Origin of the sequence: Neobacillus soli NBRC 102451, assembly GCF_001591665.1 — a bacterium.
GTDB lineage: Bacteria > Bacillota > Bacilli > Bacillales > Cytobacillaceae > Neobacillus > Neobacillus soli.
In genome coordinates this window covers 115,343-173,013 of sequence record NZ_BCVI01000021.1, presented here as the reverse complement: position 1 = coordinate 173,013, position 57,671 = coordinate 115,343, and the positions used below count along the sequence as shown (strand labels likewise).

Below are 57,671 nucleotides of genomic sequence, written 5' to 3'. Positions count from 1 at the left end.
CCAATCTTGTCCTCCATGTATTCCGCTTTCTTCAATTCGTCGGTTTCCCGCTCGGCATCAACGGAACGGCGCTCCATTTTTGAAGAATGATCGGCAATCTCAGGTAAGCGGGCATCCCATTTTGCCCTTGTCTTCTCATCGAGCTTTCCTTCGATGAGGTACGTCCGAATTAAACGATGCACAATCGTATCAGGATAACGGCGAATCGGTGAAGTGAAATGGGTATAGAACTCAGTCGATAATCCGAAATGTCCGAGACTTTCCGGATCATATTTTGCCTGCTGCATTGAGCGCAGCATCACTTTCGAAACGACCATTTCCTCCGGCTTTCCCTGCACCTCTTCAATAATTTCCTGAAGGGCCTTTGGATGGACATCGTTAGCCGTCCCTTTCACAATGTAGCCGAAATTGGTAATAAACTCGAAAAATTTGCGGAGCTTATCTTCCTTTGGATCCTCGTGAATCCGGTAAATAAACGGAACTTCCATCCAGTGGAAATGCTCAGCGACAGTTTCATTGGCAGCAAGCATAAACTCTTCAATTAATTTCTCTGCTACTGAACGCTCGCGCAGAACGACATCTGTTGGTTTTCCTTCCTCATCGACAAGCACTTTTGATTCTTTGAAATCGAAGTCGATCGCTCCCCGCTTCATTCGTTTATGGCGAAGGATTGCGGCGAGTTCTTCCATCATTACAAACATCGGCACTAGGGGCTCGTACCTTGCCCGTGTTTCCTCATCATGCTCGACAAGAATTTTATTTACATCACTATAGGTCATCCGTTCCGTTGTTTTAATCACACTTTGAAAAATTTCATGCGAGACGACGGTGCCATCTGAATTGATTTCCATATTACATGAGAGTGTTAACCGGTCTACCTTCGGGTTTAAGGAACAAATCCCATTGGAAAGGCGGTGCGGGATCATCGGAATAACCCTATCTACTAAATATACGCTCGTTGCCCGTTCCTCTGCTTCAAGGTCAATCGGCGTGCCTTCTTTTACATAATAACTTACATCCGCAATATGGACACCAAGTTTAAAGTTGCCGTTCTCAAGCTTTGTAACCGTTACGGCGTCATCAAGATCTTTCGCGTCTGCGCCGTCAATCGTAACAATCGTTTCGCCGCGGAGGTCACGACGGTTCGCCAATTCACTTTCATCAATTGTTTCCGGTGTTTCGTTAGCCTGTTTGAGGACTTCATCCGGAAAAGCCATTGGTAAGCCGTGCTTATGTATGACTGACAGGATATCCACGCCCGGGTCGTTTTTGTGGCCAAGAACGGTGATCACTTCACCTTCCGCACTTTTACGTCCTTCCGGATAGGTGATGAGCTTAACGACCACTTTATGACCTTCGACAGCCCCTTTAGAAGCAGCTTTCGGAATAAAAATATCATTGGCGAATTTTTTATCATCGGGAATCACAAAGCCAAAGCTTTTGCTTTCCACATAGGTTCCAACGATCTGCTGGACCCCTCGTTCAACAATGCGGATAATGCTTCCTTCCCGGCGAGTTCCTGAGGTTTCTGATGAAACGCGGGCTAACACGATATCGCCATGCATTGCGGTGTTTGTTTCATTTGGCGGGATAAAAATATCATCCATACCCGGCTCGTCTGGTGCGACAAACGCAAATCCTTTGGCATGACCAATTAGTTTACCGCGGATTAAGTTCATTTTTTGCGGCAGGCCGTACCGGTTGCTGCGCGTTCGGACGACTAACCCCTTTTCTTCCATTTGGACAAGGGCTTTAACAAACTCCTTAAAGTCGCTGGAGTCTTGAATGCCGAATGCCGCTTCAAGCTCCTGGACCGTTAATGGTTTGTAAGCCTCGTCCCTCATATATTGCAAAAGCTTGTCAATGTGCATTTGTATGCTATCTTCCAAGCAAATCCCTCCTTTGGGTCTTTATTAATCGTGCCAGTCTAATTTTTCTAAAAAGGTATAAACGTCCTCGTGGAGCTGGTCCCGTTCTTTATCAAGCGTAATGACGTGACCGGATTCTTCATACCATTTGATTTCCTTGGTAACTGATTCGATTTCGTTGTAAATAATGTTGGCACTTTCGGTGTTAATCATTTTGTCGTGGCGGGCTTGGACTACAAATGTCGGCGCGTAGATCATATCTACATTTTCACGAACATCGGCAATTAATTGCTGCAGTGCCTTTAATGTGTTCATCGGTGTCTTTTTAAACTCATTCATTTCCATTTCGATTTGCTCGTCTGTTTTTCCTTCATACCTTTTAAATTCACGAGCATATTCAAGGATTCCTTCGTACATCACTTCTTCACTTTTAATATGCATTGGCGCACACATCGGTACAATACCTTTTATAGGTACAGTGTAACCCAATTTCAAGGAAAATACGCCGCCAAGTGACAGTCCGGCGACTGCAATTTCTTCGTGACCTTTATTTTTTAAAAAATGATAGCCGTTTATGACATCCTGCCACCAATCTTCTGGGCCGGTATGAACAAGTTCCTCCGGCGGTACTCCATGACCTTTGTAATGTGGGGCATGGCAGGTGTAACCCTTTTTTTCGAGGAAGCGGCCAAGCATCCGGACATCGGCTGAGTTGCCGGTGAAACCGTGCAAGAGGAGAATGGCTCTTTTTCCTCCTTCAAAAGTAAACGGCTTAGGGGTCGATACCTTCATTTGAAAAACTCCTTTAATTCTTTGTAGTCATTACCCTTTAGTTTAAGCAATCTGGGGGTGAACATTCCAGAAAAAAGGCTTGTGTGTTGGAAAGTGTCTGCCATTAACAACAAAAAACCTGGCACACTGGCCAGGTTTTAGTGTTGAATATTAGATTTTAAAGTAAACAACTCCAAGAGCAAGAATGAAGAATAATACGGATAATACAATCGTAATACGATGTAGAATCAAGTCAATTCCCCGCGCTTTTTGCTTACCGAATAGGGATTCAGCACCACCAGAAATGGCACCGGATAATCCAGCGCTTTTACCTGATTGAAGTAATACGACCCCAATAAGTCCAATACTTACGATAACTAATAAAATCACAATAAATGTATGCATGAAGGCCACCTCCTGTTAGACGTACATTTCACAGTATATTAAATTTACCATATTATCTGCCTTTTAACAATAGTAGTTATTGCGAATCTGCAGGTGAATCATGGGAATGCACTCTATTTCGACACTATCTTTTTTTAAAAAAACTACCACAATCTTTAGGATTGTGGTAGTTACAAGGATTATTTGTTTAAGTTATAGAAAGATTTAAGCCCGTTGTATTGGCTTGTTTCACCCAATTGGTCTTCAATACGAAGCAATTGATTGTATTTAGCCACGCGGTCGGTACGGGATGGGGCACCAGTTTTGATTTGACCTGCGTTTGTTGCAACAGCGATGTCAGCAATCGTGTTGTCTTCCGTTTCACCAGAACGGTGCGAGATAACTGCTGTGTAACCCGCGCGTTTAGCCATTTCAATCGCATCGAAAGTTTCAGTAAGGGTACCGATTTGGTTAACTTTGATAAGGATTGAGTTTCCAATTCCTTTTTCAATACCTTCAGCAAGCTTCTTTGTATTGGTAACAAATAAATCATCACCAACTAATTGAACTTTTTTACCAAGACGTTCGGTTAACAGCTTGTGACCTTCCCAGTCATTTTCATCTAGACCGTCTTCAATCGAGATAATTGGGTATTTATTAGCTAACTCTTCATACCAATCAACCATTTCTGCAGAAGTCTTCACAACGCCTTCGCCGGCAAGATGGTATTTACCGTCTTCTTTGTTGTAAAACTCAGAAGATGCAGCATCCATAGCAAGCATTACTTCCTCACCAGGCTTGTAGCCGGCTTTTTCGATGGCTTCCACAATGGTTTGCAGTGCTTCTTCGTTCGATCCTAGGTTTGGAGCAAAGCCGCCTTCGTCGCCAACAGCTGTGTTAAGGCCTTTGCCTTTAAGAACTGATTTTAACGTGTGGAATATTTCTGCACCCATGCGAAGGGCTTCTTTAAAGCTTGGAGCACCGACAGGCATAACCATGAATTCTTGAATATCAACGTTGTTGTCGGCATGCTCGCCGCCGTTCACAATGTTCATCATTGGAACTGGAAGCTGCTTGGCATTGAAGCCGCCAAGGTATTGATATAAAGGAATATCTAAGTAGTTTGCAGCAGCATGGGCAACCGCTAATGACACACCAAGAATTGCGTTTGCACCTAATTTACCTTTGTTATCTGTTCCATCAAGCTCAATTAGCGCGTTATCGATAGATACTTGGTCAAGGACACTGAATTCTTCACCGACAAGATGTGGTGCAATAATTTCGTTTACGTTGTCAACCGCTTTAAGAACACCTTTTCCAAGGTAGCGTTCTTTGTCGCCGTCGCGAAGCTCAACGGCTTCATATTCACCAGTAGAAGCACCGCTTGGAACTAATGCGCGTCCAAATGCACCTGATTCAGTGAAAACTTCAACTTCAACGGTAGGGTTACCACGGGAATCTAATACTTCACGAGCGTATACATCTGCAATAAATGGCATGTAAATCTCTCCTTAAAAATTAAGTTATTTTTTCAATAATGATTTTCCGGTCATTTCAATCGGCTGCTTAAGCTTTAATAAGTCTAACATGGTTGGTGCTAAATCCCCAAGAATCCCGCCATCGCGTAATTCCGCGCCATTTATTGTCACGATGACTGGTACAGGGTTTGTCGTATGCGCCGTCATCGGCTCACCATCAGGGGTAATCACTTCGTCGGCATTGCCATGGTCAGCAGTAATGATGGCTGCACCGCCTTTTTCAAGGATCAAATCAACGATTTTGCCTAAACACTCATCCACTGTTTCAATCGCTTTAATTGTTGGCTCAAGCATTCCTGAATGGCCAACCATGTCGGGGTTAGCTAAATTCAACAAAATGGCATCAAATTTATCATTTTGAATTTCCTTCAGCAAGGCATCAGTCACTTCATAAGCGCTCATTTCTGGCTTGAGATCATAGGTCGCAACCTTTGGCGAGTTAATTAATATCCGCTCTTCACCAGGGAACTTATCCTCGCGGCCGCCGCTCATAAAGAACGTGACATGCGGGTATTTCTCGGTTTCGGCGATTCTTAACTGCTTCATATGGTTTTGCGCCAGCACTTCACCCAAGGTGTTATCCAAGTTCGATGGTTTAAAGGCGACATATCCATCAACGGATTCACTGAAGTGTGTTAAGCAGACAAAGAACAAATCCTTAGGATGCTTTGGACCGCGCTCAAAGCCGCGGAAGTCTTCGTTTGTAAACGTGTTAGAAATCTGAATTGCCCGGTCTGGACGGAAGTTATAAAAAATAACAGCGTCATTGTCTTGAATCGTAGCGACCGGTTGCCCGTCTTCTTTGGTAATCACAGAAGGAATCACGAATTCGTCAAAAATCCCATGCTGATAGGAATCCTCTACAACTTCTAGTGGATTTTTGTAGGCTGGCCCTTCACCATAAACCATCGAACGGTAGGACTTTTCAACACGTTCCCAGCGCTTATCACGGTCCATCGAATAATAACGTCCAGAGATGGTTGCGAATTCTCCAACACCTAACTCGTTCATTTTATCCAGTGTTTGCCCAATATATTTTGCGGCTGTTTTTTGACCAACATCACGGCCGTCAAGGAAGGCATGGACATAGACTTTTTCAACGCCTTCTTCTTTTGCAAGCTTTAGAAGTGCGAACATATGTTGAATATGGCTATGAACGCCGCCGTCTGACAGCAAGCCGAAAAGGTGAAGGCTAGTGCCGTTTTTCTTGACGTGCTCCATTGCACCAGTGAAGGTTTCATTTTTTTCAAATTCACCTTCACGGATGGCAATATTTACACGCGTTAAGCTTTGATACACAATTCGGCCGGCACCGATATTCAAATGTCCAACCTCGGAATTACCCATTTGTCCTTCCGGAAGGCCGACTGCCTCACCAGATGCGGTTAAATGGGCATGAGGAAACTCGCTCCAAAAACGGTCAAAGTTTGGCTTTTTCGCCTGTGCCACTGCATTTCCTTTTGTTTCTCCCCTGCATCCGAAACCATCGAGGATGATGAGAGCAACTGGCGCTTTACTCATAGCTGCCAGCCTCCAGTAACTTAATAAATGATTGTGCTTCAAGGCTTGCTCCGCCTACTAATGCACCATCAATATCCGGTTGTGCCATGTATTCTTTAATATTTTCCGGTTTCACACTGCCGCCGTACTGAATTCGTACCGCATCCGCTACATCTTGCGAGAATTGCTGGGCCACTACCTGGCGGATATGGGCACACACTTCATTTGCATCTTGTGAAGTGGAAGATTTTCCAGTTCCAATTGCCCAGATCGGTTCGTAAGCAAGGACTGTTTCTTTGACTTGATCATCCGATAAACCCGTTAGTGCTTTCTGAATTTGGGCACCAACGAGGTTCATTGTTTCGCCGTTTTCACGCTGCTCGAGTGTTTCACCACAACAAACAATTGGAGTCAGGTTGTAATTAAAGGCAGCAAGCGCCTTTTTATTGACAGAATCATCTGTTTCATTGAACATTTCACGGCGTTCCGAGTGTCCGATAATCACATATTGAACGCCAAGGTCAGCGAGTGCTTTCGGGCTGATTTCGCCTGTAAATGCTCCGCTTTCTTCAAAGTGCATGTTTTGAGCACCAATTTTCACATCACTGCCTTGTGTTGTTTCAACAAGGCTTTGTAAAAATAAAGCCGGTGCACAAATCACTGATTCCATCTTGTCTGCGGTAGGTACAAGCCCTTTTACTTCCTCAGCAAAGCTTTTTGCCTCGGAAAGGGTCTTGTTCATTTTCCAGTTACCTGCAATGATTGGTTTACGCATGGTGGCACATCCTTTCATGGATTGTTGATCCCTTTAAAGGGGGAGATTCTACAAATTCAATTTAAAAAATTATTTATCCTTTAACGCCACAACGCCTGGCAATGCTTTGCCTTCCATAAACTCAAGGGAAGCGCCGCCGCCTGTGGAAATATGGCTCATTTTATCTGCCAAGCCAAACTTTTCAACTGCTGCTGCTGAATCGCCGCCGCCAATAACTGAATATGTACCTTCTGATGCGGCAAGTGCTTCGGCAACCGCTTTTGTTCCGCCGGCAAACTTATCAATTTCAAACACGCCCATCGGTCCATTCCAGATGACCAATTTCGATTTTTGAATGACATCACGATAAATTTCTGCTGTTTTCGGTCCGATATCAAGTGCTTCCCAATCTGCTGGAATTTCTTCAATTGCCACAACTTTAGAGTTCGCATCTGCCGAGAAATCATCTGCTACAACCGCATCTACTGGCATATAAAAATTAACGCCTTTAGCCTTGGCTTTTTCAATGAATGATTTCGCGAGATCAATCTTATCCACTTCTAGCAGTGATTTCCCAACCTCATGTCCTTGTGCTTTTACAAAGGTATAAGCAAGTCCGCCACCAATAATGAGGTTGTCGACTAATTCTAATAAATTTTCAATGACGCCAATCTTGTCCTTTACCTTCGCACCGCCAATAATCGCTGTAAAAGGACGTTCCGGATTAGAAAGAGCCTTACCGAGTACATCCAATTCTTTTTCCATTAAGAAGCCGGAAACAGCCGGAAGATTGTGTGCAATTCCCTCTGTTGAAGCATGGGCGCGGTGGGCAGCACCAAACGCATCATTGACATAAACATCAGCAAGCTCAGCAAATGCCTTCGCTAGCTCTGGATCATTCTTTTCTTCACCAGGATAGAAGCGAACATTTTCAAGCAATAAACAATCGCCTTCGTTCATTGCCTCGATCAATGCCTTTACAGAATCACCATACGCCTCATCCGCCTTTTTCACGTCCTTCCCAAGTAATTCAGAAAGTCTTACCGCTACTGGAGTTAAGCGCATTTCTTCAACCACTTGACCTTTTGGACGTCCGTAATGGCTTGCCAAAATCACTTTTGCGCCGTTATCCATTAAGTATTGAATGGTTGGCAAGGCAGCCCGAATCCGTGTTTCGTCAGAAATTTTTCCATCCTGCATCGGGACATTGAAATCCACCCGGCAAAAAACGCGTTTTCCTTTTACATCGATATCTTTTAGTGTTTTCTTATTCATGCAAAGGACCTCCTAAAAGTATTGGCCTAATCATTAAAAAAAGGAGGGGGAATCCTCCCCGCTCCCCTTTGGAATACCATTTATCATTATAGACTGTCTACGATTGGAATTCCAACCATATCCAATTTCTTAAAAAATTAAAGTCCTTTTTGTGCCAAGTAATCAACAAGGTCAACGACGCGGCTTGAGTAACCAACTTCGTTATCGTACCAAGACAATACTTTCACCATGTTGCCTTCAAGAACCATTGTTGATAACGCATCAATTGTTGAAGAAACAGTGCTTCCATTGTAATCGCTAGAAACTAGTGGAAGTTCGCTGTATGCCAAAATTCCTTTTAATGGGCCTTCAGCTGCCGCTTTCAATGCTGCATTAATTTCTTCAGCCGTTACATCCTTATCTAGTTCAGCTACTAAATCGACGATGGAAACGTTTGGAGTTGGAACGCGCATGGCCATTCCGTTTAATTTACCTTTAAGTTCTGGTAATACAAGAGCAACGGCTTTTGCTGCGCCTGTTGATGTCGGGATCATGTTTTCAGCTGCGGCACGGGCACGACGGTAGTCCTTGTGCGGCAAGTCAAGGATTTGCTGGTCATTTGTATAAGAGTGAATAGTTGTCATCATCCCGCGTTTAATTCCGAATGTATCATTCAATACTTTTGCAAACGGTGCTAAGCAGTTTGTTGTACAAGAAGCATTAGAAATGACGTGGTGGTTGTTTGCATCGTATTTGTCTTCGTTAACACCCATAACGATAGTGATATCTTCGTTATTTGCTGGTGCAGAGATAATTACCTTTTTTGCACCGGCTTCAAGGTGTTTCGCTGCATCTTCACGCTTTGTGAAACGGCCTGTTGATTCAACGACAACGTCAACACCAAGAGCACCCCAGCCTAGTTGAGCAGGATCGCGTTCAGCGATAACCTTCACTTTATGACCGCCAACCACTAGGTATTCGCCGTCAACAGTTACTTCCTCTGCAAGAGTACCATGAACGGTATCATATTTTAAAAGATGTGCGAGCATGTTTGCATCTGTTAAGTCATTAATTGCGATGATTTCCACATTGTTATTGTTCAAAGCCGCACGAAATACGTTACGACCAATACGACCAAATCCGTTAATTCCAACTTTTACTGACATAATAAATTTCCTCCTTTATTTGTGTAAGGATATGTTTTATTTTTTAAAAAGGAATTATCCTTTTATTAACTGTTTTGCTGCACCTTCGTCGGTGATTAATATCGTCGATGCTGGTGCTTGTTTTAAGTATGCCTTGATTGCCTTTGCCTTTGAGGTCCCTCCTGCAACGGCAATGACATCCGGAATGTTTGCGAGATCTTTTAACTGAAGGCCAATCGTTAACACCTTGTGAACAATTTCGCCACTCTCGTTAAAATAGTAGCCAAAAGCCTCGCCAACAGCCTTCCCGCTTTCTAATTTTTTCTTTATTTCCGGGTTGGTTTTTCGTCGTTCGGCCATTGTGATAGCATCTCCAATTCCATGAAGAACCATGCTCGCTGATTTAATCAGGCTTAACACCTCATCAATGTCAGGCTCTCGGATAAGGGATTGATAAATCTCCGTACTGACCTGATCTGGAACATAGAAAACACGGTGTTTGGAATGTGTGTTTTTCGCCATAATCGAGCAAATGGTATTCGCTTGATTTTGGACATCCTCGCCAACTCCCCCACGTGCCGGAACAAATAGTAATTCCTTTTGACTATGCTCGGGTGATAGTCTTTCCGCAATGGCAGCCATTGTTGAACCACCAGTGACAGCGATGATATTTTCCCCGCCAAGAAGCTTTTTCATGCAGGTAGCAGATGCCTTCCCAAGTTCCCCCTTGACCAATGGGGACAGATCACTATCGCCAGGTACGATGATGACTTTTTTGATGCCAAGCCGGTGTTTTAACTCCAGCTCCATCACATCAATACCCTTTAACTCGCGCATCAAACCTTCAAGATCTTCAAGCAAGTTTTTCCCTTCGGGGGTTAAACTCATTCCCACATTGTTCGTGTAGAGAAGATTTTGTTCCTTTAAAAAATCAACCTCGCTACGAAGAATTCTTTCGGTATACCCAAGGCTGATCGCTAAACTCCTTCTTCCTACTGGCTGCATAAAACCTATGTATCGTAGGATAGAATATCTTTTTTGGAGGACTTGGAGTAGGTCGGGTAATAATCTTTTTTGTATATCGATAAATGATTGCATGAATCACATGCTCCTTTATTATATGTAGTTGGTCGCAAAATGTCCACCATAGACATATTATGTCCCGCCACATCAAAAAAAAATCACCCTTGGTACGTTTTTATTGTAGCAGGAGTGAAAATCTATTTCAACTTATAAGATTGGCTTTTTTTCTTGTAAACGGTTACTTATGTCGAATTTGTCAACAAACCCAAATCCGACTTCTTCACCGTCAATATGAATGACCGGAATCATTAATCCGTAGCTTTCCGTTAATTCATCACTTGATTCAATATCGATTTCTTCTATGCGAAAATTAAATTCTTCTTTCAGCTCTTGAAGGATGGCTTTTGCTTTATCACATAGCGGGCAGCGGTTCCTAGTATATAAAGTGATTGTTGTTTCCGTCATAATTTTTGTTCCTTTCAATCAAACCGTTTTCTTTTTGAAGAGGAGAGAATTCCCAATTGATCGCGGTACTTGGCGATAGTCCGTCTTGAGATGACCATTCCCTCCATCGTTTTTAGTTGCTCGACAATTTCCTGGTCGGAAAGCGGTCTTTGTTTATTCTCTTTTTCAATTAATTGACTGATTGCCTTCTTTACCTGTGTGGACGAAGTATTTTCATCCTCTGAGACTGTTTGAATCGTGCTAGTGAAAAATGATTTTAATGTGAATGTACCGAGCGGTGTCTGCACATATTTTTCCCGGACTGCTCTGCTCACAGTTGATTCATGGATTTCAAGTTCAGCCGCCACTTCCTTCATTGTCATCGGCACTAACTGCTGCGAACCTTTTTGAAAAAATGCGGTTTGCTTTTCAACGATTTTTGCGACAACTCTTGTCAGAGTCTCTTTACGCTGTTCAATACTTTTTTGAATCCATTGATAATCCTGGACCTTATCCTGTAAAAAGCGGCTGACCTGTGGGTCCTGGTCCTTAAATTTTTTAAAATATTGTTCATTAAAACTGATTCTTGGGAGGGCATCATCAAACATTCGAACAGTTAATCCTTCCTGTGATTGCTCGATAATCGCATCGGGAATGATGTATGTTGTCTCGTTTCGGCCCAAAAGTGCAGCCGGTTTTGGATTCAATTTTTGAATGTCATCAAACACATCCTGAATCTCTTTTAGTGTAATTTGCATCACCTTCGCAATTTGTTTCCACTTCTTCTCCGCAAAAGGCACAAAAAAGTTCGAAATAATATTCTGAGCTAGATCGTTATCTGGGTTTTGATAATAAATTTGCATTAACAGGCATTCTTGAAGGTTCCGTGCCCCGATTCCCGCAGGTTCAAGTGTTTGAATGATAGCTAAACATTCTTCCACTAATTCCTCTGGTACTCGTAAGTTTTCAGCGATTCTGCATAGATCACCTAAAAAGTAACCGTTTTCATCAAGATTCTGAATAAGATGACGGAGGACTCTTACTTGCTCCGATGACAATGTTTTAATATTTAATTGAGAGATTAATTGATCTTCAAGTGAAAATGGTTTATCAGCAATTTGATCAATCCAGTCCTTCTCCGCCTTTTGATGCTTTCTCCGGTTGCGGTCAATAAGGGGATTCATCGGCTGGACATTCCCATGTTCAATCTGCATTAGGGGATTTTCGAGTGCTTTATTTTCTAAAAACTCAGCCAGTTCTTGGGCCGAATACTGTAATAAGGCAATTGCCTGCGATAGCTCCTGCGTCATCGCTAATTTTAACGTTTGCTGCTGCCATAAACCTGCCTTTAAGTTCATTAGTATCCCCCCTTTTATCTATTTTACACGATGAAGGGAAATTAGTGTATCGGAAATTAGCCTGTGGAGGGGATGACTAATGAATTTTCCCCAAAAATAAAACCTCCTGTTTATAATAACAGGAGGTTTTCACTGATGCCCTCGGCAGGAATCGAACCTGCATTTCAAGCTTCGGAGGCTTGCGTGCTATCCGTTGCACCACGAGGGCGAATATTAGCGACTTACATATTATATGTCAGTTTCCCGCAGTTTGCAAGTATAGAATAGGTTTAAAATGGTGCGGAATGGATATGATGAAATATGGAACGTTGTCGAACATTTTTAAAGTCGAATTGTTTGACCTTTATTGACCATCGGTGTATGATAACAATACATATTATTATTACCTTTTCCACTCAAAGGAGGAAAAAAAATGAATTTGATTCCTACAGTTATTGAACAAACAAACCGGGGCGAGCGTGCTTATGACATCTATTCTCGTCTGCTAAAAGACCGGATTATTATGCTTGGAAGCGGAATTGATGACAATGTTTCCAATAGTATTGTAGCACAATTATTATTTTTAGAAGCAGAAAATCCTGAAAAAGATATTACCCTTTACATCAACAGTCCGGGCGGAAGCATCACAGCCGGAATGGCGATTTATGACACAATGCAATATATTAAAGCAGATGTATCAACTGTTTGTATTGGGATGGCTGCATCCATGGGTGCATTCTTACTGGCTGCCGGCCAAAAAGGCAAGCGCTATGCCCTGCCAAATTCTGAAGTCATGATTCACCAGCCACTTGGCGGTGCACAAGGGCAAGCAACGGAAATCGAGATTGCCGCGAAACGCATCCTGTTCCTTCGCGAAAAGTTAAATGGCATCTTAGCCGAGCGCACTGGCCAGCCGCTTGAAGTCCTTCAAAGGGATACAGACCGCGATAACTTCATGACAGCGGAACGTGCAAAAGAATATGGCCTTATTGACCAAATCATCACTCGTAATATTCTTGATAGCAAAGATAAAAAATAATTCCATGAGCAATCGGCTTCTGAGCCGGTTGTTTTTTTAACTTTATTTTTGACTTTTTACAATATAAATTGGACTTATTGGAACCCGTTCCGTCAGAAAGATCAGGATAAAGGAATTCAATCGGGCTTATTGGAACCCGTTCCCCCTGAAAGATCAGCATAAAGGTATCCAATCAGGCTTATTTAATCAAGAGGGCAGTAAAGTTTTAAAAAACAATAGCTGCCACTACCAAAGCCTTTAACAAAAAAAAGGTTCGGCCTCGAATTGGAGACCAAACCCTTTTTAATGTTCTTTTTCAATAAATTCGGTTAAAGCGTTGATGGCGGTTTCTTCATCTGACCCGTCAGCGACAATATTAATCACGACTCCTGAGCCAACTGCAAGGCTCATTAATCCCATGATACTTTTTGCATTGACTTTTTTGCCATCCTTTTCTAGAAAAATATCAGCCGAGAAGCGGTTAGCTTCTTGAACAAAAAGCGCCGCTGGCCGCGCTTGAAGACCTGTTTTTAATTTTACCTCTACTTGTTTCTCCTTCATTACACAATTCCTCCTCATGTTTTTCTCTATTATAGAACTAATTCACAATTACTACTCTCGGACAACCATATCACTTGTACGCAGCTTTTCAGCAATCGTATCAATTTTTCTTAAGCGATGATTAATTCCTGATTTACTGATGGTACCGCCGGATACCATTTCGCCCAATTCTTTAAGGGTAACGTCGGTATAATTCAAGCGGAGCTCAGCAATTTCTCTTAACTTTTCCGGTAAGATTTGCAGTCCGACTGTTTGATTGATATAACGGATGTTCTCTACCTGCCTTATCGAGGCGCCAATTGTTTTATTGAGATTGGCGGTTTCACAGTTTACTAAACGATTGACTGAGTTCCGCATATCGCGGACAATTCGTATATCCTCGAAGCGAAGCAGGGCATTATGTGCTCCGACAATATTTAAAAACTCAGTAATTTTCTCTGCCTCTTTTAAATAGGTAATAAAGCCTTTTTTACGCTCTAGTGTTTTGCTATTAAGGCCAAATTTATTCATCAATTCGCATAAAGAATCATTGTGTTCTTTATATAGCGAAGAAATTTCCAAGTGATAGGAGGATGTTTCCGGATTATTGACGGATCCGCCGGCTAGAAATGCTCCACGTAAATAAGAACGCTTACAACATTTCTTCTTTATAAGTTCAGGGGAAATATCATAGATAATCGTAAATCCTTCACCAATAATTTTCATATCCTCAAGAATTTCCTTTGCCTGCTGGGCTAAGCGGACAATGTAGACGTTGTTCTTTTTCAAGCGCATTTTTTTCCGAACAAGCAATTCCACCTGTATATCGTAACTCTTTTTTAATAATGTATAAATTCTTCTCGCAATCGCAGCATTTTCGGTTTGAATATCCACGATTAACTTACGATTTGAAAAGGAAAGGGAACCGTTCATTCGGATTAATGCTGATAGCTCCGCTTGAATGCAGCACGTTTTCACTTCCAAGTTAGTTAATTCCTTTTTCGTTTCCGAAGCGAAAGACATCCCTTTACCCCCTTTTTAAAAAAATGCACCGTTTTGAAACCCTTTTTTAATAGCTCTTTTAAACTTGTATGTTGATTTCCGCTCCAGGCGCTTCGCGCGCGCACCTTAGGGCGGTCCGGTCCGGGAAGCCTTCTTGGCGCTTAGCGCCTGCGGGGTCTCCCCTGCCCCGTCCTCCCGCAGGAGTCTTCGCGCCTTCCGCTCCAATCAACATAGCCTTTTTAATAAGTACTATATTTACGCTTCATAACGCTTTTTGGTTTCAATTAATAGCAAATTATATAATATTTTCGCGACCTTTTTCGGATCATGCCGGAGTGCGCCATTTTCCTGATAGGCTATATCCGCATGAACCACTTCGAGACCAAGCTCAAAAAGCTCAGGCAAATCGTAACGCACCGGGTCGGCCAGCTCTTCATTATAGCGGAGCTGAATATCCTGCGGAATCTCTTCGTTATTCACAAGAATCGTATTAATAAAAGCACAGCTCATGTGATCATAAATGGCTTTCACATGTTCACTCGCTGTATAGCCATGCGTTTCCCCTGCCTGCGTCATCAAATTACAAATGTACACCTTTTTTGCATGGGAGCGGCACAATTCATCCCCGAGACGCGGGACGAGCAGATTAGGGAGGATACTTGTATACAAACTGCCAGGACCCATAATAATTAAATCCGCCTGACGAATCGCTTGAATGGACTCCGGTAATGGGAAAATATTTTCAGGCGTCATAAATACCTTTTTGATTCTTTTCCCAGAGTAAGGAATTTTCGATTCTCCCGAGACTATCGTGCCATCTTCCATTTCAGCGTGGAGAACGACACTCTGATTGGCCGCAGGCAGCACTTTGCCGTGGACATTCAAGATTTTACTCATTTCCTGGATGGCGTGCACAAAGTTCCCCGTGATGGAGGTCATCGCTGCCAGGATTAAGTTTCCCAGCGAATGCCCGGAAAGTTCATTCGATGTCTTAAAACGATGCTGAAACATTTCCTCAACAAGCGGTTCAACATCCGATAGTGATGCTAATACATTGCGAATGTCACCGGGAGGAGGAATATGCAGGTCCTCGCGCAGTCTGCCGGAACTGCCGCCGTCATCCGCAACTGTAACAATGGCGGTAATATCAACAGGGTACTGTTTTAACCCCCGCAATAAAACCGGTAAACCTGTTCCGCCGCCAATGACGACAATTCGAGGCTGTTCCAACTCTCTCATGATGTTTTATCCTTTCTCCTCTCAATGTCACGGTGTGAAACAATAGTTTTATAATCATTTTGGAAATAACGGCTTAAATATTCCGCTAAGGCAACAGAACGATGCTGTCCGCCTGTACAGCCAATCGCAATCACCAGCTGCGCTTTTCCCTCTCTTTTATAATGAGGAAGCATAAAGCTGAGCAGGTCCGTTACTTTTTCCAAAAACTTTTGCGTTTCGTTCCACTTTAAAACATAGGTGGAAACCTCTTCATCTAACCCCGTTTTTGGCCTCATATGTTCGATATAATGAGGATTTGGCAGGAAGCGCACATCAAAAACAAGATCCGCATCAATCGGAATCCCATGCTTAAAGCCAAACGACATGACATTGACCGTAAAGATTAATTGATGATTCGCTGTAAATTCCGTTAATATCTTCTCACGCAATTCCCGCGGCTTCATTGGTGATGTATTATAAATCAATTGTGCCCGGCCTTTTAATTCCTCCAGTAGCTCCCGTTCCAGGGTGATGCCTTCAAGCGGCAGACCTGACTTTGCGAGCGGGTGTGACCGCCTTGTCTCTTTATATCTACGCACTAATGTCGAATCATCCGCATCCAAAAATAAAATCTGCGGCGCTACCCATGCGGTTTCCGCCAGTTCATCTAATGCTTTAAAAAGATGATCAAAGAATTCTCTTCCGCGGAGGTCCATAACGAGGGCAACTTTATTCATCTTATTCCCAGATTCCTTCATAAGTTCAAGGAATTTTGGAAGCAAGGTGGGAGGCAAATTATCGACACAGAAGAATCCTAAATCTTCAAAGCTTTGAATCGCTACAGTTTTTCCAGCCCCAGACATGCCCGTAATAATGACCATCTGCGTGCCGCTTGCCGAACCGGTACTCATTGTTTATTCCCCCTATTATTTAGCTTGGATCTAATCGATAACTGATCAGTTGAAAGTCTTTTGTATAAGTAAAAGTACCGTAAATAATCCCTTTTCCATGGATCATGTAATCTAGAATATGATAATCACCAGCTGCCATCGGCAAGTTTTTTAACTGATCAATTAACTGCCATTCCAGCTTACCTTCTTCTGATTCGTCTAAATCGATGCCATCCGAATCGGTCGCTGCAAACGTAAACATCATCCACTCAGAAAGAAGCTGATCGTTTTCCATCATAATCATTGTGAATATCCCTTTTAACTGTGGACTTTTCAAATAGATTCCCGTTTCTTCACGGTACTCCCGAATGCAAGAGTCACGAACCGATTCTCCTGGCTCCATTTTGCCGCCGGGGGCAACCCACCAGCCGCGGCTTGGTTTTTGCAGCAACAATATTTTGTCGTCTCGTATCAATACACAATTGGTAACGCGCTGCACAACATTCACCCTCTTAAGTAAGTAAGCCCTATAAGCTTGGGCCAGAATGTCTAAATATCCTATTATAACATTAATTCATTCATATTATTATACTATTTTTAGGGTGCAGTCACAATGAATACAGTTTTGATATTTCTGCTATTTATTTCTTTTATTTGCTTGGCTGCTTACTTTCGAAAAAGGCTTCCAGCCTGCTAATACCCCAAAAAAAAATAGCACAGGCTGCTGGGCCTGTGCACGAAAGGAATATATTATTAAAGGGGGTCAATTACTTCCTTTATCATACCTCATCTATATTTCACTACTGTTACAGGAGAATGATAAAAAAGTTACTTTTTTGTAAATTACACAGTCCTAAAATTTACAATCACAAACACCCTTTATAAAAATGTGCTATTTCTTTAATTTCATCGCTTCTTTAAGCTCTTCCACAAAATGCTGGGCACTTTGGGCGGCAATGCTGCCATCGCCAGTTGCAGTGACAATCTGGCGGAGCGTTTTTTCACGAATATCTCCAGCCGCGAAAATTCCTGGTACCTTTGTTTCCATATGGTGATTTGTTTCAATATAGCCATTTTCATTCGTAATTCCAAGGCTGACAAATGGTTTCGAGAGCGGAAGCATCCCAATATAGATAAAGACCCCATCAGCAGGTAATGTTTGTTCTTTCCCGTCTACGGTGGAAACCAGTGTTACACTGCCCACCTTGCCATCTTTGTCATTGATTGACTGAATCGTGTGATTCCAAATGAAATCAACTTTTTCATTCGCAAAGGCACGGTCTTGAAGTATCTTTTGTGCTCGAAGCGCGTCACGGCGATGAACGATGGTTACTTTTGAGGCAAAGCGGGTTAAATAGACACCCTCTTCTACCGCAGAGTCTCCGCCGCCAATTACATAAAGCTCTCTATTTTTAAAGAACGCCCCATCACAGACGGCACAATAGGAAACGCCGCGACCGCCCAGTTCTTTTTCACCAGGAACGCCGATTTTCTTATATTCTGCACCCGTTGTAATAATGACCGAGTAGGCTTTATATTGTTTAGACCCGGCCGTAATGATTTTGTAATCGCCATGATCAACAATTTCCTTAATATCGCCATAAGCATATTCAGCACCAAACTTTTTGGCATGCTCAAACATTTTTGTTGATAAATCAGGACCCAAAATGCTTTCAAAACCCGGATAGTTCTCAACATCCTCCGTATTGGCCATTTGTCCACCTGGCATCCCGCGTTCAATCATCAGCGTTGAAAGGTTCGCGCGTGATGCATAAACAGCAGCAGTCATTCCGGCAGGACCAGCCCCGGCAATAATCACATCATAAATTTTTTCATCAGACATGTGTTATTCACTCCCTATATATAAAAAAATACGATTAAGTATATCATTCCCTACTTAATCGTATAAAACAATCGTATCATAGTCCAAAAATCTGCTCAAACAGAAAAGCGGAAGCGTCCGTTTAGCGGCGTATGGACTGGAGCGCTTCGACTGAGATAAAGGAAACACGAGCTTCGCTGCCCGATGTTGACTTATCGTAGGGAGAAGAGCGAAGTCCACTAGCCGCTGGACGCTGGAGCTAGACAATTTGAGAGATGATTAGTTCAAAAAGTCATTCACGTATTTAACATATTTCCCGATGGTTGCTGTGGAAATTCCGTAGCGGTCCGCCAGCTCTTGCTGGGAGACTTTTTCACTGCGAAGCTTGTGCCAGACATATTCAACCGCACCAGCCCAGGCTGGTTTATTTTTCAAGCGGACGTTGGCTTTGGAAGCTTCAACAAAGACAGAAAACCACATTAAATATAAGCCAGACTCAATCGTGCCAATTGGTTGATGGTTTTCATAAAAGAGCTCAGCCACTTCCTGGGCATCCGCCGTCATTGATGGCATCCCCGACCGGATAAGCGAGATATATTCCTTTTCCAACTTGGTCAATTTCTGATTTTGAAAAAGCTTCTTGGAGGTGATAATTTCGTCCTTTTTACTTGAAACGGTCGTTAAGAAAAGCGCAAATAATCGCTCTTCAACATAGTCACTTTCAAGCTTTTGAAAAATAGATCCGGAATGGTCTTCAAAACCATTTGATACAGCCTTTTGATCATTCCATGGTTCTGAGCCCTCTTTGTCTGGATTAATCTGGAGCACCTTTTTCCAAATGCTTATTGCAAAATTTTCATAACCAGTGAAATAGGCCGAATAAGAAAGCCAGTAATAAAACGGGCCGTCACCATCGAAACCATGTTTATATAACTTTTTCAGCCATAAATAGGCAAACTCATACTCCCCTACCAAAGCAAAGGTGGCACCAAGCTTAAATTGCTGCTCGCTAGCCAGCGGCTGGATTTTTTTCAAGGTATGAAGCAATTGTGCCACATTGTCTGTTTGGCCCTGATAATGGGCAAACACAAGCCGGTTACAAAGAGCATGGAGATTTCCCGGATTGCGTTCTAATACATCATCTAAGATGGATTCGGCCTTTTCCGTCTTGCCTAAGTAAAAATAGGCGAGCGCCAAATTATTGTAGGCAGACCAATATTCCGGATATTCCTGGACGACTTCTTTTAAAAGCTCAATCGCCTTTGGAAAGTATCCCGACTCCAAAAGGTCTCGGGCCTGCTCCTGCTTAATAATCAAGTCGTCCTGCTCATAAAGCTCATCCTCAAGCTCCTCAGACTCCAATGTAAGCACATCAAGCAAATTCTCTGTGTCTTCCGTAAAATCACCATCCGGGTCTAACTGTAAATAAAGCTTGGCGTGGTGATACGCATCTTTAAAAAATCCCAAATGGGCATAATTATTCGCTAAAAAGTAATGACATTCCACCATTTCACTATCAAGTTCTTCAAGGACTTGATGCAAGAGACGGTTAGAATGTTCAAACTCACCAAGTTCTGTTGACACAATCGCCAACTGGCATATAATCATCGGTTCACCTGGTTCAAGCTGCATCGCCCGCCCAAGATATTTTTTTGCCTTTATAAAATCACGTCGATGGAATGCCTTTAAACCTTTCGTGAAATAATATTCACCCGTAGGGACAAATGAAAGTAATTTTCCCATATGCATTCTTGCTTTCGCGTCTTTACCCATGAAGTCCTCCACATTTTTAACATAACTAATGTAGTATACCACAATGGAGGGGTGTTCGAGAAGGGATGGGAGTTTTAAGGCCATAAAAAGAACCAGCCCTCAATTAGGACCGGTCCTTGTGTCTTTCCTCTAGTGTTTGTAATACTCTTTTGAATGGAAGCCCCTGCTCCACCAATAATACCTGCAGGTGATAAAGCAAATCAGCTGCTTCCCAGCGCAGCTCTTCGTGGTCACGGTTCTTGGCTGCGATAATCACCTCGGCCGTTTCTTCACCGACCTTTTTCAAAATTTTATCGACGCCTTTTTCAAAAAGATAGGTGGTGTAGGCACCTTCCGGCCGCTCTTGTTCACGGTCCTGGATTACTTTTTCGAGGGACTGCAAGATCTGATAGTCTTCTAAGCTGGAAGGGTTTTTAAAAATCCGCTCAGAAAAACAGCTGACCGCTCCTGTATGGCAGGCAGGTCCCTTCGGATACACTAGCACTAGCAAGGCATCTTGGTCACAATCATAGTTGATGCTGACGACCGTTTGCGTATTGCCGCTCGTCGCCCCTTTGTGCCACAATTCTTGGCGAGAGCGGCTGTAGAACCACGTTTCCCCAGTTTCCAACGTTCTTGCCAGCGACTCCTCGTTCATATAAGCTAGCGTTAACACTTCTTTCGTTCCAGCATCTTGGATAATCGCCGGGACGAGCCCTTTATCATCAAATTGAACATTCATCTTACTGTCACTCCTTTTTCCCGCAAATAGCTTTTTACTTCATGAACAGAGGTTTCTTTATAATGAAAGATGGATGCGGCAAGGGCAGCATCGGCTTTTCCTGCTAAAAATGCTTCTTCAAAATGCCGGGCATTCCCCGCACCACCCGAGGAGATAACCGGAATCGGAACTGCTTCACTGACCGCCTTTGTTAGTTCAAGATCGAACCCGTTTTTCTCACCATCACTATCCATACTGGTTAATAAAATTTCACCTGCACCCAGAGTGGCGGCTTCCACTGCCCATTCTACCGCTTTCTTTTCTGTAGGCTTTCTACCGCCATGGGTATACACACGCCACGTCCCTATCTCTTGATCAAATTTGGCATCAATCGCGACAACGATGCATTGAGAGCCGAAGTAGCCTGCACCTTCCCTAATCAGCTCTGGATTCACCACCGCTGCGGTATTCAAAGACACCTTATCTGCCCCCGAGCGAAGCATTCGTTTCATGTCTTCCAAGGAATTAATACCCCCGCCGACCGTAAACGGTATCGCCAGTTCGGATGCAACCGCCTTAACGACTTCAACCATTGTCTTCCTGCCCTCAACAGAAGCAGAAATATCAAGAAAGACAAGCTCATCTGCCCCCTGTTCATCGTAAAATCGTGCCAATTTGACTGGGTCGCCCGCGTCGCGCAGCTGTACAAATTGTACACCTTTCACAACGCGTCCATCCTTAACATCAAGGCAGGGTATAATTCGTTTTGTTAGGGCCATAGTTTCACCTCTTCTATCGCAGCCTTCAAGGTAAAGCGATTTTCATATAGCGCCTTCCCAACAATCACACCGCTTATCCCTTTAAAAGCAACTGATTTTAATGCATTTAAATCGGCTATACTGCTTACCCCTCCAGAGGCAATGACATTTTTCCCTGTCACCTTAGCCATTTCACAAACAGCCGCAATATTCGGACCCGCGAGTGTTCCGTCAGTTGCAATATCGGTAAAAATAAACGTCTCTGCCCCGGCTTCCGCGAAGCGTTTACCGAGTTCCACTGCCTTTAATTCTGAGGTATCCAACCAGCCATGTGTGGCAACATAGCCGTTCTTTGCATCAATCCCAACGGCAATCTTTTCACGATATTTCTTGATCATATTAATGGCGAAATCTGGATTGGAGACTGCGATGCTTCCGATAATTACTCGATCAACGCCATTCTCAAGATAGTGAAGAATATCGCCCTCAGAGCGAATCCCTCCGCCAATTTGAACCTTCACGTTCTTTAGCTTTTGTGCAGCTTCGATCACAAAACGGTCATTAACCCGCTTGCCATCCTTTGCCCCATCAAGGTCGACCATGTGAATCCACTCGGCACCATCAGCCGCAAAATTGCGAGCCATATCAAACGGCGAATCCCCATAAATCGTTTCCTTATCATAATCCCCTTGAAGGAGGCGGACGCACTTGCCGCCGCGCATATCAATCGCTGGATAAATTGTGAAGCTCATCGAACCGCCTTCCTTTCTGCCGCTTTTTGTAAAAAATTATCAAGAAGGGCCATCCCCAGCCTGCTGCTTTTTTCAGGATGAAATTGCATCCCCATTACATTGTCCTTGCCAACAACCGCCGAAACCTGTTCATGGTAATTTGCTTTCGCCAGGAGGACATCGGAATTTTCAGCATTTACATAGTAAGAATGCACGAAATAGACATAATCCTCTTGGAGATTTTTAAACAGGGGGGTGGGCTTGACGAATTCAAGCCGGTTCCAGCCCATGTGCGGCACTTTGTAGAGCTCGCCTTCTTTTGTTCTGCCCGGAAAGCGGCGGACACTGCCCGGTAATAGGCCCAGCCCTTTAGTTATCCCATTTTCTTCACTTTTTTCGAACAGGAGCTGCATGCCGAGACAGATTCCGAGCAGTGGTTTCCCTGTCGCAGCGAATTCCTTAATGGTTTCTACAGGAAGCCGTTCCATCGCATCCCGGAACGAGCCTACCCCGGGGAGAATCAACGCATCTGCCTCAAGCAATTTATGTTTATCAGCGGTAATAAAATAATCAGCACCAAGTCTTTCAAGCGCTTTGCTCACGCTAAAAAGATTCCCCATGCCGTAATCAACAATACCAATCATAACGGACGTCCTTTCCCGGTGCCTGTTCTCGGTGCCTGTCACGCCCCGGAAATCCCCGAATTTTGTCGATTTTTATAACATCCCTTTTGTTGAAGGGACGCCTTTGATGCGCGGATCGATTGTTGTGGCTTCGTCGAGTGCCCGACCGAGTGCTTTAAATACGGCTTCAATCATGTGGTGTGTATTTTTTCCGTAATGAACGATTACATGAAGGTTCATCCGCGCCTCTAAAGCGAGTTTCCAGAGAAATTCGTGAACAAGCTCAGTATCAAAGCTGCCCACTTTCTGGCCCGGGAACTCCGCTCTCATTTCAAGATGCGGGCGATTACTGAGATCAACGACAACCTGTGCCAAAGCCTCATCCATTGGAACAAATGCATTTCCGTACCGCTTAATCCCCCGCTTGTCTCCAAGTGCTTTTTGCAATGCCTGCCCTAGGCAAATCCCAATATCCTCAGTTGTATGGTGGTCATCGACCTCTGTATCGCCATTAGCATCGACGTTTAGGTTGAATTGGCCATGTTTCGTGAATAAATCGAGCATATGAGTGAGGAAAGGGACACCTGTTTCAAGATTGGACTTGCCTTCCCCATCGATTTCTAACTCTAATTGGATTTTCGTTTCATTTGTTTTCCGTTCAATACTTGCTGTTCTTTCCAATGAAATGACCCCCTTGTAAATATCGCTTATTTACTCGTTAATTCCACTACTTAAAACTTCCCTCTTGGCCGTTTTTGTCTTTAAGAGCCCCTATTAAAGACATTTTGAACGCCTTCCCGCGGAGTTTTGTCTTTAAGAGCCCTTATTAAAGACATTTTGACTGCTCTACCGGGGAGTTTTGTCTTTAAGAGCCCTTATTAAAGACATTTTGATTGCTCTCCCAAAGAGTTTTGTCTTTAAGAGCACTTATTAAAGACATTTTGATTGCCTTCCCGCGGAGTTTTGTCTTTAAGAGCCCCCATTAAACTACTATCATGATGCTATTTATCGTTTTCCAGTCTTATTTCCACAGCCCGGGCGTGCGCCTCGAGGCCTTCCATCCGAGCAAAGGCGGCGATTTTTGCCCCATTGTCATGTAAAGCCTTTTTGCTGTAGATAATTACGCTTGATTTCTTTTGAAAATCATCGACATTAAGCGGGCTTGAAAAACGAGCGGTTCCATTTGTCGGCAGCACATGATTTGGCCCGGCAAAATAATCCCCAACAGGCTCTGAGCTATAACGGCCGATAAATATCGCCCCTGCATGACGAATTTTTCCAAGAAGCTCGATTGCATTATCGGTAATGATTTCAAGATGCTCAGGTGCTAACTGGTTCACGGTTTCAACAGCTTGATCCATGTCTGCAGTTACGTAGATGGCCCCGTAATCGTCAATCGACCGGGCGGCAATGTCCCTCCTTGGTAGCAACGCCAATTGCCTTTCCACTTCACTTGCCACCGCTTCAGCCAAAACAACAGACGGTGTCACAAGCACACTGCAGGCCCTTGGATCGTGCTCAGCCTGGGATAACAAATCGGCGGCGACCTCATCGGCCCTAGCCGTTTCATCTGCTAAAATTGCAATCTCACTCGGACCGGCAATCATATCAATATCGACATCGCCGAAAACCTCACGTTTTGCTAGTGCCACAAAAATATTTCCCGGACCGGTAATTTTATCAACGGCGGTAACTGACTCTGTTCCGTACGCAAGAGCGGCGATTGCCTGAGCCCCGCCAAGCTTATAAATTTCCTCGACACCGGCTTCCTTTGCCGCAACAAGCACGGCTGCCGGCAATTTCCCATTGCTGTCAGGCGGAGAGACCATCACGATTCGTTTGACCCCTGCCACCTTTGCCGGAATCACGTTCATCAGCACTGATGAGGGATAGGCCGCCGTTCCGCCTGGTACATACACTCCGACCGAATCGAGCGGGGTTATTTTCTGCCCGAGAACGGTGCCATTTTCTTCGGTCGTCATCCATGAAGGGCGTAGTTGCTTTTCATGGAAAGAACGGATATTTTCGGCCGCTTCGCGAACGATGCCGATAAAACCTTGATCCACTTCACCGTAGGCTTCCTCAATTTCTTTTTCCGTAATGGAAAAAGATGATAGGCGGACTCGGTCGAATTTTTCCGTATGTACTGTTAACGCCTCATCACCATGGTTACGCACATCTGCAATAATCGACTTGACCACCGACTGCTGCTCGGAAGTGCCCGCTTCAATCGAGCGTTTTATCGAAACTAGGGTTTCCACCTTTAGGATTTTCATTTTAAAAAACCTCCACTGAAACGACTTCATGAAGACGTGTGACAAGTTCGTCAATCAAGGCGTCCTTGATCCGGTAGCTGACAGGATTCACAATTAACCGCGAAGTCACCTCACCAATTCTTTCGTATTCGACCAGCCCGTTTTCCTTCAAGGTCCGGCCGCTAGAAACAATATCAACAATCCGGTCCGACAGACCAATTAACGGAGCCAGTTCAATCGAGCCATTTAATTTAATGATCTCGACCTGTTCCCCTTGCGAGCGAAAATAAGCTTCAGCGACATTGGGGTATTTGGTTGCGATCCTTGGAGCAACATCATTCATTTTTGAATCTGGGAGGCCGGCAACTGCCAAGTAACAGGCGCTGATTTTGAGATCTAGGAGCTCATAGACATCGCGCTCCTCCTCAAGCAAAACGTCCTTTCCGGCAATTCCGACATCGGCAACACCATGCTCCACATATGTAGCCACATCCATTGGCTTCGCTAAAATAAACCGGAGCCCTTCTTCCTCCACCTCGATAATCAATTTTCTTGATTCATCGAATTCCGGCGGCAGCTTGTAACCTGCTTTTCTTAGCAGCTCCACTGCCTCTTCAAAAATCCGCCCTTTCGGCATCGCTATTGTTAATCTGTTACTCATCGATGCGCCCTCCAATTAAATAGGTTGTATCCGCGAACTTTTTCGAAAAAGCATCCAGATCCTTTACCCCATTAATATCTTGCACTACCGTTTGTTTCCCCTGTTCATGCATTTTTTGAACCAGTTGAAATGCTTCCTGGCGCCGCTCTTGGCTGAAAAATATACAGTGAGTCGTGTTGACAAGCTGACTGCTTCCCAGCGCCTCAAGCAGCATATCAATCCGAACCGCGAAGCCGGTGGCACTTGTATTTTTTCCAAACTTCTCTATCAAGCTATAGCGGCCGCCATTTCCAATTGGAAAGCCGACATTTCCCGCATAAGCCTCAAATAAAATACCAGAATAATAACTCATATGACTGACGATTGTAAAATCAACTTTCACATATTCATCCACTCCGTAATCCCTGATTACATCCCACAATTCTTGCAGCTCGGTCACGGCTTGCTTTCCTTTGCCGTTTTCAATAATGTCGTTCGCTTGAGAAACAACCTCTTCTCCGCCCCTTAAATGGAGGAGCTGAAGGAGTCGTTGCTTATCAATAGATGACAGCTGAAGCGAGTTCACGTGCTCTCGATACCCGACGTAATTTTTTTCATATAAAAATTTCCGCAATGCCGTTGCCCGTCCGTTTGTTCCAAGGATTTGCACAAACAGCTCTTGGGCAAACCCAACATGACCAATCGATACCTGAAATTGTTGCAGCCCTGCTTTTTTTAAGGAGGAAATTAGTAAGGCAATCGCCTCACCGTCACACGAGACTGTGTCCTCGTTCAGACATTCAACACCAATCTGCTCAAACTCAGCCGGGCGGCCGCCCTCGCGCTGCTGAGCCCGGAAGACATTGGCGGAATAGGCTAGCCTTACAGGCAGATTTTCTTCTAATAGCTTTGTAGCGGCGACCCTGGCAATTGGCGCTGTCATTTCAGGCCTAAGAACCAGTGTATGACCCTCTTTATCAAGCAATTTAAAAAGCTGTTGGTCAGCAATAGCTGATGCCGCTCCAACCGTTTCATAGTATTCAAGCGTTGGTGTTTCAATAAATTGGTAGCCCCAAAGTTTAATCGTTTCCGCCATTGCTGAACGAACACGATGCTTTTTTTCGTATAACTCCGGTAGCGTATCCCGCATTCCTAGCGGCTTTTCAAACATAAACAAGCGACTCATCCTGCTCATCCTTTATCATTTTACTTTAGTCTGCTAAATTGGTAGTATGTTAAAGTTTAATAGTATTCTACACTTTGGTTTTCCTTTCGTCAATGAAAAAATGTTTGGCTTGTTAGTGGATGTGGCGGCTCATGGTGGAATTCCGGGGATTCTAGGATTACTTTCGCTAACTTCTGGTTTAATTCCGCCAACTTGCGGTGGGATTCCGCCGAAGTTTGAATTAATTCCGCCAACTTTTGAGTTTATTCCGCCAAACTATGCTAGGTTTCCGCCGTTACCCCCTCACCGTTCTGTTGCACGGACCCATTCCGCCAAACTGCGTCGGATTTCCGCCAAACTGTACTAGGTTTCCGCCAACTTTCAAATTTATTCCGCCCCCCCCTGCAAATCCGGCAACGAGACAAATTTCAACTGAAAATCCCCATAAAAAAAAGCCCGGTTACGGAAACCAGACCTCAATCACACATCATATCTTATTTTTCCGCCCGGCCATAAATCTCATCATCAACCCAGCGCTCTGCTAGTTCTTCCTTTGTGTAAATGACCCGCATCGGATTCCCGCCGACAAACGCACCCGCTGGAACATCCTTATGGACGAGCGTTCCTGCCGAAACTATGGCTCCATCGCCAATCGTAATGCCGGGGAGAATCGTGGAGTTAGCTCCGATCATCACTTCACTGCCAATTACTACAGGACCAAGCCGGTATTCTTTAATCAAATACTCATGGGCAAGGATGGTCGTATTGTAGCCGATGACCGTATTGCCGCCGACGCTGATTTTTTCCGGAAACATCACGTCAAGCATGACCATCAGGGCGAAGGAGGTATGTTCGCCGACCTTCACACCAAGAAACGTCCGGTACAGCCAATTTTTCATTCCCAAAAAGGGCGTGTAGCGGCCCAACTGGATGACAACGAAATTTTTGACAACTTTCCAAAAAGGAACGGTCTTGTAAACGTGCCATAAGGAATTCGCACCTTCAACCGGGAAGCGGGTCGTATTCCTCATTTTTCTGACTCGCCCAGAATGGTTAGTAAGTCAGCCATATTTTCTAGCATGTAATCCGGCTCGTATTTGGCGAGGTAATCTCTGCCTTTAATCGACCAGGCAACACCGGCTGTGGTTGTGCCGGCATTTTTTCCCGCTAAAATATCGTGGTAATTATCGCCGACCATGATAGCCTCGGAAGGCGTCGAACCAAGCTGCTCCAAAGCCTTGAAAATCGGCTCCGGATCTGGCTTCACCTTTGTCACATGATCATACGCAACAATCACCTCAAAAAAGCTATCAAGCTTCATCAGGCGCAGACCCTTAAGGGACACATCAAGGCGTTTTGTCGTGACAATGCCCAGCTTGTAGCCATGTTCCTTCAAGGCTTGGAGCGTTTCCAAGACACCCGCAAACTCTTTTACAAGTTCATCGTGATTGGCAAGGTTAAAGGCACGATATTCTAAGACCATTTCCTCCACCCGGTCGGGGTCAATGCCGCCGAAGGCTTCATGAAGAGTCGGGCCAAGAAACGGAAGCACATCTTCACGCTGGTACGTGCTTGGGTAAAATTTTTCAAGTGTATGCATGTAGGTCGAAATAATTAATTCATTTGTATCAATTAAAGTCCCATCTAAATCAAAGAGAATTGTCGTAATTTTGTTTTTCATAGGATGCATCCTTTCTGCTTACTAGCCCTGAGCGTTTCCAAATCGTGCCAACAATTAAGGTTAGCAGAATCGCTACGCCCAGCCGAATTAAAAACAGCGGCCACACAGGAATGCCGAGTGGCACAAAGATTAACGTATCTTCGACGACCGCATGGCAGGCCATTAGAAAAATAAACGCTAGTGTTATATCCTTTTTGCTGACTCCATCTTCTTTAACGGCCTGAATCATCACACCGGCACCATAGGCCAAGCCGAATAATAAGCCGGCTGCCATCGTTGTTGAAGTGTTCTCTTTCATTCCAAGCGTCCGAGTGATGGGAGCCATGCCTTTTGAAAATTTAGTTAACCATTGCAGGTCTTTTAAAAATTGAATAACGACCATAAGCGGGATAACAATCATCGCAAGCTGCAAAATACCAAGTCCAGCCTTTTGAACCGCTTCGATTAAAATGGGCCCGACACCATCAGCATGGACTGCACTTTGCTCAATGAAGCCATACTGTGCCGTCTCGCCGCCCCCATGCCAAACTAGATTAATCACTACAGCAGAAAGCAAAGCGAGTCCTGGCCTAGTGACTAAGACTACCCATAGCTTCACGCCGGCCTTCATGGCAACGCTGGATTCAATGAATAAATTATGTGAAAATGACAGCATAACAGCGATAATAAACACTTCTTTTACCGAAAAATCGAGCGTTAAAATCGCCCCGATCGCCGCATAAAGGTTGAGAAAATTCCCGAGCACCAGCGGAATCGCCGCATCCCCGGACAAACCGAGCAGCTTCATGAGCGGGGAAATCATTTTAATTACCCATGGCAACACTGGTGTGTACTGCAGCACTGCCACAATTAGGGTAACTGGAAAAATAACTTTCCCTAGCGTCCATGTTGTCTTTAAGCCGGCCAGTAATCCCTTTTTCAATGAACTTAATAGCATTTCCCCTAAGCCGCCCCTCTGTTAGTTGTTTTCTTGATCTAAATAACGAGCCTTCGACATTTGTTTGGTTCGGCGGTAAATCAAAATGGCCAATGCGCCAACCACCAGTGCAATCGAAATCGTCTGCGCCATCCTTAGACTGCCGAGCATTAAACTATCCGTCCTAAGTCCCTCGACAAAATAGCGGCCAATCGAATACCAAATGACATAGGAAAGGAACAGTTCGCCGCGGCGGAAATTGACACGCCGGAGCAGCATTAATAGGAAGAAGCCAACAAAGTCCCAGATGGATTCATATAAAAATGTTGGGTGATAATAAGTGCCTTCGATATACATTTGATTAATAATAAAATCAGGTAAATGTAAGTTTTCCAGGAAAGACCGTGTGACTTCGCCGCCATGGGCCTCTTGATTCATGAAATTTCCCCAGCGGCCGATTGCCTGCCCAAGAATGATACTCGGTGCCGCAATATCAGCAAGTTTCCAAAAGGAAATTCCCCGCTTTTTGGCAAACACATAGGTGGTCACAACAGCACCAATCAATGCTCCGTGAATGGCAATCCCGCCATTCCAAATTTGCACGATGTCGGCCGGATGATTGACATAATATTTCCATTCAAAAATCACATAATAAATCCGGGCAGAAATAATGGCGATTGGAATCGCCCATAGCATTAAATCCGCAAACGTATCTTTATCAAGACCCCTGCGATTTCCTTCCCTTATCGCCAGGTACAAGGCAAGCGCCAGTCCTGACCCAATAATAATCCCGTACCAGTGCACATCGATTGGTCCAAGTGAAAAGGCAATCGGATTAAGCGGTTCAAACGTTTCGTTCATCTCTATTTCTCCCTCCTATCTACTTAAATTTACTTAAATCTCTTCCTGTTCTCCCTCTTCAATCACATCGGACAGGCGCTCCGTAAATTGCTGTGCTGCATTCACACCCATTCTTTTCAGTCGGAAATTCATGGCTGCTACTTCAATAATAACGGCAAGGTTTCGTCCAGGCCGGACGGGAATCGTCAGCTTGGGAACCTCCGTGTCGATAATTTTCATTTTCTCTTCATCCAAACCTAGACGGTCATATTGCTTTTTGGAATCCCATATTTCTAAATCCATCACAAGCGTAATCCGCTTATTACTGCGAACCGCCCCTGCGCCGAAAAGGGTCATCACGTTAATAATTCCTAAACCGCGGATTTCTAATAAATGCTCGATTAACTCCGGTGACGTACCAACCAATGTATCCTGGTCTTCCTGGCGAATTTCTACGCAATCGTCAGCAATTAGGCGGTGGCCGCGCTTGACTAATTCTAAGGCAGTTTCACTTTTACCCACACCGCTTTTTCCAGTAATCAACACACCAATCCCATAGACGTCAACCAATACGCCGTGGACAGCCGTCGTTGGGGCCAGCATGCTTTCTAAAAAATTCGTTAAGCGGCTCGAGAAGCGAGTCGTTTTCATGCTCGTCCGTAAAACGGGCACTGATTCGCGCTCTGAGGCCTCAATCAACTCCATTGGAACCTCAATATCCCTTGTGACTATGATTGCCGGGGTGATATCCGTGCATAAACGTTCCATTCTTGAAATTCGTTCACCTTCAGGAAGCTCTTCGAAAAATGACAGTTCTGTTTTCCCTAACAGCTGGATGCGTTCGGCAGGATAAAATTCAAAATAACCGGCAATCTCAATTCCTGGCCTGGAAATATCACTCGTGGTAATCGGGCGGTTAATTCCCTCTTCCCCGCTAATCAATTCAAGCTGAAATTTCTCAAATATATCTTTGGTGCGTACTTTTGACAAGAAACTTCCTCCTCAAAACGAATAAAGTATTAAAAAAAATTCAATTTCCTCTTATTTTAGCATTTTTCGACGAAGAACCATACATTAGTTAATTAACGGATGCCATTTTTTTAAAGAAAACTCGCCGATTGGCGGTTCATGAGGCATAGTGGCACTTATACTTTCTTATTAGCCAAAAAAAAGAGGGCACCGTTGTTAATGGTGCACACCCCAGTTATTATTTCTTCGCTTGCCTTGATGGTTGAAGAATTGTTTTTTGAATAACCACGTTGACAAGCGACATCAGCACCGCAAAAAATAGTGCCATGCCAAAGCCGTCGATTTCAAAGGCATCACCCATTATATAATCAGTTAGTTCGAGTGTAATGGCATTGATGACAAACAGGAACAGCCCTAATGTTAAAACTGTCGCTGGCAGGGTAAACAAAATCAGGAGCGGACGCACCAACACATTTAAGATGGATAACAGAACGCTCGCCTGTAGTGCGGCCGCAAAACCTGTAAGCTGAAAGCTTTCATGAAAATAGCCCGCAAGTGCCATAAACAAAACCGCATTAATCAAACAGCCAATGATCCATCTCATCTTCTAAATCTCCTAATCATTACTCTTGTGTTTTATGAATCGTAATCGAGCCGGTTTTCGTATCGGCATAAATTCTTACCATTTTATCAGGTTGGTTGATCGATTGGAAGCGAAGCGATTTTTGAATCATTTCGGTTTTCTCCTCAATGACCTGGACCCCGACAAGCTCGACATTAAAACCACCCAGATTGGTTTTGAGCTCACCATTGACCGGTAATCCCTCTGGGACAAACACATCAATGCCGCCTGTTGTTACTTTTGCCTGGATCATTTCACAACGATTCCCATGAAGGTTTAAAGCGATATTTCCATTAAAAGACTGCATTTCTACCTTTTTATAATCACCATCAAGCATAATTGCGCCATTAATTGTCTCTGCTTCAAGCATATCGAGTGCACTATCATTAATGGTTATTTTCCCGTTTGCGGTCTCAATTTCCGCCTTACTTCCGGTTAAATGATTAAGCTTTATTTTTCCATTGGCTGTTTTCAGGCGAAGATCGCCAACATTCAGTTCCTCACCAGAAATCGGACCATTAAACAGGCGGACGCGAACGCGGTCATAATTTACCTTTGGTACATAAATTATCGCATCGACCTTCATCCACTTCTGCTGGGTCATAAACCGTAATTTCTGATCCTCCACCGAAAAAATGACATCTCTTAGAAAGTTTTGCCGTGCTTGATCTGAATTTTCAACCCGGTACACCTTCGCTTGACACTCAATCCTTACGTCCGGCTGGTCCCAGGCCGCAACCTTAACGGAACCGTTCGCCACGTCAATATCCATATCTTTTAGATCGACGTCACCTTGATGGAAAATATGAGAGATTTCGACGGATTGACCAAAGTTCAAATCAAAATCAAAATCTTTGATTTTTTTCAAGGCAGTGTCCACAAAGTCAAAAATTCGATCCTTTGTTGATTGGTATTTCGCTTGGAAGGGGTCTTCCTTTTTCGTTTCTTCAAAATTTACGGCGGTGGAAAGCTCATTAACAATTTGTTCCTGCTTCTGCTCCATCGTTTGCTGCGCCTTTTCCAGTTCCTCCATCAAGAGTAGGGCTTCGTCCACGTTTAGCTTTCCTTCTTCGACCATTTGTAAAATCCGTTTTTTTTCCTCTTTCATCTTCTCCACCCCAAATATAAAATTTCCTTCACTTAAGCCTATTCGGCAACTAGCACCTTTACGCCTTTGATAATATTCCAGATAACAACTACAAGCCAGATGACCATAAGCACCACAATACTAATAATAGTCAAAACCGGGACCGTGTCTTGAAGGGTAGCAAAATCATTAATGATTGCGAAAACAATCAGCGGAGTCGGAACCAGAGGTATTAAATGAGAAAACAATGACTTCTTAGCATGGCTTTTGGTTACCTCATCCCCTGTCGCAAAATAGACAGCAAGTGGAAATAGAAATCCCGCGAAAAATATACTGAAATAGCACAAACTTGAAAGAACCTTTCTCGTGTCCATTCGTCCATCCCCCCTACCCTTTATTTACGAACTAAAATGCAAAAAGTTTCTATAAATCCGTCCGGAACATCCGATATTTTTTCCATAATGGAATTTATTATAAATAACAGGGAAAATGAGCCTGATTCTATCTCTGGATATCCCCGCCCCCGCCCTAACCAAAAAGAAAAGCTAAAACACGAAGTTTTAGCTTTTTACTGTGATTTCCTTTTCTGCAACTTGTTGCTTCATCCGTAAACGGTCACGCTCAAGAATCGGCTTTAAGTATCTGCCGGTATACGATGCAGGGGTCTCCGCCACCTTTTCCGGTGTTCCGGTCGCGATAATCGTACCGCCCTTGTCGCCGCCCTCTGGTCCAAGGTCGACTAGGTAATCAGCAGCCTTAATGACATCAAGATTATGCTCGATGACCAGAACCGTATCGCCATTTTCAACTAACCGCTGCAAGACAACGAGCAAACGAGAAATGTCATCGACATGAAGACCGGTTGTCGGTTCATCCAAAATATAAAAGGATTTGCCCTGCGAACGGCGGTGCAGCTCGGAGGCAAGCTTAACGCGCTGGGCTTCGCCACCGGATAAAGTGGTTGCCGGCTGGCCGAGCTTAACATAGCCAAGGCCGACATCCACTATCGTTTGCAGCTTGCGGCTGATTTTTGGGATGTTCTCGAAAAATTCAACCGCTGCTTCGACCGTCATATCTAGAATGTCGGAAATATTTTTCCCTTTATACTTCACTTCCAGCGTCTCGCGGTTATAGCGCTTGCCATGGCAAATTTCGCACGGAACATACACATCAGGTAAAAAGTGCATTTCGATTTTGATAATCCCATCACCGCGGCATGCCTCGCAGCGTCCTCCCTTGACATTAAAGCTGAAGCGGCCCTTTTTATAACCGCGGACCTTCGCCTCGTTCGTCGTGGCAAACACATCACGGACGTCATCAAACACACCGGTATATGTTGCCGGATTGGAGCGTGGCGTCCGACCGATTGGCGACTGATCAACATCAACGACTTTTTCTAAATAATCTAAGCCTTTGATGCTTTTATGTTCACCAGGCTTCGTTTTCGCACGATGAAGCTTTTGCGCCAGCGATTTATGAAGGATCTCGTTAATGAGCGTACTTTTTCCCGATCCAGATACACCGGTAACCGCGATGAACACGCCAAGTGGAAATTTTACATTGACATTTTTTAAATTATTTTCAGTTGCACCTTTGATTTCAATATAGCGGCCATCCGGCTTGCGGCGCTCTAACGGAAGCGGAATAAACTTCTTCCCCGATAGGTATTGGCCAGTCAGCGAGTTCGGATTGGCCATTACTTCTGCCGGTGTCCCCGCCGCGACAATTTCCCCGCCGTGCACACCGGCACCTGGACCGATATCAATTAAATAATCGGCTGCCAGCATCGTGTCCTCATCGTGCTCCACGACAATCAAGGTATTGCCAATCTCCCGCATACTTTTTAAGGTTTCAATTAGGCGGTCATTATCACGCTGATGGAGACCAATCGATGGCTCATCTAAAATGTATAAAACCCCAGTTAAGCGCGAGCCAATTTGCGTTGCCAAACGGATCCTTTGGGCCTCCCCGCCTGAAAGCGTTCCAGCTGTACGGCTTAAGGTTAAATAATCAAGACCGACGTTGATTAAGAAGCCAAGTCGCTCACTGATTTCACGAAAAATCAGCTTCGCAATCTGCATTTCTTTTTCTGAAAGGTTGAGTTCGGCGAAAAATTGCTGTGCTTCTTCAATGGATAGATCGGTCACATGGGCAATATGCCTTCCGTTTATGAGGACTGCCAAGGTTTCCTTTTTCAAGCGGTAGCCTTTACAGGTTGGACATGGCTGCTGGCCCATATATTTTTCCATTTGCTCACGGATATAATCCGAGCTTGTCTCCTTAAAACGGCGCTCAACATTTGGGATGACACCTTCAAAGTCAATATTACCTTCACGGATTTGGCCAAAGTCGTTTTCATAGCGGAAGTAAATTTTTTCCCGGCCCGATCCGTATAGTACTTTTTCCAATAGGTGCTCGGGAATATCCTTCACGGGTATATTCATATCAACCCCGAAATGATTGCAGACCGCCTCCAGGAGCTGCGGGTAATATTGTGAACTCGTCGGCTCCCACGGGGCAATGGCGTGCTGCTTTAGGGTCAAATCCTTATTCGGAATGACCAGGTCAACATCAACTTCAAGCTTGGAGCCAAGCCCGTCACATTCTGGGCAGGCACCGAAGGGACTATTAAAGGAAAACATCCGCGGTTCAAGCTCTCCGATGGAGAAACCACAAAGTGGACAGGCATGGTTTTCACTGAACAGCAGCTCCTCCTCACCCATTACATCGACGATCACCTTCCCTTCACCAAGCTTTAAAGCAGTCTCAAGTGAATCAGCAATCCTTGCTGAAATCCCTTCCTTGACAACAATCCTGTCGATAACAACCTCGATGGAATGCTTTTTATTTTTTTCGAGTTCAATATCATCGCTAAGGTCTAACATTTCGCCGTCAACACGGACACGGACGAAACCTTGCTTTTTTATATCCTCGAATACCTTCACGTGTGCACCTTTACGTCCGGAAATAACCGGGGCAAGGATTTGCATTTTTGTCCGTTCCGGATATTCGAGAATTCGGTCGACCATCTGCTCAATCGTTTGTGAGGAGATTTCAATCCCATGGATTGGGCAGGTAGGATGTCCAACCCTGGCAAATAATAACCGCAAATAATCATAGATTTCTGTCACTGTTCCGACCGTCGAGCGCGGGTTTCGGCTTGTTGTTTTTTGATCAATCGAAATCGCTGGGGACAATCCCTCAATCGCATCGACATCCGGTTTATCCATCTGGCCGAGGAATTGCCGGGCGTAGGCGGAAAGGGATTCGACATACCTTCGCTGCCCTTCCGCATAAATCGTGTCAAAGGCAAGCGAGGACTTCCCTGACCCGGAAAGTCCTGTTAAGACAACAAGCTTATCTCTCGGAATGGTGACATCTATATTTTTTAAATTGTGGGCTCTGGCGCCTTTAACAATCAATTTTTCCATCGCCATCTATACGTCATCCTTCCGCTTTCAATTCCAAAATTAAATCACGAAGTTCGGCGGCACGCTCAAAATTAAGTGCCTTGGCTTCGACCTTCATTTCTTTTTCCATCGTGGCAATTAGTTTTTCTTTATCTTTCTTCGACATCTTGCTGAAGGATTTAGCAGGTTTATAATCTTCCTGGTCCTCGGCAGCATGGGTGGCGCGGATCACGTCACGGATTTCCTTTTGGATTGTCGTTGGTGTGATTCCATGTTTTAGATTATACGCTTCCTGAATCTCGCGCCGGCGCTTTGTCTCACTAATCGCTAATTCCATTGAATTGGTGATTCGATCGGCATACATAATGACGTGACCGTGGGCATTCCGAGCAGCACGGCCAATGGTTTGGATTAACGAACGCTCGGAACGAAGGAAGCCCTCTTTGTCGGCATCCAGAATCGTGATTAGTGAAACTTCTGGAATGTCGAGTCCTTCGCGGAGCAGGTTGATTCCAATGAGAACATCATATTTTCCAAGGCGCAGCTCACGAATAATTTCAATCCGCTCAAGCGTCTTGACCTCCGAATGCAAATATTGAACTTTAATGCCAATTTCTTTAAGGTAATCTGTTAAGTCCTCGGACATTTTTTTCGTAAGGGTCGTAACAAGAACCCGTTCATTTTTCTTTACCCGTTCATGAATCTCACCAATCAAGTCATCAATTTGCCCCTCGATAGGACGAACCTCGAGCGTTGGATCTAAGAGTCCTGTCGGGCGGATAATTTGCTCAATCATTTCTGGTGTATGCTCAAGCTCATATGGTCCAGGTGTTGCCGAAACAAATATGGCATTATGAATATGCTTTTCAAATTCATCAAAGGTTAACGGCCGATTATCAAGTGCTGAGGGCAGACGGAAGCCATGGTCAACAAGCACTTGTTTCCGCGCCTTGTCACCATTAAACATACCCCTTACTTGCGGCAGGGTCACATGCGACTCGTCAATAATCATCAGAAAGTCTTCTGGAAAATAATCGAGCAGTGTATAGGGTGTTGAACCCGGCGGCCGTAGTGTAAGATGGCGTGAGTAATTTTCGATTCCCGAGCAAAAGCCCATTTCGCGCATCATTTCTAAGTCATAGCGTGTCCGCTGTTCAATTCGCTGCGCTTCTAGTAGCTTATCCTCTGCACGAAGCACGGCAAGCCGTTCTTCGAGTTCTTTTTCAATATTCTCAATAGCAACGCGCAATTTCTCTTCCCTTGTAACGAAGTGGGAGGCTGGAAAAATGGCCACATGCTCGCGTTCGCTCATAATTTCGCCGGTGAGGGCATCGACTTCACGAATCCGTTCGAGTTCATCACCAAAGAATTCGACACGAATACAATGCTCATCACGCGAAACCGGGAAGATCTCGACCACATCGCCGCGCACACGGAACGTTCCGCGTTTAAAATCTATATCATTTCGTTCATATTGAATATCAACTAAGCGCCTTAGAAGCTGATTGCGCTCAATTTCCATGCCTGTGCGTAGCGATAACACCATCTCCCGATATTCTTCCGGCGAACCAAGGCCGTAAATACAGGAAACACTGGCAATGATAATGACGTCTTTGCGTTCAAATAAAGAGGAGGTCGCCGAGTGGCGCAGTTTATCAATCTCATCGTTGATACTGGCATCTTTTTCAATGAATGTATCTGTCTGTGGCACATAGGCTTCCGGTTGATAATAATCATAGTAACTGACAAAGTATTCCACTGCATTGTTTGGAAAAAATTCCTTAAACTCGCTATAAAGCTGGCCAGCCAGTGTTTTGTTGTGGGCAATGACTAGCGTCGGTTTATTAATCTCTTTAATCACGTTTGAAACGGTAAATGTCTTCCCCGTACCAGTGGCTCCAAGAAGCGTCTGCTCCCGCTTATTATTATGGATGCCTTCGACTAGCTGTCTGATTGCCTCCGGCTGATCCCCTTCTGGCGAGTACTTTGAAACTAATTCAAATTGGTCCTTCACAAAAAGTTCCTCCCGTTATATAAATCACTTTCCAGCTTGAGAAGCTTGTTATCGACCGGGATGGTGCTGAAAAGTGTTTCCTCTTCTTTTTCATATTTACATTCTACCACATTACCCCAGAAACAAACCAACAATATGCGAACTAGTATTCGTTTTTTTGTATTAATGGGATTTTACAAGTCTTTTCGGGGTTCTTTTGGTTTCTAAAAATCCAAAAAAGCCTGCCATTTGCTTGGCAGACTCGTGAGTGCATATTAGTTTTGTTCCTAGCTCTTTTTCAATTGCCGCCGGATCATTTTTGCTGCCATCCAAAATCCTGCTGTTAACGAGAAAGCATCAACCACGATGAGCGCAAATGTGTTTGTATAACCTTTATATACAGAAGTAGCAATTAGGGCTACGGTTAAAACTAACCCGATAACCCGATTGTATGTGACCCGTGTAAAAAGAAGGACTAGCAACCCAGGCATAATAAACGCTGACAAATATCGAAGAACGGTTTCCAAGTGGGTACACCTCATTCATTCATTGCTGATTCTTAATTTTAGAAATTTACTTACATAATTGCAACAAAAAGATTTAAATGAAGCAGCTTAGTTACACGTCCCATGCGGACTTGGGCAGCCATTTGCTGCTTTTTCGACCTGGATGGTGCTGTGTTCTATATGGAATTTGTCATGAAGAATTCGCTGCGATTGTGAGAGAATTTCATCATGGATACCTTCATCAGAGATGGTGATGTGGCAGCTTAATACCGGGTAACCTGAGGTGATCGTCCAAATGTGCAGATCATGGACCTCATTCACGAACGGAATCCTGCCTAGTGCCTCTTTCACTTGATTCATATCAATTTGCGACGGGGCGCCCTCCATTAAAATATGGAAGGAATCTTTTGTTACGCGTAATCCACTGACAAGGATCAGCGCCGCAACAATCACGCTCGCAATCGGATCTGCAATTCCCCACCCGAAAAACATGATGAAGAGTGCGGCGGCAATTGCTCCAACCGACCCCAGCATATCGCCAAGCACATGTAAAAAGGCACTTCTAACATTCAGATTTTCATCCTTGTCACCTTTCATTAGAATCCATGCCGCGATGATGTTTACCAATAACCCTATGACCGAAATCACAAGCATCCCTTTGCTCTGTACCTCCGGGGGGGCAAAAAAGCGCTGGATTGCTTCATAAAAAATAAATAACGAAATCACGATGAGTGTAATCCCATTGAGAGCCGCGGCAATAATTTCAAATCGTTTGTAGCCGTACGTTTTTTCTTGTGAAACTTGTTTTTCGCCAAGCTTGATAGCAAAAAAACTTAAGCCCAGGGCTGCAGCATCACTCAACATATGACCCGCATCAGACAACAGCGCCAAACTGTTCGTTACCAAACCGCCTATAACCTCGACGACCATAAAGGCGGCTATTAAGATAAAGGAGCTTAATAAAGCCTTTTTATTACTTGTATGTGAATGACCATGTGAATGGCCGTGTGAATGTCCATGATGGTGATGACCCATGTTAATCCCCCCAAGAGCCTCGTGATAACAGCTCCATTCTTTATCTAAAACGAAAATATTCTGATTATGAATAGCATTTTCTAATCTTTATCTTTCGATACATAACGCGGAACAGACCTCATTCACAGGTAGAATCCCCTTATTCCTTTACCCGTAAAAGTCGTAAACCGTTTAATGTGACTAGCAATGTAACGCCCATATCGGCAAAAATCGCAATCCACAAGGTTAACCAGCCTGGAATAACGAGCAGAAGAGCCAATAGCTTCACAACAATTGACAACGTGATATTCTGCTTGATGATTTGCAGTGTTTTCCGGCTTAGCTTTATCGTAAACGGAAGCTTTTTGAGATCATCGTTCATTAAAGCAATATCTGCTGTTTCAAGCGCGGTATCCGTTCCAGCCCCGCCCATCGCAATTCCAACCGTAGCGGAAGCAAGTGCGGGTGCATCGTTGACACCATCGCCGACCATCGCTACTCTGCCAAACTGAGCTTTTAACTTTTTAATAAAATCTAACTTATCCTCGGGCAGCAGCTCCGCTTCGATCCTGGTTACGCCAACATGCCGGCCAATCGCTATGGCGGCAGCTTGATTATCTCCTGTTAATAAAATCGTCTGTTCAATTCCAAGTTGATGAAGCCGCTCAATGATGGTTCGGCTGCTTTCGCGCACTTCGTCGGCAACAGCAATCAAGGCGAGGATTTCCTTTTCTGTCCCTGCAATCATCACCGTTTTCCCTTGATTTTGGAGGGAAGTGATTTGATTCATGATCTCAGAGGGAATCCGATTGAACAGCTTTTTATTCCCGACCCGATATTCGGTTCCATTAATGGACCCGATAATGCCTTTCCCAGTCAAAGATGAAAAATCCTCAACTCGGTAATCTATGTTAACATATGCTGCTTTTTTCATAATGGCAGTAGCAAGCGGATGCTGTGACATACTTTCCAGCGCTGAAATTTTTCCAAGCAGATTATCTTCGTCACAAAATTCAATGAAATCCGTTACGGTCGGAACGCCTTTTGTCAGCGTGCCCGTTTTATCAAAAGCAATCGCCTTTATGGAACCAGCTTCCTCTAAAAAATTTCCGCCTTTAATCAGGACACCATTTCTTGCTGCATTGCCAATCGCTGTGACGATGGAAACAGGAGTAGAAATGACGAGAGCACATGGGCAGCCAACCACTAAAACTGCCAGACCCTGATAAATCCATTCCTGCCAGCTTGCCGCGAATAAAACCGGCGGAACCACCGCAACTAAAGCCGCGACACCGATAATGACCGGGGTATAGTACTTCGCAAAACGGTCAACAAACCGTTGTGAGGGGGCCCTTTCACCTTGCGCCTCTTCCACTAAATGAATGATTTTCGCGATGGTCGTGTCATCCACTAGTTTTGTAACTTTAACTTTTAAGAATCCCAAATCATTTAATGTTCCTGCAAATACTTCGTCATCGACAGCTTTTTCCACTGGAACCGATTCACCCGTGATGGCTGCTTGATTGATCGTGGATGAACCTTCAACAATGACCCCATCCATGGCAATCATTTGCCCTGGTTTGACAATCATCATGTCGCCGACTTCAATATCTTCCGCTTTTAGAAAAATTTCTTTGCCGTTCCTGATAATTAGTGCCTCTGCGGGGGCATGCTCCATTAGTGAGCGAATCGAAGCCCTCGCTTTGTCCATCGAGTAACTTTCCAGCACCTCACTTATTGCGAATAAAAGGACAACGACGGCCCCCTCACGCCATTCGCCAATAATCGCCGCACCAATAATAGCAATTGTCATCAGTGTTTTCATATCAAAATCGAGCCGGATTAAATTTTTTAAACCTGTTTTAAAAAGGGGAAATCCTCCTAGTAGAATAGCTGTAGCGAACAGCATGTTTTCGGAAGAAATATAGCCTGCAATCAGGAACAATAATGACAACCCCAGGAATAAATAGCGTTTCCAAAAAGGTTCCTTCGGCGCTTCCGGCTGTTTTTCTTTTTCCGGAAAAATGGTTAACTTTTCAAAGGCACCCGCTTGATTTAATTTTTCTAACGTTGTATCTCCGTAGACTGTTAGCTTTGAAGCCCCAAAATTTACTTTTGCGTCAACAACACCATCCAGGTGCTGTACGTTCTTCTCGAACTTGGCTGCGCAGCTCGTTCAGGAAAAGCCATTAACACGATAGACCTGTTTTTCAATCGCTTCATTCACGGCCGGCCACCTCCTCCAGATGGGCAAATGCGATATGGATTAATTGTTTGACATGATCGTCATCAAGGGAATAATAAGCAAGCTTGCCTTCTCTGCGATATTTGGCGAGGCCAAGGCTTTTTAAATGACGTAAATGATGGGATGCCGTGGCCGTGGTCGATCCAACCACATTTGCAACATCACAAACGCAAAGCTCTTCTTCCAATGTCAGCGCATAGGCGATTTTCATACGCGTTTCATCCGACAAGGCTTTAAAAAGCTTTGCTACTTCAGAGACATTGCTATCTTTTTCAAGCAGTTGTTGAACTCGAGTGGTTTTTTCGTTATCCACACAGGTAATCTCGCAAACATCACGCTCTTTCATATCGTCACCTTCTTCATTCAAATGTTCGTTTGATTATATCGTATTCAAACGGTGGTTTGAATGTCAATCATTTTTGCCTTTTTGGATGGATATTTTTTAATGGAAAAGGTTAAGCACTCCCCTCGGATGATGTAAGTGGTTAATAACAACATTCTTTACGAAAAACAGACAAAAAAGAAGAACCATTATAAAGTGGCTCTTCTCCTTTAAAATCCTAGTTTTGTTGCAAATTCTCTCTATTTTCTTACAGCTGCATCTTTCCCAGCAACCCAGAACGCCGCGGCAAGCGAGGCAATGACAACTAGAACTGGGGCGTAAAAGATTAGGAAATCATGCATGTCTATTCCCCCTATGCGTGTTCATCATTTCTATTCCCCTCCACATACTCTTTGTTAAACAAAAATAGTCTAAGTAGAAGGTACAGCGACGGAATGAGCAAGCCCAGTCCGGCAATAAACGCAACGACCAAAGCAATAGCCATCGATTGGTTCGTAAAGCTATCGTAAAGGGTGAGATATGGATAAAGCAAATAAGGATAATGTGATGCCCCATAGGCTAAAAAGGCAAGCGCGAATTGCCCGACTAATAGCCCGAAAGCCAAGCCGTAGGCACGGCGCTTCCAAATACAATAAACGGTTCCCGCAAATAAAACGACGGACAGTGCAAACAGCCACCAAAGGTCTAGTAAGCGCTGATAATGTTCCGGATTGTGGCCCTTCATTTCAACGATAATCCCCGCAGCTGTGATGATGGCCGGCCCCGCCCATACAAGCGCATATTTACGCAACAACTCCGTTGCCGCCTCGTCTTTGGCATGATTGGCGTACCATGTCAAAAACACGGCTGAAATATATAACACGGCGGTCAGGCTGAGGACGACAATACTCCATGATAAAGGACTAGTGAACAACGCCCAATAATCGAGCACAGGATCCGCTTTTTCCATTGTGACGAAACCGCCCTCTGAAATCGTCAAGACACTCGATAAGGAAGCGGGAATAAATAATCCCGTCAGTCCATATAGAATGGTATACCTTTTGTGTTTAAGCCCGCCATAAGTAGTAAAGGCGTAATACGCCCCACGAATCGCCAGCAGAATAATCGCAATACTGGCCGGGACAAGTAAGGTGGTTCCATAGTAATAGGCTGTTTTTGGAAAAAAACCAACCATGCCGACAAAGAAAAACACTAAAAAGACATTCGTGACTTCCCAAACCGGCGATAAATAGCGGTGAATGATTTTCGTCAATATATGTTGCTTACCTGTCACTGTACTGAAGGCATTAAAAAATCCGGCTCCAAAATCAATCGAAGCGACGATAATATAACCAAAAAGGAACATACCCAATACGCTAATACCAAGGATTTCAAGCGTCATCGAATATCACCTGCTTTCTCGGAAGCTCGGTCTTCCAGCTCCTGTTCCACCGAATTCTTACGAAACATTCGAATGAGAACGACGACACTGCCCACCCCAAGGATGAGATAAAGACAGGCAAACAATAGGAGCATGGTATCAACATGTCCACTGGTTGTGGCCGCATCTTTTGTTCGCAAAATTCCACGTAAAACCCATGGCTGTCGGCCGACTTCGGTTAGCCACCAGCCAGTTTCGATAGCAATAATCGAGAGCGGTCCGCCGAGCACTAGCAGCCAGCGGAACCATTTTGAAACCACAAAACGCCATTTCCGCCAAGTTCCGATTACATACACCAAGGCTAATGCTGTCATCCCCATGCCGATTGTCACCATGGAATCGAACAAGTAATGGATATACAGCGGCGGCACTTCATCCTTCGGAAATTCATTTAAGCCAGTCACTTCGGCATTAGGGACACCGTGCGCTAAAACGCTAAGTGCAGATGGAATCTTCAGCGCATATTTCACTTCGCCGTTATCGAGGACACCGTACAAGATCAGCGGTGCTCCCTTTTCAGACTCAAAATGCCACTCCGCAGCAGCTAATTTTTCCGGCTGGTATTGCGCTAAATATTTTCCGGAGAAATCACCGATCACCGCTGTTGCAATCGAAAAAATCAAGCCGAGTTTCATCATTAAAAATAACGCCTTTTTGTGATACGTATGGTCAGAGCCCTTCAACAAGCGGAAAGCGCCGATGGAGGCAAGTACAAATGCTGATGTCATATAGGCCGTTACTAAGACATGTGCTACCTTTGTCGGCATCGCCGGATTAAACATCGCCACGAGCGGACTGACATTCACTAGTTCCCCGTTAACGAGATCAAAGCCCTGCGGTGCACTCATAAATGCATTGACAATCGTGATAAAAACGGCTGAAAAAGAGGCTCCTATCGCAACGGGGATCAGCAGGAGCAGATGTTTTTTCTGATTTTTAAAGCGATCCCACGTGTATATGTATATGCCTAAAAAAATAGCCTCAAAGAAAAACGCAAAGGTTTCCATAAATAATGGCAGGGCTATTACATTTCCGGCCAGTTCCATAAAGTTTGGCCACAGGAGCGAAAGCTGTAAACCAATAGCCGTCCCGGTCACAACGCCGACTGCCACGGTTATGACAAATCCACGCGTCCACCTTCGTGCCAGTAAAATATAATGTTCATCCTGTTTTTTTATCCCGACCCATTGGGCAATCATGATCATTAGCGGTACACCAACCCCAATGGTTGCATAGATGATGTGGAAAGATAATGTCAGCTCTGTCAGAACACGGCTAAAAAATAATGAATCTCCATTTCCCATTTCAGAGGCCTCCTTTCTTTATCCTGAAAAAATTCGACCGATCATCGAGAGTCCCATGATGGAAGCAACAATAAATGCCAGCCAAATCAGCATCCGTTCCTGTTTTTTATAAATAGGAATCCCCCCTTTATGTTCAGTTTATCACAAACTTTTATCTGCTTCTTCTTTAACGTTCCCAATATAATTCATATTAAAACTATTGCTTCGGAAGCAAGCACACTCAGTTAGCTGATTCCTAGAGTGATTCTTTTAAGAAGAAAACAGTAGGAGAGTATTAATCTTCCTCAACTGCTCCCACCCCATTCCCGCTCTTGCACTTTGTTGCCAAGGTGAACCGTCAAAAATAACGCAAATTTATGCATGCCTAACATGAGAATCCCCGCTATAATTTGGTCATATCTGCTATTGAATGGAGACGGTAGAATATTGATGGAACTTAAGTCTGAGGGTGAAATACAAAGATTGGCAATCATTTGTACGGGAAAAGGATTATTCATTCCACCAATCACGGCATTTAAGATAAATAGGAAACAAGCCGGCATTAAGACAAGCCCGCTCAAAAACGCATACCGTCGATGAAGTCCCCTTACCATTGGCCGCCACATACTAAAAGACATGATGAACAGACCAAATAGATAGCCATTATGAACAAATGAATGTTGAGAAAGAAGCGTTAACACTACTGGCAAATGGTACATCAAGAACAATGCCCCAAAAGCATAGAGGGCAGCCAGCGGGGATAAGATTAATTGGCTAATACCTTTAAATGTTGGGGGAGTCCAAAATTGCTGAAGCAAAGAGGCCGGAATTCCTAATAAAAAAAGTGGCGGGATGATAAAGAATAAAATACTCATTTGGAGCATGTGCAAACTGAATGATAGATGACTTAACGCTGCGAATGGACTGCCAATGGTTACGTATAATATCACTAAACTGAGGAAAAAAAGCTGGGGTTGTTTTTGATAAATTTTTACTTGGGTAAAGGCTAGTAGTAAGAATCCATATAAAACAGCTATACAAATAAGACCGGCTAACAAAGGCGTATTCCACAACCATTGACCTTCAAGCCAAAAATCATAGAACATGAAGTCATCCACCTCCATCTTGGAATCCTTGAAACTAACTTTAGATTTTATGTTTGGTGAAGGGGATTATTACAAAAAAAGGATGCCTAGTTCTGGACTCAGGCATCCCTTTCTATTTTATATATTTATCTTTTTCTACTTAATTGCGTCTTTTTCCAAAGATTGCTTTCTATTTTTTCATAGAATTCAATCAGAAAATCAATGAATCGGTTTATTTTTGTGGAGCGAAGTAATAAGGAATGGGTCGCAAACGCCACGCCAGTCCCAATGACCATTCCGCCCACTACATCTAACGGATAATGAACTCCTGTCCAAACACGTGACAAGGCAATTCCGCCAGCCAATAGGATCCACAACCAGCCGTCGCGTTTTTTCCATATCCAAATGGACACAGCAATCACGAATGCCGCTGTTGCATGGTCACTAGGAAAGGACGCATTTTTCGCATGAGGAATTAACCAATTGACATGATGGGCGACAAACGGTCGATCCCGGTAAAAGAAGTGACCAATTAACACATTTAATGCCAGTGCAATGCAGGCAGCCAGGATCGCCTCGGTGACCATCTTTCGATTCTGCGATTTATGATAAAACCAATAAAGAATAATTCCTGCAAAAAATAAATACTCTGCTTTTTCCGATAAAAAGATCATCAATGGGTTCAAGAATCGCTCACTGATAGCAAAGTGATTGATGGTTTGAAAGATGCCATAATCTAAGTGGGATAACATATTAACCTCCAATTTTTATTCCTTTTTATGCCCCTGCTCTTTGATATACATTAGACCTTCTTACTATTCCTGAAGGGACGCTGCTTGTCTTTTCATCAAGGACCGTTTTTATCAATTCGACCAGTTTTTCCGGTTCTTCGAGCTCAATTCCTTTCTGGTAAGCAGCGATTGCCTGCCCCCAGCACTTCATTTTTTTAGGGTCCTGCAACACACCATCCAATTGTTTTTCCAACGAGGTTTCCTGGTCAAGTTCGAAGACAAGCCCATGGTCCTTTAAATACTGGAGATTTATTTCCTCCTGCCCTGGAAGTGCGGAATGAACAAAAATCGGAAGTCCTTTCTGCATCGCTTCACTAATCGTGACACCGCCCGGCTTTGTCACAATCGCATCAACTTCTTCATAAAGCCTGTTCATTTCTGACCGTGAAGAAAGATAGGGCAATGGTTTGATATGCTCACGCTCCCACGAAAGGATCTCATTATAAAGTTTCTTGTTATTGCCGCAAAGCACCAAATAATCTACGTGTGTGGAGCGTTTTAATTCGTCAGCCAGCTTTAATATCCCGCCCAGTCCGCTATTTCCACCAGATAATAAGATTTTCGGCCGATGATTGTGTTTATTCCGAGAGTCATTTTTGGTAATTTCTTCGTGAACAGGAATACCAGTGACAAACATACGCTGGTTCGGAATCTGATATTTCCTGCTCAGTTTTTCCTTAACCTGCTGGCTTGGAAGAAAATGGGCGTCAATTCCCTCTCTTCCCCAAACATTATTGATAAAGAAATCCGTATAGACGTTAATAACCGGAACATTGCATTTCCCCTTCATTTTTAATTTACTGACAAGGAAGGAAGGGAATCCATGCGTACAAACAATTAAGTCCGGCTTTTCCTCCGCTAACAACTGCTCTGTTTTTTTCAAAAAGAGATGTTGATACAATTTATATGAATGATCTTTTGAGGAAGGCGCGTAAAAAAAACTTTTATAGGCTAGATTATAGGTTTCGGGAGCGTAGCGAATCCAGCTTAAATAGCCATTTGTAATTACTTTCTCCAACGATTTATTCGTATAACTTAATAAGTCAATTTTTTTAACAGTAAGATTATCTGTATGTTTTTTTAATAGATCCATTAATGCCTCAGCGACCTGATGATGTCCTGACTGCATTTGTAAGAGTGGTAAAAACAAAATCTTCTTCATTTGTTCCATCTCCTGTTCTTTTTAGAATTCCTTCCTTAAAAGGGATGGCTTCTAAATATAATAAAGACTATTTAATCATTTTGTCCCTTTTAATGTACCACTCATTTCTTAAAAAACGCGGTTTTTAATTGATTTTTAATCTTATTTTCAGCGTATTTTTGGCCAGATTGTTAAACAGCAAAAAAAGCCCAAAAGGACGATGATCGCTGTCTTTTCAGGCTTGGCTGTTCTATTTAGTTGATTTTAGTCTTTTTTCCTTTTATATACTTAATGATAACATATCCGAAAAAAAGAAATAATAGGACGATTCCTACATAGGGAACATAATCTGGATTGATATTAAATACCTTGCCGGCAAAATAGCCGGCTAAAATAAATGGGAAAGTCCAGAGAAGTGTGCCTAGCAGGGAAAGGACGAAAAACCGCCGAAAGGGAATTTTATTAATCCCGGAAAAATAGGGACTAATCTGCCTGATACCCGGCAAATAAAAGCCAAATACAATCGTTTTACGGACATTTTTTGTATATTTATTACTTACCTTTTCCCAGCGCTCCGTGGTAATCCCGACGTATTTGCCGTATCTTTTGATAAATGGGTACCCCACATATTTTCCGCAAATATAGGCTGTAAGCATGCCAACAAACGCACCGAGACTAGCAGACAACAGCGCCAGTCCTAAGGAGAGTTTGTGATGAACACTCAGCACTCCGATTAAGAAGAGCAGCGATTCCTCTGGAGCGGGAATGCCGACAATCCCAAAGAATAAAAATAGAAAAATAACAAAGTAACCATACAATGTAATATAATTGACAAGCGTGTCTATATTCATATTGTCCTCATTGGTAAACATCTTTTAATGTGATAAATTTTGTTTCTTTAGTTACGTTTTCCTGTAAATAGATTTCTAAGCACTTAAGCATATAATAGGGGGCCTCTTGATCCGCACCCAGTGTTTCCCCACAGTCATGAAGCAAAAGAATAGAACCGGGTTCTGTCGCTGCCAGCAATTGTTCAAGTAGACCATTTTTGCCTTTTGCCACCTTCCAATCCCCGAAAATATGCGACCAAATGATCACTTTATAGCGCTTGCCAAGCAGGAGGCTGAATAGATTAAAATGGCCCCATGGCGGCCGGTAAAACCTGACCTTTTGCAGCACACATTCCCTGATCGCCTGCTCTGTCTGCTGCAGTTGTTTTTTCAATTGAATCGGGGAAAGAATCCAACTAGAAATATGCTCAAAGTGATGGATGCCAACCGTATGTCCCTCTGCGCTCATCCGTTTAATGATATCTGGATTGGCTAGCACCTTGCTGCCGACCACAAAAAAAGTGGCCTTCACATCAAACTTTTTCAAAAGATCAAGCAATTGTGGCGTATATTCTGGATTAGGACCATCATCAAACGTGATTGCAATGGCCTCACTTTTTATCCTTTTCGTTATCCCCCATCCGCTGGCACGAATCAGTACCGTTGGCAAAATCGCATAGACTAGAATTACAATCAATAAAAGAAGCAGACTAATGATGATTATTTTGATCACTGCACAAACAGTTCCTTTCCGTCTTTCCTTTTCGGTAAGAACAACGCCACCTCTGTTCCTACTCCTTCCGTACTTTTTACTTTAATTTCCCCGTAATGCTGCTTGATGATATTCTTGGCAATGGACAGCCCTAGCCCTGTGCCGCCGGTCTCCCGGCTTCTAGCCTTATCGATCCGGTAAAATCGTTCAAAAATATTTTCTATTTCACCTGCCGGAATACCAATCCCGTAATCTTTTACCAAAATGATCGTAAATTCTTCCTTGTCCTCAAGATATACATCTATTTTATCCTTACTGTATTTGATAGCATTATCAATTAAAATAATGATTGCCTGTTTTAGCTTAAGTTCATCTGCTATCACAGAAATGGAAGTTTCTTTATAATGGAGAACAATTTCCCGCTTATATGCTGATTGAAGCTGCTTGAATAAATTCTTGCATAGTGCCCCAATATTAATTAATTTCGGCTCTAAAAGATCTTCTAATTCGGTATCGGCTAGATCGAGAAACCGCTCCGTCATTTTTTGAATCCTAGTGGCCTCTGAATGTATCGATTCAATCGCATCATGGGCCACCTCTTCATTTTGTAACCCCCGTCTTAACAGAAGATCCGCATAACTTTTGATGACTGTGAGCGGGGTCTTTAATTCATGTGAAGCGTCAGAGATAAATTGCCTCTGTTTTTCCAGATTGGCCTCTAGTCTTTCAATCATCCGATTAAAGGTGACAGCCATCTTTTGCAATTCATCCTTTGTTTCATGTTCAATAACAATCTTTTTGGGGATACCACTTTGCTCAATATCCTCCATCGTGTTAATCATATTCGAGATTGGCCGCATAATCAGATTGGACAACCACCTGCCGCCGAGCAGAGATAATACTGCACCAAGGATCGTACAAAAGGTTAGAATCGATAATAACACGTCCTTACCTAATTCCAGGCCTACTAATTTCTTCCCAAACTCTAGTGTTCCAACAACATCTCCGTTTGAATGGATTGGCACCCTGACAATGGCAATTTGTTCTTCTTGTTTCTTCAGTCTAATAGTAAGCCTTTCTGTTTCTTTGTGACTGGCGGATTTCGCTTTCACTTTTGCGGCCAGGTCCTTATCATTCGTTACTTGGATCACCTTTTTTGAATCCGAGTGCATGATCCTTATAAATGAATGGTTCGCTAAGTATGGGGTGAATGTGTCTTTCATTTCGACTGGGGAGTCTTCTTTGTTGATTTCCTTTATTAACTGATCTGCCTTTTGAAGGAGTTCATCATCTTCCATATTCACAGTGATTTTCATAAATGAAAAAAAGACAACCGCATTCACCGCAATTAATACACAAAGGATCCACGCGGTTGTAATCAGATTTATTTTTGTGGTAATCTTCATTGGCTTAATTCTCCCTTACTGTGTAACCGATTCCCCTGACCGTCTGGATAATCGTTGGGTCTGAAAAGCCTTCTTCAATCTTCTTGCGTAAATGTCTGATAAATACATCGATGACATTCGTTTCCCCTTCATATTCATAGCCCCAAACATGAAAGAGAATATTTTCCCTTGTAACGATTCGATTTTTATTGGATAGCAAGTACACAAGCAAATCGAATTCCTTTGGGGTTAAGGTAATCGAAGCCTTGCCCCTCGTTACCTCTCTCGAATCAAGATTAACGGTTAAATCCCTTATGGATAAGAGGGAGTCTTCCGATTGTGTGTTCTTAAAGGCAATGGCGTTCTGGCGGAGAAACGAGCGAATTCTCGCTAATAATTCTTCCATTTCAAAGGGCTTGGTGATGTAATCATTGGCCCCCTGATCAAGCCCTGTTACCTTATCCATTGTCATATTACGGGCTGTTAGTAGCAGGACTGGAATTTGGCTGTTCTCTTTGCGGATTCTTCTGAGCACCTCAATACCATTCATCTCAGGCAGCATTACATCCAATAAGATTAAATCCAATTTTTCGTTCAAGGCGGACTGCAGCCCTGACTTCCCATCATAGGCAACGACTACCTCATATCCTTCATACTCCAGTTCTATCTTTAAAATCTTGGCAATCTGCTTTTCATCCTCTACAACCAAAATACGCTCGTTAATAGGAACCCCTCCCTTTTGGGTCATTCTGTCAGGGTGTTAACTCTTCCCCTCCAATTTAGCATTATTTCTAGTTATTTTTCTTGTTTTAATTGAATTTTAATCTTTTAAAAGACAAACGGGTGCCTGACACCATTAGCATTGGTGTCAGGCACCCTGATTATGTAACTACTGAATTGGATTTGTTGGTTCCTCGGCAACGAGATCCTGCAGTGAATGTTTCCGGATCGCTAGGGTGAGATCGGCAAGAAGGTATAATCCCACGGCCGGCCAAACCCATGCCCAATAGGGTTCAATGGCACCAAACATTGTTTCAATGGCGGGATGAATCCATTTTAAACAAATGAGCGATAGAAACCCCCAGCAGATCGAGAAGGGTAAACAAATATGTCCGTGCAGCTGTAGTGGTGTATCTGAATAATCCCACCATTTCCGGTTGAAGAGCTTTTGCAGCAACACTCCTGTCACATATTCCACGATGGTTGGGATGAAAAAGCAAAGAAGAATAACAATTACTTGATTTGTTGCTGGTGAAATCAAATAAACCAAAAGTACCGGGGCAAAGCCGTACATCGGTTTAAAGGGACCAAATAAAAAATTCTCTTTGAAAAATTCTTGTTTTGTGAAGAAGCTATAGCTATTTTCAAGGAGCCAGCCGATGAACGAGTAGATCGTGAAATAAAACACGATGGCTGCCGCTCCTTCAATCGTAAGAACCTCTAAATGTTGATGTTTGAGACCATTCAATAAGCTTAGAATCATGGCTAAACCACCTTTCAAAAATGTAAAATTTCCCTTTGATAGGATTAGCAGTTGAGCTTGTAAATATACTACTATTTGCTGTAATTCGGATGTTGATTTTGCCGAGATTTTGGGGGATTCCGCCAAACTTGGGGGAGATTCCGCCAAATTCGAAATGGATTTTCGCCAAACCGGGCCAGATTTCCGCCAACTTTTTAAATAATTCCGCCAAACTACGCATGATTTCCGCCAAACTGATTTTTTCCAAACAATTTCAAGATGAATTCCGCCAAACTAGACCGGATTTCCGCCAACTTTCTAATTAATTCCGCCAAACTACGCATGATTTCCGCCAAACTGATTTTTTCCAAACAATTTCAAGATGGATTTCGCCAAACTTAACTTTAATTCCGCCAAACCTACTTTTTTCATAGAAAAAAAGTGCCTGACACCACTGAACAGCGAGGTGTCAGGCACCAAAATTTAGCGAGCTAAATGGAACGAGATCCCATCTTATCCTATTGGAAAATTTTTTTGTTGCAAAAAATGAACTGCTGGTGCTATTATAGAAATCACTTGAAACAGAGGTATAAAATAATGGACTAATAGTTCAAGGGGGATAATAATGGAACCATCTAATATTAATAATCAACGTCCACCATACGGGATACTTGCCATCCTTATGATTGGGGCGTTTATTGCCATGTTAAACGAAACACTTTTAAATGTTGCACTTCCATCGATTATGAAGGATTTAGATGTCGAAGCATCGACCGTTCAATGGCTTTCAACAGGGTATATGCTGGTGAATGGGGTAATGATACCGGCAACAGCCTTTTTGATTCAAAAATATTCCGTAAGAGGCTTATTCCTTACAGCGATTAGTTTGTTCACAGTTGGTACCTTCCTTGCAGGCTTCTCGACTGCCTTTCCGGTTTTATTAGTTGCTCGAATGATCCAAGCTTCCGGATCAGCAATAATGATGCCACTGTTAATGAACGTCATGTTAACAAGCTTTCCTCCTGAAAAACGCGGAGGAGCGATGGGGCTTTTCGGGTTAATTTTCATTTTTGCACCGGCAGTTGGACCGACATTGTCAGGGTGGATGCTTGAACATTTTGACTGGAGAATGTTATTTCATTTTGTTTCTCCAATTGCCGTAATTGTCCTGTTAATTGGTGTTTTCTTACTTAAAGATAAAAAGGAAAAAGTAGATATCCGTCTTGATTTCCTCTCACTTTTGTTATCAAGTGTCGGCTTTGGCGGATTGTTATACGGCTTTAGCTCAGCGGGTAATAAGGGCTGGGATAGTCCACAAGTGTATGGAACGATTATCGTCGGAACCGTTGCATTGATTACGTTTATTTTCCGTCAATTTAAACTTGAAAAACCAATGCTTGAATTCAGGATCTATAAATATCCGATGTTTGCTCTATCATCAGCCATTTCTGTAGTCATCTCAATGGCGATGTTTTCAGCGATGCTGCTTTTACCAATCTATGTCCAAACAATTCGTGGAATTTCACCGATGAAATCAGGTTTGATGATGCTTCCGGGTGCGATTTTGATGGGAATCATGTCTCCAATCACTGGGAAATTATTTGATAAGTTTGGTGGTCGAATTTTAGCTGTTATTGGCTTAACGATTACGGTTCTAACCAGTTATTTTTTCAGCAAATTAACACTTGAAACATCCTATACACATCTTATTCTTTTATATTCAGCACGGATGTTTGGCATGTCGATGGTAATGATGCCAGTAATGACAAATGGCTTAAACCAGCTGCCAGCGCGTTTCTATCCACATGGAACAGCAATGAATAGTACCTTGCAGCAAGTGTCCGGGGCGATTGGCTCTGCTTTGCTTGTCACCATCATGACAAATCGTACGAAAACACATGCAACTGATTTACTGACATCTGCCATGAAACACTTGACAGAAAAACCTACTCCAACTGTATTAGCCGAACTGAAGCAACAAGTTGCCATGAAAGCAATGTTGGAAGGGATTAATGATTCATTCGTCGTATCGGTTGGAATTGCCTGTATTGCTCTTTTCCTTGCTTTCTTCATTACACGTGCAAAACAAGTGGAAGACCCAAGCCAAGCGAATCCAATGGGTAAAAAAATTGTGAAAAAAATTATAGAAAACTAAACTGTAGAGGTGACGATGATGTCACCCCTATTTTTTTCTATTTCTTTCTCCGTTTCGTTCCTTTTTTGAATTAATAAACAGAAAGCTACTTTCTGTTTATTGTTAAAATCGTAGGTAGTTGTAAAATTAAATTATATGATTAACTCCTAGGAGGCTTGATGATGGATCAAACCATTAAAGTAGAACAGGTCAACAAAAGCTTCGGAAAAAAACCTGTTTTAAGCGATGTCAATTTAACAATCCCAAAAGGCCAATTGTTCGGACTTATCGGTCCTTCAGGTGCTGGCAAAACCACGCTTGTCAAAATGATTGTTGGTATGGAGAAATCCGACACTGGTTCGATTCATGTATTGGGTGAAAAAATGCCGAATCTCAGTTTATTGCAGGAAATTGGTTATATGGCCCAATCCGATGCCTTATACGTCGAGTTAACTGGGGAAGAAAATCTGAAATTTTTCGCTTCCCTTTACAAGTTAAGTAAAGGCGAACAGAAAAAGCGGATTGCTTACGTTGCTAACTTAGTAAACCTGACGGACGACCTTAAGAAGCGTGTGGCTGCTTATTCAGGCGGGATGAAACGGCGCTTATCCCTGGCAATTGCACTCATTCAAGATCCCCAAATTTTAATTTTAGATGAACCAACCGTCGGAATCGACCCGGAATTAAAACTGTCGATTTGGAAAGAATTTTTACGCTTAAAAAATGAAGAGGAAAAAACAATTATCGTGACGACTCATGTGATGGACGAGGCGGTTAAATGTGATTATGTCGCGATGGTCCGCGACGGCCGTATTTTAACAAGCGGCACACCAAGTGAATTAAAAGCACTATACAAAACAGACGATTTCGATGAGGTTTTCCTGAAAGCGGGGGTGAAACAGTCATGAGGATGACGGCGCTAATCAAAAGAATCTGCCAGCAAATGCTTCGTGATAAACGAACTTTAGCATTAATGTTTGTGGCTCCGCTCTTAATTCTAACCTTGATGTACTTTTTATTTAATGGCAATTCCGTAACACCGAAATTAGGTGTCGTTGGGGGCGATTCAAGTCTTGTAAATGCCTTCAAAGATGCCGAAATAAAAGTAAAAGAATATGAGAAGGTAACGAAAAACACGGTGGTTGATGACGACCTTAATGGGCTGTTGCAGTTGGAAAATGGACAAATGAAATTAACGCTCCAAAATGATGACCCTAGTTCAGCTAAGGGTTTACAAGCAAAGGTAAACCAAACAGTTTCAGCTCTGGCACAATCCAAACTCATTCAGCATAATCCAGCCTTAGCAGGGATGATACCTAAGAAAATTGAAACAAATTATATCTATGGCAATAAGGACACCGTTTTCTTCGATGTCTTAAGCCCAATATTAGTCGGTTTCTTTGTCTTTTTCTTTGTTTTTATTATTTCCGGAATAGGTCTATTGCGTGAGCGGACAACGGGAACATTAGAACGATTATTATCTACCCCAATTCGCAGAGGAGAAATTGTCACGGCTTATTTAGCCGGCTATGGAATATTTGCCCTTATTCAAACGGTTATTGTTGTTTTTTATTCGATTACTGTGTTAGATATTGTGCTTGTTGGATCAATATGGAACGTTCTTCTGATTAATCTGCTCACAGCATTGGTTGCCTTATCATTAGGAATTTTGTTATCAACATTTGCCGCCTCTGAATTTCAAATGATGCAGTTTATTCCAATCGCTGTCATTCCGCAGGTGTTTTTTGCCGGGATTTTCCCACTTGAAGGGATGGCCAATTGGTTACAGATGATTGCAAAGGTGTTTCCAATGTATTATACCGGGGACGCATTAAAAGGAGTGATGTATCGAGGTGCCGGCTTTAGTGACATTAGCGGTGACCTCATCGCCCTGGTCATTTTCGCCGCCATTTTCGTAGTGCTGAATATTTTTTCATTGAAAAAATATCGGACATTATAAATTTATTTGTAAAAAGAGGAGGGGATGATTCCCCTCCTCTTTTTACTCTTTTTAGCGTAAGTTTTTTAATGCACCGCTCCAAGCGTTAACTTGGTCAAGCATTGCTTTCACATTATCAAGATGTAATTCAGCTGGTTTGAATACTGATCCATTTTCAAAATCTGTAAATAATGACAAGGTTGGATGAACGCGAACATCAGCCACTAGCAATTCCCCTAAGATTCCGCGTAAATGTTCAACGGCGCGGGCTCCACCTGTTGAACCATAGCTAACGAAACCTGCAGCCTTGTTATACCACGCATCCCGCGCTGAATCGAGTGCATTTTTTAATGCCCCTGTAATGCTGTGATTGTATTCTTGCACAATAAATACGAATCCATCTAAGCTGGCAAGTTTTTCATTCCAAGCGGCAAGTCCTGGTTCTGTACCAGTACCTTCCCCCAAAAATGGTAAATTGAAGTCTGCAATATCGACGATTTCATAATTAGCATCGCCGCGTTTATCAGCAATCCCTTTTACCCATTCCCCTACTTGCGGACTTACACGGCCTTGACGTGTGCTTCCTAAAATAATTCCGATATTTAGTTTTGTCATTTTTATTTCCCCCTCAGTTGTTTTATTAAATAATCTATCTAAAAATCCCATGAAACTTACCCACCTTAATGTTAAAATCCTTAATTAAGATATTC

The 57,671-nt window shown here is 43.3% G+C and carries 58 protein-coding genes and 1 tRNA gene (1 of these 59 cut by a window edge); 6 read left to right on the top strand and 53 right to left on the bottom strand.

The window, feature by feature from the left end; genetic code table 11:
* From rnr to BSO02S_RS08985, 12 genes are all read right to left on the bottom strand, one after another.
* Positions 1-1,889 carry the 5' portion of a ribonuclease R gene (rnr, locus tag BSO02S_RS09040; RefSeq protein WP_066065645.1) on the bottom strand. The gene continues 469 nt to the left of window position 1, outside the view, so the window shows 1,889 of its 2,358 coding nt (coding positions 1-1,889); the start codon lies at positions 1,887-1,889; the stop codon falls past the left edge of the window.
* Between the two features lie 24 nt (positions 1,890-1,913).
* Positions 1,914-2,660 (bottom strand): alpha/beta hydrolase, encoded by a 747-nt coding sequence (locus BSO02S_RS09035; protein ID WP_066065642.1) that lies wholly within the window; start codon positions 2,658-2,660, stop codon positions 1,914-1,916.
* Positions 2,661-2,810: 150 nt separating this feature from the next.
* On the bottom strand, positions 2,811-3,044 hold the full coding sequence (gene secG, locus BSO02S_RS09030; protein WP_066065639.1) for a preprotein translocase subunit SecG: 234 nt from the start codon (positions 3,042-3,044) through the stop codon (positions 2,811-2,813).
* A 179-nt stretch (positions 3,045-3,223) separates the two neighbouring features.
* Complete coding sequence (eno, locus tag BSO02S_RS09025; RefSeq protein WP_066065638.1) at positions 3,224-4,522, bottom strand: phosphopyruvate hydratase; 1,299 nt, start codon at positions 4,520-4,522, stop codon at positions 3,224-3,226.
* A 24-nt stretch (positions 4,523-4,546) separates the two neighbouring features.
* Positions 4,547-6,082 carry a 2,3-bisphosphoglycerate-independent phosphoglycerate mutase gene (gene gpmI / locus BSO02S_RS09020; protein ID WP_066065636.1) on the bottom strand — a complete coding sequence of 512 codons (1,536 nt, stop codon included), beginning with the start codon at positions 6,080-6,082 and terminating at the stop codon, positions 4,547-4,549.
* A complete protein-coding gene (tpiA, locus tag BSO02S_RS09015) occupies positions 6,075-6,836 on the bottom strand; it encodes a triose-phosphate isomerase (protein ID WP_066065633.1) in 762 nt (253 codons plus the stop codon). Before tpiA ends, gpmI begins: the two co-directional genes overlap by 8 nt.
* 69 nt (positions 6,837-6,905) lie before the next feature.
* The gene (locus tag BSO02S_RS09010) at positions 6,906-8,090 is read right to left on the bottom strand and encodes a phosphoglycerate kinase (RefSeq protein WP_066065630.1); all 1,185 of its coding nucleotides are present in this window, start codon (positions 8,088-8,090) and stop codon (positions 6,906-6,908) included.
* Positions 8,091-8,227: 137 nt separating this feature from the next.
* Positions 8,228-9,235, bottom strand: a complete 1,008-nt coding sequence (gap, locus tag BSO02S_RS09005; protein WP_066065627.1) for a type I glyceraldehyde-3-phosphate dehydrogenase — start codon at positions 9,233-9,235, stop codon at positions 8,228-8,230.
* 54 nt (positions 9,236-9,289) lie between these two features.
* Entirely contained in the window at positions 9,290-10,312 is a 1,023-nt protein-coding gene (locus BSO02S_RS09000) for a sugar-binding transcriptional regulator (protein ID WP_066065624.1), read from the bottom strand.
* A gap of 132 nt (positions 10,313-10,444) precedes the next feature.
* The gene (locus BSO02S_RS08995; protein ID WP_066065784.1) at positions 10,445-10,702 is read right to left on the bottom strand and encodes a glutaredoxin family protein; all 258 of its coding nucleotides are present in this window, start codon (positions 10,700-10,702) and stop codon (positions 10,445-10,447) included.
* 14 nt (positions 10,703-10,716) lie between these two features.
* Positions 10,717-12,039, bottom strand: a complete 1,323-nt coding sequence (gene rpoN, locus BSO02S_RS08990) for an RNA polymerase factor sigma-54 (protein ID WP_066065622.1) — start codon at positions 12,037-12,039, stop codon at positions 10,717-10,719.
* 136 nt (positions 12,040-12,175) lie between these two features.
* Positions 12,176-12,247, bottom strand: a tRNA-Arg gene (locus BSO02S_RS08985).
* Between the two features lie 204 nt (positions 12,248-12,451).
* On the opposite strand from BSO02S_RS08985, the gene clpP reads away from it, so the two are divergent.
* On the top strand, positions 12,452-13,057 hold the full coding sequence (gene clpP, locus BSO02S_RS08980) for an ATP-dependent Clp endopeptidase proteolytic subunit ClpP (RefSeq protein ID WP_066065619.1): 606 nt from the start codon (positions 12,452-12,454) through the stop codon (positions 13,055-13,057).
* A 282-nt stretch (positions 13,058-13,339) separates the two neighbouring features.
* Here the strand turns inward: clpP and BSO02S_RS08970 are convergent, their stop codons facing one another.
* The 15 genes from BSO02S_RS08970 to BSO02S_RS08900 all read right to left on the bottom strand — a co-directional run bounded on the left by BSO02S_RS08970 (position 13,340) and on the right by BSO02S_RS08900 (position 27,174).
* Positions 13,340-13,597: an HPr family phosphocarrier protein gene (locus BSO02S_RS08970; protein ID WP_066065613.1), complete on the bottom strand. Its 258-nt coding sequence runs from the start codon at positions 13,595-13,597 to the stop codon at positions 13,340-13,342.
* Between the two features lie 51 nt (positions 13,598-13,648).
* Complete coding sequence (gene whiA, locus BSO02S_RS08965) at positions 13,649-14,599, bottom strand: DNA-binding protein WhiA (protein WP_066065610.1); 951 nt, start codon at positions 14,597-14,599, stop codon at positions 13,649-13,651.
* 234 nt (positions 14,600-14,833) lie between these two features.
* Positions 14,834-15,817, bottom strand: a complete 984-nt coding sequence (gene mgfK, locus BSO02S_RS08960) for a gluconeogenesis morphogenetic factor MgfK (RefSeq protein ID WP_066065607.1) — start codon at positions 15,815-15,817, stop codon at positions 14,834-14,836.
* Positions 15,814-16,707: an RNase adapter RapZ gene (gene rapZ / locus BSO02S_RS08955; RefSeq protein WP_066065605.1), complete on the bottom strand. Its 894-nt coding sequence runs from the start codon at positions 16,705-16,707 to the stop codon at positions 15,814-15,816. Before rapZ ends, mgfK begins: the two co-directional genes overlap by 4 nt.
* Positions 16,708-16,726: 19 nt before the next feature.
* Complete coding sequence (locus BSO02S_RS08950) at positions 16,727-17,185, bottom strand: NUDIX hydrolase (RefSeq protein ID WP_066065602.1); 459 nt, start codon at positions 17,183-17,185, stop codon at positions 16,727-16,729.
* Between the two features lie 393 nt (positions 17,186-17,578).
* Positions 17,579-18,529: a thioredoxin-disulfide reductase gene (gene trxB / locus BSO02S_RS08945; RefSeq protein ID WP_066065599.1), complete on the bottom strand. Its 951-nt coding sequence runs from the start codon at positions 18,527-18,529 to the stop codon at positions 17,579-17,581.
* A 258-nt stretch (positions 18,530-18,787) separates the two neighbouring features.
* The gene (locus BSO02S_RS08940; RefSeq protein ID WP_066065596.1) at positions 18,788-20,281 is read right to left on the bottom strand and encodes a tetratricopeptide repeat protein; all 1,494 of its coding nucleotides are present in this window, start codon (positions 20,279-20,281) and stop codon (positions 18,788-18,790) included.
* A gap of 103 nt (positions 20,282-20,384) precedes the next feature.
* On the bottom strand, positions 20,385-21,002 hold the full coding sequence (gene hisIE / locus BSO02S_RS08935; RefSeq protein WP_066065593.1) for a bifunctional phosphoribosyl-AMP cyclohydrolase/phosphoribosyl-ATP diphosphatase HisIE: 618 nt from the start codon (positions 21,000-21,002) through the stop codon (positions 20,385-20,387).
* The gene (gene hisF / locus BSO02S_RS08930; protein ID WP_066065590.1) at positions 20,999-21,760 is read right to left on the bottom strand and encodes an imidazole glycerol phosphate synthase subunit HisF; all 762 of its coding nucleotides are present in this window, start codon (positions 21,758-21,760) and stop codon (positions 20,999-21,001) included. The genes hisIE and hisF overlap by 4 nt, the downstream gene beginning before the upstream one ends.
* Positions 21,751-22,491, bottom strand: a complete 741-nt coding sequence (hisA, locus tag BSO02S_RS08925) for a 1-(5-phosphoribosyl)-5-[(5-phosphoribosylamino)methylideneamino]imidazole-4-carboxamide isomerase (protein ID WP_066065589.1) — start codon at positions 22,489-22,491, stop codon at positions 21,751-21,753. Before hisA ends, hisF begins: the two co-directional genes overlap by 10 nt.
* A complete protein-coding gene (hisH, locus tag BSO02S_RS08920; protein WP_066065587.1) occupies positions 22,488-23,114 on the bottom strand; it encodes an imidazole glycerol phosphate synthase subunit HisH in 627 nt (208 codons plus the stop codon). The genes hisA and hisH overlap by 4 nt, the downstream gene beginning before the upstream one ends.
* A 72-nt stretch (positions 23,115-23,186) precedes the next feature.
* Positions 23,187-23,774, bottom strand: a complete 588-nt coding sequence (gene hisB / locus BSO02S_RS08915) for an imidazoleglycerol-phosphate dehydratase HisB (protein WP_066065584.1) — start codon at positions 23,772-23,774, stop codon at positions 23,187-23,189.
* A gap of 320 nt (positions 23,775-24,094) precedes the next feature.
* Positions 24,095-25,369, bottom strand: coding sequence for a histidinol dehydrogenase (hisD, locus tag BSO02S_RS08910; RefSeq protein ID WP_066065582.1), 1,275 nt, complete (start codon positions 25,367-25,369; stop codon positions 24,095-24,097).
* Between the two features lies 1 nt (position 25,370).
* Positions 25,371-26,009, bottom strand: a complete 639-nt coding sequence (gene hisG, locus BSO02S_RS08905; RefSeq protein WP_066065579.1) for an ATP phosphoribosyltransferase — start codon at positions 26,007-26,009, stop codon at positions 25,371-25,373.
* Positions 26,002-27,174, bottom strand: coding sequence for an ATP phosphoribosyltransferase regulatory subunit (locus BSO02S_RS08900; RefSeq protein WP_066065577.1), 1,173 nt, complete (start codon positions 27,172-27,174; stop codon positions 26,002-26,004). The genes hisG and BSO02S_RS08900 overlap by 8 nt, the downstream gene beginning before the upstream one ends.
* A gap of 46 nt (positions 27,175-27,220) precedes the next feature.
* On the opposite strand from BSO02S_RS08900, the gene BSO02S_RS08895 reads away from it, so the two are divergent.
* Positions 27,221-27,520, top strand: a complete 300-nt coding sequence (locus tag BSO02S_RS08895) for a hypothetical protein (protein WP_066065574.1) — start codon at positions 27,221-27,223, stop codon at positions 27,518-27,520.
* A 127-nt stretch (positions 27,521-27,647) separates the two neighbouring features.
* Here BSO02S_RS08895 and BSO02S_RS08890 read toward each other — a convergent pair whose 3' ends face one another.
* The 25 genes from BSO02S_RS08890 to BSO02S_RS08775 form a co-directional block, all read right to left on the bottom strand.
* Positions 27,648-28,184 carry an acyltransferase gene (locus BSO02S_RS08890; protein ID WP_066065572.1) on the bottom strand — a complete coding sequence of 179 codons (537 nt, stop codon included), beginning with the start codon at positions 28,182-28,184 and terminating at the stop codon, positions 27,648-27,650.
* Positions 28,181-28,834, bottom strand: a complete 654-nt coding sequence (ppaX, locus tag BSO02S_RS08885) for a pyrophosphatase PpaX (RefSeq protein ID WP_066065568.1) — start codon at positions 28,832-28,834, stop codon at positions 28,181-28,183. Before ppaX ends, BSO02S_RS08890 begins: the two co-directional genes overlap by 4 nt.
* Positions 28,803-29,771: a nucleoside recognition domain-containing protein gene (locus BSO02S_RS08880; RefSeq protein WP_066065564.1), complete on the bottom strand. Its 969-nt coding sequence runs from the start codon at positions 29,769-29,771 to the stop codon at positions 28,803-28,805. Before BSO02S_RS08880 ends, ppaX begins: the two co-directional genes overlap by 32 nt.
* 21 nt (positions 29,772-29,792) lie before the next feature.
* Positions 29,793-30,611 (bottom strand): prolipoprotein diacylglyceryl transferase, encoded by an 819-nt coding sequence (gene lgt / locus BSO02S_RS08875; protein WP_066065562.1) that lies wholly within the window; start codon positions 30,609-30,611, stop codon positions 29,793-29,795.
* Between the two features lie 33 nt (positions 30,612-30,644).
* On the bottom strand, positions 30,645-31,580 hold the full coding sequence (gene hprK, locus BSO02S_RS08870) for an HPr(Ser) kinase/phosphatase (protein WP_066065559.1): 936 nt from the start codon (positions 31,578-31,580) through the stop codon (positions 30,645-30,647).
* Positions 31,581-31,797: 217 nt separating this feature from the next.
* Positions 31,798-32,163 carry a phage holin family protein gene (locus tag BSO02S_RS08865; protein WP_066065556.1) on the bottom strand — a complete coding sequence of 122 codons (366 nt, stop codon included), beginning with the start codon at positions 32,161-32,163 and terminating at the stop codon, positions 31,798-31,800.
* Between the two features lie 19 nt (positions 32,164-32,182).
* Entirely contained in the window at positions 32,183-33,289 is a 1,107-nt protein-coding gene (locus BSO02S_RS08860) for a DUF4097 family beta strand repeat-containing protein (RefSeq protein ID WP_066065553.1), read from the bottom strand.
* 38 nt (positions 33,290-33,327) lie between these two features.
* On the bottom strand, positions 33,328-33,642 hold the full coding sequence (locus BSO02S_RS08855) for a magnetosome magnetite crystal formation protein family (protein WP_066065550.1): 315 nt from the start codon (positions 33,640-33,642) through the stop codon (positions 33,328-33,330).
* A gap of 186 nt (positions 33,643-33,828) precedes the next feature.
* Positions 33,829-36,705: an excinuclease ABC subunit UvrA gene (gene uvrA, locus BSO02S_RS08850; protein WP_066065548.1), complete on the bottom strand. Its 2,877-nt coding sequence runs from the start codon at positions 36,703-36,705 to the stop codon at positions 33,829-33,831.
* Between the two features lie 7 nt (positions 36,706-36,712).
* A complete protein-coding gene (gene uvrB / locus BSO02S_RS08845; protein WP_066065546.1) occupies positions 36,713-38,692 on the bottom strand; it encodes an excinuclease ABC subunit UvrB in 1,980 nt (659 codons plus the stop codon).
* A gap of 266 nt (positions 38,693-38,958) precedes the next feature.
* Positions 38,959-39,213, bottom strand: coding sequence for a CsbA family protein (locus BSO02S_RS08840; RefSeq protein ID WP_066065541.1), 255 nt, complete (start codon positions 39,211-39,213; stop codon positions 38,959-38,961).
* Between the two features lie 72 nt (positions 39,214-39,285).
* On the bottom strand, positions 39,286-40,212 hold the full coding sequence (locus BSO02S_RS08835) for a cation diffusion facilitator family transporter (protein ID WP_066065538.1): 927 nt from the start codon (positions 40,210-40,212) through the stop codon (positions 39,286-39,288).
* A gap of 139 nt (positions 40,213-40,351) precedes the next feature.
* Positions 40,352-42,418, bottom strand: coding sequence for a heavy metal translocating P-type ATPase (locus BSO02S_RS08830; RefSeq protein ID WP_084374962.1), 2,067 nt, complete (start codon positions 42,416-42,418; stop codon positions 40,352-40,354).
* Positions 42,411-42,782, bottom strand: coding sequence for an ArsR/SmtB family transcription factor (locus tag BSO02S_RS08825; protein ID WP_066065531.1), 372 nt, complete (start codon positions 42,780-42,782; stop codon positions 42,411-42,413). Before BSO02S_RS08825 ends, BSO02S_RS08830 begins: the two co-directional genes overlap by 8 nt.
* Positions 42,783-43,018: 236 nt before the next feature.
* Positions 43,019-43,120: a cytochrome bd oxidase small subunit CydS family protein gene (cydS, locus tag BSO02S_RS28630; protein ID WP_425320373.1), complete on the bottom strand. Its 102-nt coding sequence runs from the start codon at positions 43,118-43,120 to the stop codon at positions 43,019-43,021.
* An 11-nt stretch (positions 43,121-43,131) separates the two neighbouring features.
* On the bottom strand, positions 43,132-44,160 hold the full coding sequence (locus tag BSO02S_RS08820; RefSeq protein WP_066065528.1) for a cytochrome d ubiquinol oxidase subunit II: 1,029 nt from the start codon (positions 44,158-44,160) through the stop codon (positions 43,132-43,134).
* A complete protein-coding gene (locus BSO02S_RS08815) occupies positions 44,157-45,503 on the bottom strand; it encodes a cytochrome ubiquinol oxidase subunit I (RefSeq protein ID WP_066065525.1) in 1,347 nt (448 codons plus the stop codon). The genes BSO02S_RS08820 and BSO02S_RS08815 overlap by 4 nt, the downstream gene beginning before the upstream one ends.
* A gap of 284 nt (positions 45,504-45,787) precedes the next feature.
* Complete coding sequence (locus tag BSO02S_RS08810) at positions 45,788-46,588, bottom strand: cytochrome c oxidase assembly protein (protein ID WP_066065522.1); 801 nt, start codon at positions 46,586-46,588, stop codon at positions 45,788-45,790.
* Between the two features lie 125 nt (positions 46,589-46,713).
* Positions 46,714-47,319 (bottom strand): undecaprenyl-diphosphatase, encoded by a 606-nt coding sequence (locus tag BSO02S_RS08805; RefSeq protein ID WP_066065520.1) that lies wholly within the window; start codon positions 47,317-47,319, stop codon positions 46,714-46,716.
* A gap of 25 nt (positions 47,320-47,344) precedes the next feature.
* Complete coding sequence (locus tag BSO02S_RS08800) at positions 47,345-48,520, bottom strand: MGDG synthase family glycosyltransferase (protein WP_066065517.1); 1,176 nt, start codon at positions 48,518-48,520, stop codon at positions 47,345-47,347.
* 233 nt (positions 48,521-48,753) lie between these two features.
* Positions 48,754-49,350 (bottom strand): DedA family protein, encoded by a 597-nt coding sequence (locus tag BSO02S_RS08795; protein ID WP_066065514.1) that lies wholly within the window; start codon positions 49,348-49,350, stop codon positions 48,754-48,756.
* Positions 49,351-49,357: 7 nt separating this feature from the next.
* Positions 49,358-50,062: a polysaccharide deacetylase family protein gene (locus BSO02S_RS08790; protein WP_235846894.1), complete on the bottom strand. Its 705-nt coding sequence runs from the start codon at positions 50,060-50,062 to the stop codon at positions 49,358-49,360.
* Positions 50,059-51,447: a sensor histidine kinase gene (locus BSO02S_RS08785; protein WP_066065511.1), complete on the bottom strand. Its 1,389-nt coding sequence runs from the start codon at positions 51,445-51,447 to the stop codon at positions 50,059-50,061. The genes BSO02S_RS08790 and BSO02S_RS08785 overlap by 4 nt, the downstream gene beginning before the upstream one ends.
* Positions 51,448-51,451: 4 nt before the next feature.
* A complete protein-coding gene (locus tag BSO02S_RS08780) occupies positions 51,452-52,150 on the bottom strand; it encodes a response regulator transcription factor (RefSeq protein WP_066065778.1) in 699 nt (232 codons plus the stop codon).
* A gap of 165 nt (positions 52,151-52,315) precedes the next feature.
* Positions 52,316-52,909 carry a putative ABC transporter permease gene (locus BSO02S_RS08775; RefSeq protein WP_066065775.1) on the bottom strand — a complete coding sequence of 198 codons (594 nt, stop codon included), beginning with the start codon at positions 52,907-52,909 and terminating at the stop codon, positions 52,316-52,318.
* 128 nt (positions 52,910-53,037) lie between these two features.
* On the opposite strand from BSO02S_RS08775, the gene BSO02S_RS27515 reads away from it, so the two are divergent.
* The 4 genes from BSO02S_RS27515 to BSO02S_RS08760 all read left to right on the top strand — a co-directional run bounded on the left by BSO02S_RS27515 (position 53,038) and on the right by BSO02S_RS08760 (position 56,982).
* Positions 53,038-53,214, top strand: coding sequence for a hypothetical protein (locus BSO02S_RS27515; RefSeq protein ID WP_169802738.1), 177 nt, complete (start codon positions 53,038-53,040; stop codon positions 53,212-53,214).
* 299 nt (positions 53,215-53,513) lie between these two features.
* Positions 53,514-55,043: a DHA2 family efflux MFS transporter permease subunit gene (locus BSO02S_RS08770; RefSeq protein WP_066065507.1), complete on the top strand. Its 1,530-nt coding sequence runs from the start codon at positions 53,514-53,516 to the stop codon at positions 55,041-55,043.
* Positions 55,044-55,204: 161 nt separating this feature from the next.
* A complete protein-coding gene (locus BSO02S_RS08765) occupies positions 55,205-55,930 on the top strand; it encodes an ABC transporter ATP-binding protein (protein WP_066065501.1) in 726 nt (241 codons plus the stop codon).
* Positions 55,927-56,982: an ABC transporter permease gene (locus tag BSO02S_RS08760; protein ID WP_066065498.1), complete on the top strand. Its 1,056-nt coding sequence runs from the start codon at positions 55,927-55,929 to the stop codon at positions 56,980-56,982. The genes BSO02S_RS08765 and BSO02S_RS08760 overlap by 4 nt, the downstream gene beginning before the upstream one ends.
* A gap of 51 nt (positions 56,983-57,033) precedes the next feature.
* Here BSO02S_RS08760 and BSO02S_RS08755 read toward each other — a convergent pair whose 3' ends face one another.
* Entirely contained in the window at positions 57,034-57,627 is a 594-nt protein-coding gene (locus tag BSO02S_RS08755) for an NADPH-dependent FMN reductase (protein ID WP_066065495.1), read from the bottom strand.
* Positions 57,628-57,671 lie beyond the last annotated feature (44 nt).

What these genes read in the sequence shown, in the direction of transcription:
- mgfK (WP_066065607.1), bottom strand. Translation starts at nt 15,817, where the DNA reads ATGAGAGAGTTGGAACAGCCTCGAATTGTCGTCATTGGCGGCGGAACA.
- whiA (WP_066065610.1), bottom strand. Translation starts at nt 14,599, where the DNA reads ATGTCTTTCGCTTCGGAAACGAAAAAGGAATTAACTAACTTGGAAGTG.
- BSO02S_RS08840 (WP_066065541.1), bottom strand. Translation starts at nt 39,213, where the DNA reads ATGAGGTGTACCCACTTGGAAACCGTTCTTCGATATTTGTCAGCGTTT.
- BSO02S_RS08825 (WP_066065531.1), bottom strand. Translation starts at nt 42,782, where the DNA reads ATGAAAGAGCGTGATGTTTGCGAGATTACCTGTGTGGATAACGAAAAA.
- gap (WP_066065627.1), bottom strand. Translation starts at nt 9,235, where the DNA reads ATGTCAGTAAAAGTTGGAATTAACGGATTTGGTCGTATTGGTCGTAAC.
- BSO02S_RS08815 (WP_066065525.1), bottom strand. Translation starts at nt 45,503, where the DNA reads ATGGGAAATGGAGATTCATTATTTTTTAGCCGTGTTCTGACAGAGCTG.
- hisH (WP_066065587.1), bottom strand. Translation starts at nt 23,114, where the DNA reads ATGATTGGTATTGTTGATTACGGCATGGGGAATCTTTTTAGCGTGAGC.
- BSO02S_RS08865 (WP_066065556.1), bottom strand. Translation starts at nt 32,163, where the DNA reads ATGAGATGGATCATTGGCTGTTTGATTAATGCGGTTTTGTTTATGGCA.
- BSO02S_RS08785 (WP_066065511.1), bottom strand. Translation starts at nt 51,447, where the DNA reads ATGAAGATTACCACAAAAATAAATCTGATTACAACCGCGTGGATCCTT.
- hisA (WP_066065589.1), bottom strand. Translation starts at nt 22,491, where the DNA reads ATGAGCTTCACAATTTATCCAGCGATTGATATGCGCGGCGGCAAGTGC.
- eno (WP_066065638.1), bottom strand. Translation starts at nt 4,522, where the DNA reads ATGCCATTTATTGCAGATGTATACGCTCGTGAAGTATTAGATTCCCGT.
- BSO02S_RS08760 (WP_066065498.1), top strand. Translation starts at nt 55,927, where the DNA reads ATGAGGATGACGGCGCTAATCAAAAGAATCTGCCAGCAAATGCTTCGT.
- BSO02S_RS08900 (WP_066065577.1), bottom strand. Translation starts at nt 27,174, where the DNA reads ATGAGTCGCTTGTTTATGTTTGAAAAGCCGCTAGGAATGCGGGATACG.
- hisG (WP_066065579.1), bottom strand. Translation starts at nt 26,009, where the DNA reads ATGAGTAACAGATTAACAATAGCGATGCCGAAAGGGCGGATTTTTGAA.
- BSO02S_RS08820 (WP_066065528.1), bottom strand. Translation starts at nt 44,160, where the DNA reads ATGACGCTTGAAATCCTTGGTATTAGCGTATTGGGTATGTTCCTTTTT.
- hisIE (WP_066065593.1), bottom strand. Translation starts at nt 21,002, where the DNA reads ATGAATGTTCAATTTGATGATAAAGGGCTCGTCCCGGCGATTATCCAA.
- BSO02S_RS08940 (WP_066065596.1), bottom strand. Translation starts at nt 20,281, where the DNA reads ATGGGTAAAGACGCGAAAGCAAGAATGCATATGGGAAAATTACTTTCA.
- ppaX (WP_066065568.1), bottom strand. Translation starts at nt 28,834, where the DNA reads ATGAAAAACAAAATTACGACAATTCTCTTTGATTTAGATGGGACTTTA.
- BSO02S_RS08860 (WP_066065553.1), bottom strand. Translation starts at nt 33,289, where the DNA reads ATGAAAGAGGAAAAAAAACGGATTTTACAAATGGTCGAAGAAGGAAAG.
- rpoN (WP_066065622.1), bottom strand. Translation starts at nt 12,039, where the DNA reads ATGAACTTAAAGGCAGGTTTATGGCAGCAGCAAACGTTAAAATTAGCG.
- BSO02S_RS08765 (WP_066065501.1), top strand. Translation starts at nt 55,205, where the DNA reads ATGGATCAAACCATTAAAGTAGAACAGGTCAACAAAAGCTTCGGAAAA.
- BSO02S_RS08810 (WP_066065522.1), bottom strand. Translation starts at nt 46,588, where the DNA reads ATGTTCTATGATTTTTGGCTTGAAGGTCAATGGTTGTGGAATACGCCT.
- cydS (WP_425320373.1), bottom strand. Translation starts at nt 43,120, where the DNA reads ATGCATGATTTCCTAATCTTTTACGCCCCAGTTCTAGTTGTCATTGCC.
- BSO02S_RS08755 (WP_066065495.1), bottom strand. Translation starts at nt 57,627, where the DNA reads ATGGGATTTTTAGATAGATTATTTAATAAAACAACTGAGGGGGAAATA.
- BSO02S_RS09000 (WP_066065624.1), bottom strand. Translation starts at nt 10,312, where the DNA reads ATGCAATCATTTATCGATATACAAAAAAGATTATTACCCGACCTACTC.
- clpP (WP_066065619.1), top strand. Translation starts at nt 12,452, where the DNA reads ATGAATTTGATTCCTACAGTTATTGAACAAACAAACCGGGGCGAGCGT.
- rapZ (WP_066065605.1), bottom strand. Translation starts at nt 16,707, where the DNA reads ATGAGTACCGGTTCGGCAAGCGGCACGCAGATGGTCATTATTACGGGC.
- trxB (WP_066065599.1), bottom strand. Translation starts at nt 18,529, where the DNA reads ATGTCTGATGAAAAAATTTATGATGTGATTATTGCCGGGGCTGGTCCT.
- BSO02S_RS08995 (WP_066065784.1), bottom strand. Translation starts at nt 10,702, where the DNA reads ATGACGGAAACAACAATCACTTTATATACTAGGAACCGCTGCCCGCTA.
- BSO02S_RS08970 (WP_066065613.1), bottom strand. Translation starts at nt 13,597, where the DNA reads ATGAAGGAGAAACAAGTAGAGGTAAAATTAAAAACAGGTCTTCAAGCG.
- BSO02S_RS08800 (WP_066065517.1), bottom strand. Translation starts at nt 48,520, where the DNA reads ATGAAGAAGATTTTGTTTTTACCACTCTTACAAATGCAGTCAGGACAT.
- tpiA (WP_066065633.1), bottom strand. Translation starts at nt 6,836, where the DNA reads ATGCGTAAACCAATCATTGCAGGTAACTGGAAAATGAACAAGACCCTT.
- BSO02S_RS08805 (WP_066065520.1), bottom strand. Translation starts at nt 47,319, where the DNA reads ATGTTATCCCACTTAGATTATGGCATCTTTCAAACCATCAATCACTTT.
- uvrA (WP_066065548.1), bottom strand. Translation starts at nt 36,705, where the DNA reads ATGGCGATGGAAAAATTGATTGTTAAAGGCGCCAGAGCCCACAATTTA.
- secG (WP_066065639.1), bottom strand. Translation starts at nt 3,044, where the DNA reads ATGCATACATTTATTGTGATTTTATTAGTTATCGTAAGTATTGGACTT.
- BSO02S_RS08835 (WP_066065538.1), bottom strand. Translation starts at nt 40,212, where the DNA reads ATGGGTCATCACCATCATGGACATTCACACGGCCATTCACATGGTCAT.
- BSO02S_RS08855 (WP_066065550.1), bottom strand. Translation starts at nt 33,642, where the DNA reads ATGGACACGAGAAAGGTTCTTTCAAGTTTGTGCTATTTCAGTATATTT.
- BSO02S_RS09010 (WP_066065630.1), bottom strand. Translation starts at nt 8,090, where the DNA reads ATGAATAAGAAAACACTAAAAGATATCGATGTAAAAGGAAAACGCGTT.
- BSO02S_RS09035 (WP_066065642.1), bottom strand. Translation starts at nt 2,660, where the DNA reads ATGAAGGTATCGACCCCTAAGCCGTTTACTTTTGAAGGAGGAAAAAGA.
- hisD (WP_066065582.1), bottom strand. Translation starts at nt 25,369, where the DNA reads ATGAAAATCCTAAAGGTGGAAACCCTAGTTTCGATAAAACGCTCGATT.
- BSO02S_RS08890 (WP_066065572.1), bottom strand. Translation starts at nt 28,184, where the DNA reads ATGAGGAATACGACCCGCTTCCCGGTTGAAGGTGCGAATTCCTTATGG.
- BSO02S_RS08770 (WP_066065507.1), top strand. Translation starts at nt 53,514, where the DNA reads ATGGAACCATCTAATATTAATAATCAACGTCCACCATACGGGATACTT.
- gpmI (WP_066065636.1), bottom strand. Translation starts at nt 6,082, where the DNA reads ATGAGTAAAGCGCCAGTTGCTCTCATCATCCTCGATGGTTTCGGATGC.
- hisF (WP_066065590.1), bottom strand. Translation starts at nt 21,760, where the DNA reads ATGGCCCTAACAAAACGAATTATACCCTGCCTTGATGTTAAGGATGGA.
- BSO02S_RS08795 (WP_066065514.1), bottom strand. Translation starts at nt 49,350, where the DNA reads ATGAATATAGACACGCTTGTCAATTATATTACATTGTATGGTTACTTT.
- BSO02S_RS08775 (WP_066065775.1), bottom strand. Translation starts at nt 52,909, where the DNA reads ATGATTCTAAGCTTATTGAATGGTCTCAAACATCAACATTTAGAGGTT.
- BSO02S_RS08880 (WP_066065564.1), bottom strand. Translation starts at nt 29,771, where the DNA reads ATGCTATTAAGTTCATTGAAAAAGGGATTACTGGCCGGCTTAAAGACA.
- lgt (WP_066065562.1), bottom strand. Translation starts at nt 30,611, where the DNA reads ATGAACGAAACGTTTGAACCGCTTAATCCGATTGCCTTTTCACTTGGA.
- BSO02S_RS08895 (WP_066065574.1), top strand. Translation starts at nt 27,221, where the DNA reads ATGTTAAAGTTTAATAGTATTCTACACTTTGGTTTTCCTTTCGTCAAT.